The sequence below is a fragment of the Desulfogranum marinum genome (assembly GCF_016918565.1).
Classification (GTDB): Bacteria; Desulfobacterota; Desulfobulbia; order Desulfobulbales; family Desulfobulbaceae; genus Desulfogranum; species Desulfogranum marinum.
The window spans coordinates 57,672-100,071 of the sequence record NZ_JAFFQD010000016.1 but is presented as its reverse complement, the minus strand read 5'-3'; the positions used below and the strand labels follow the sequence as shown (position 1 = coordinate 100,071).

At 47.7% G+C, this 42,400-nt stretch carries 33 protein-coding genes (1 of these 33 running past the window's edge); 16 read left to right on the top strand and 17 right to left on the bottom strand.

The genetic code is table 11. The features are described from left to right. The first annotated feature begins 156 nt into the window (after positions 1-156). From JWH17_RS10760 to JWH17_RS10725, 8 genes are all read left to right on the top strand, one after another. Positions 157-636, top strand: coding sequence for a type II toxin-antitoxin system HicB family antitoxin (locus JWH17_RS10760; protein WP_205222622.1), 480 nt, complete (start codon positions 157-159; stop codon positions 634-636). A 14-nt stretch (positions 637-650) separates the two neighbouring features. Then, positions 651-1,106: a hypothetical protein gene (locus JWH17_RS10755; RefSeq protein WP_205222621.1), complete on the top strand. Its 456-nt coding sequence runs from the start codon at positions 651-653 to the stop codon at positions 1,104-1,106. Between the two features lie 740 nt (positions 1,107-1,846). After that, a complete protein-coding gene (locus JWH17_RS10750) occupies positions 1,847-2,281 on the top strand; it encodes a hypothetical protein (RefSeq protein ID WP_205222620.1) in 435 nt (144 codons plus the stop codon). A gap of 57 nt (positions 2,282-2,338) precedes the next feature. After that, the gene (locus tag JWH17_RS10745) at positions 2,339-3,355 is read left to right on the top strand and encodes a potassium channel family protein (protein ID WP_205222619.1); all 1,017 of its coding nucleotides are present in this window, start codon (positions 2,339-2,341) and stop codon (positions 3,353-3,355) included. Between the two features lie 185 nt (positions 3,356-3,540). After that, complete coding sequence (gene tsaA / locus JWH17_RS10740; RefSeq protein ID WP_205222618.1) at positions 3,541-3,945, top strand: tRNA (N6-threonylcarbamoyladenosine(37)-N6)-methyltransferase TrmO; 405 nt, start codon at positions 3,541-3,543, stop codon at positions 3,943-3,945. A gap of 390 nt (positions 3,946-4,335) precedes the next feature. After that, the gene (locus JWH17_RS10735; RefSeq protein WP_205222617.1) at positions 4,336-5,598 is read left to right on the top strand and encodes a DEAD/DEAH box helicase; all 1,263 of its coding nucleotides are present in this window, start codon (positions 4,336-4,338) and stop codon (positions 5,596-5,598) included. A 102-nt stretch (positions 5,599-5,700) separates the two neighbouring features. Next, entirely contained in the window at positions 5,701-5,901 is a 201-nt protein-coding gene (locus tag JWH17_RS10730; RefSeq protein ID WP_205222616.1) for a cold-shock protein, read from the top strand. Positions 5,902-6,012: 111 nt separating this feature from the next. Continuing rightward, positions 6,013-7,644 (top strand): ABC-F family ATP-binding cassette domain-containing protein, encoded by a 1,632-nt coding sequence (locus tag JWH17_RS10725; protein WP_205222615.1) that lies wholly within the window; start codon positions 6,013-6,015, stop codon positions 7,642-7,644. Positions 7,645-7,746: 102 nt separating this feature from the next. Here the strand turns inward: JWH17_RS10725 and JWH17_RS10720 are convergent, their stop codons facing one another. From JWH17_RS10720 to JWH17_RS10685, 8 genes are all read right to left on the bottom strand, one after another. Further along, the gene (locus JWH17_RS10720) at positions 7,747-7,932 is read right to left on the bottom strand and encodes a hypothetical protein (protein ID WP_205222614.1); all 186 of its coding nucleotides are present in this window, start codon (positions 7,930-7,932) and stop codon (positions 7,747-7,749) included. 47 nt (positions 7,933-7,979) lie between these two features. Continuing rightward, positions 7,980-8,303, bottom strand: a complete 324-nt coding sequence (locus JWH17_RS10715) for a hypothetical protein (RefSeq protein WP_205222613.1) — start codon at positions 8,301-8,303, stop codon at positions 7,980-7,982. Positions 8,304-8,421: 118 nt separating this feature from the next. Next, positions 8,422-9,546, bottom strand: coding sequence for an NrfD/PsrC family molybdoenzyme membrane anchor subunit (nrfD, locus tag JWH17_RS10710; protein WP_205222612.1), 1,125 nt, complete (start codon positions 9,544-9,546; stop codon positions 8,422-8,424). Beyond that, complete coding sequence (locus tag JWH17_RS10705) at positions 9,524-10,018, bottom strand: HyaD/HybD family hydrogenase maturation endopeptidase (protein ID WP_205222611.1); 495 nt, start codon at positions 10,016-10,018, stop codon at positions 9,524-9,526. The genes nrfD and JWH17_RS10705 overlap by 23 nt, the downstream gene beginning before the upstream one ends. A 15-nt stretch (positions 10,019-10,033) precedes the next feature. After that, on the bottom strand, positions 10,034-11,734 hold the full coding sequence (locus tag JWH17_RS10700; protein WP_205222610.1) for a nickel-dependent hydrogenase large subunit: 1,701 nt from the start codon (positions 11,732-11,734) through the stop codon (positions 10,034-10,036). Positions 11,735-11,815: 81 nt separating this feature from the next. Beyond that, entirely contained in the window at positions 11,816-12,826 is a 1,011-nt protein-coding gene (hybA, locus tag JWH17_RS10695) for a hydrogenase 2 operon protein HybA (RefSeq protein ID WP_205222609.1), read from the bottom strand. 26 nt (positions 12,827-12,852) lie between these two features. Then, positions 12,853-13,959, bottom strand: coding sequence for a hydrogenase small subunit (locus JWH17_RS10690; protein WP_438941065.1), 1,107 nt, complete (start codon positions 13,957-13,959; stop codon positions 12,853-12,855). Positions 13,960-14,765: 806 nt separating this feature from the next. Further along, positions 14,766-17,132, bottom strand: coding sequence for an SLC13 family permease (locus tag JWH17_RS10685; protein ID WP_205222607.1), 2,367 nt, complete (start codon positions 17,130-17,132; stop codon positions 14,766-14,768). A gap of 698 nt (positions 17,133-17,830) precedes the next feature. On the opposite strand from JWH17_RS10685, the gene aceE reads away from it, so the two are divergent. Genes aceE through pyrC form a run of 4 tightly spaced genes read left to right on the top strand, consistent with a single transcriptional unit; the run spans position 17,831 to position 24,296 of the window. Continuing rightward, complete coding sequence (aceE, locus tag JWH17_RS10680; protein ID WP_205222606.1) at positions 17,831-20,488, top strand: pyruvate dehydrogenase (acetyl-transferring), homodimeric type; 2,658 nt, start codon at positions 17,831-17,833, stop codon at positions 20,486-20,488. A gap of 14 nt (positions 20,489-20,502) precedes the next feature. Next, positions 20,503-21,816, top strand: a complete 1,314-nt coding sequence (locus JWH17_RS10675) for a 2-oxo acid dehydrogenase subunit E2 (RefSeq protein WP_205222605.1) — start codon at positions 20,503-20,505, stop codon at positions 21,814-21,816. A 24-nt stretch (positions 21,817-21,840) separates the two neighbouring features. Continuing rightward, positions 21,841-23,247: a dihydrolipoyl dehydrogenase gene (gene lpdA, locus JWH17_RS10670; protein WP_205222604.1), complete on the top strand. Its 1,407-nt coding sequence runs from the start codon at positions 21,841-21,843 to the stop codon at positions 23,245-23,247. A gap of 47 nt (positions 23,248-23,294) precedes the next feature. After that, the gene (gene pyrC / locus JWH17_RS10665; RefSeq protein ID WP_205222603.1) at positions 23,295-24,296 is read left to right on the top strand and encodes a dihydroorotase; all 1,002 of its coding nucleotides are present in this window, start codon (positions 23,295-23,297) and stop codon (positions 24,294-24,296) included. A gap of 42 nt (positions 24,297-24,338) precedes the next feature. Here the strand turns inward: pyrC and JWH17_RS10660 are convergent, their stop codons facing one another. Then, positions 24,339-24,707, bottom strand: a complete 369-nt coding sequence (locus JWH17_RS10660; protein WP_205222602.1) for a DUF423 domain-containing protein — start codon at positions 24,705-24,707, stop codon at positions 24,339-24,341. Between the two features lie 611 nt (positions 24,708-25,318). On the opposite strand from JWH17_RS10660, the gene nhaB reads away from it, so the two are divergent. After that, positions 25,319-26,941, top strand: coding sequence for a sodium/proton antiporter NhaB (gene nhaB / locus JWH17_RS10655; RefSeq protein WP_205222601.1), 1,623 nt, complete (start codon positions 25,319-25,321; stop codon positions 26,939-26,941). Positions 26,942-27,042: 101 nt separating this feature from the next. Here nhaB and JWH17_RS10650 read toward each other — a convergent pair whose 3' ends face one another. Genes JWH17_RS10650 through JWH17_RS10640 form a run of 3 tightly spaced genes read right to left on the bottom strand, consistent with a single transcriptional unit; the run spans position 27,043 to position 31,693 of the window. After that, positions 27,043-28,095, bottom strand: coding sequence for a 2-oxoacid:ferredoxin oxidoreductase subunit beta (locus JWH17_RS10650; protein WP_205222600.1), 1,053 nt, complete (start codon positions 28,093-28,095; stop codon positions 27,043-27,045). Continuing rightward, a complete protein-coding gene (locus JWH17_RS10645; RefSeq protein WP_205222599.1) occupies positions 28,092-29,915 on the bottom strand; it encodes a 2-oxoacid:acceptor oxidoreductase subunit alpha in 1,824 nt (607 codons plus the stop codon). Before JWH17_RS10645 ends, JWH17_RS10650 begins: the two co-directional genes overlap by 4 nt. Further along, positions 29,912-31,693 (bottom strand): FAD-dependent oxidoreductase, encoded by a 1,782-nt coding sequence (locus JWH17_RS10640; protein ID WP_205222598.1) that lies wholly within the window; start codon positions 31,691-31,693, stop codon positions 29,912-29,914. Before JWH17_RS10640 ends, JWH17_RS10645 begins: the two co-directional genes overlap by 4 nt. Positions 31,694-32,082: 389 nt before the next feature. Here JWH17_RS10640 and JWH17_RS10635 point away from each other — a divergent pair, with 389 nt between their 5' ends. Next, positions 32,083-32,829 (top strand): creatininase family protein, encoded by a 747-nt coding sequence (locus JWH17_RS10635; protein WP_205222597.1) that lies wholly within the window; start codon positions 32,083-32,085, stop codon positions 32,827-32,829. A gap of 26 nt (positions 32,830-32,855) precedes the next feature. On the opposite strand, the gene JWH17_RS10630 is transcribed toward JWH17_RS10635, so the two are convergent. From JWH17_RS10630 to JWH17_RS10610, 5 genes are read right to left on the bottom strand one after another with little or no spacing between them, the layout of a single operon-like run. Continuing rightward, a complete protein-coding gene (locus JWH17_RS10630) occupies positions 32,856-33,773 on the bottom strand; it encodes a diguanylate cyclase domain-containing protein (RefSeq protein WP_205222596.1) in 918 nt (305 codons plus the stop codon). A 16-nt stretch (positions 33,774-33,789) separates the two neighbouring features. Next, positions 33,790-36,624: a PAS domain-containing hybrid sensor histidine kinase/response regulator gene (locus JWH17_RS10625; RefSeq protein ID WP_205222595.1), complete on the bottom strand. Its 2,835-nt coding sequence runs from the start codon at positions 36,622-36,624 to the stop codon at positions 33,790-33,792. Further along, positions 36,621-37,067, bottom strand: coding sequence for a hydrogenase maturation protease (locus JWH17_RS10620; protein ID WP_205222594.1), 447 nt, complete (start codon positions 37,065-37,067; stop codon positions 36,621-36,623). Before JWH17_RS10620 ends, JWH17_RS10625 begins: the two co-directional genes overlap by 4 nt. Positions 37,068-37,070: 3 nt before the next feature. After that, positions 37,071-38,615 carry a nickel-dependent hydrogenase large subunit gene (locus tag JWH17_RS10615; protein ID WP_205222593.1) on the bottom strand — a complete coding sequence of 515 codons (1,545 nt, stop codon included), beginning with the start codon at positions 38,613-38,615 and terminating at the stop codon, positions 37,071-37,073. Between the two features lie 22 nt (positions 38,616-38,637). Further along, complete coding sequence (locus JWH17_RS10610) at positions 38,638-39,573, bottom strand: NADH-quinone oxidoreductase subunit B family protein (protein ID WP_205222592.1); 936 nt, start codon at positions 39,571-39,573, stop codon at positions 38,638-38,640. A gap of 828 nt (positions 39,574-40,401) precedes the next feature. Between JWH17_RS10610 and JWH17_RS10605 the strand changes: the two genes are divergently transcribed. Both JWH17_RS10605 and JWH17_RS10600 read left to right on the top strand, forming a co-directional pair. Next, the gene (locus JWH17_RS10605; RefSeq protein WP_205222591.1) at positions 40,402-41,655 is read left to right on the top strand and encodes an aromatic amino acid transport family protein; all 1,254 of its coding nucleotides are present in this window, start codon (positions 40,402-40,404) and stop codon (positions 41,653-41,655) included. Between the two features lies 1 nt (position 41,656). Next, positions 41,657-42,400 carry the 5' portion of an L-serine ammonia-lyase gene (locus JWH17_RS10600; protein ID WP_205222590.1) on the top strand. The gene runs 483 nt beyond the window's last position, so the window shows 744 of its 1,227 coding nt (coding positions 1-744); the start codon lies at positions 41,657-41,659; the stop codon falls past the right edge of the window.

Below are 42,400 nucleotides of genomic sequence, written 5' to 3'. Positions count from 1 at the left end.
TCAGGGCGATTGAGTTGTTCGCTGCAACCCCAAAAACACGAAAATTTAAATGTTGAATTGACCCTGATTTCCATATTTATCGCATAATTAAAGACGCTGGGGAATAAACCATTTATTCGAGATTCCCTTGAGCAGACTAGAGGAGGATGGATTCATATGACAACAAAACATTTAAGTTATAAAGGATATCTTGGTTCAATAGATTTCGATGTCAATGAGGCTGTGATCTTTGGAAAAGTATTATTTATTAAAGATACTATCACTTATGAGGCTGTAGATTTACCGAGTTTACAGAAAGAGTTTGAAGCAGCAATTGACGATTATCTTGAAACATGTAACCAACTGAACCGCCAACCCCAAAAGACATTTAAAGGCTCTTTTAATGTGCGTGTAGGGGAGGAGCTGCATCGCAATGCAGCGCTTTACGCAGAGATGCGGGGGCAAAATCTCAATGACTTCTGCAAAGAAGCTATTGAAGAAAAAATTGAAACCCTCAGAAATGGCAATACTGAAAAACAAACAGTTGTGAGAACTACTCTGCTAGTAGAAAATATCATCAAGGACACTGAGAGTAATTCAACCATGCGAGGAGAATATATCACTGTTGCAGAAGATTGTAATCATTCCGGTATTTAATGGAGTAAAATAACATGATTAATCATGTCTGGAGTGTTGTCTGTGAGCGTATTCTTGTCGATCCTGAGACTGCCAGTCCGAGCTATATAGGAGCGCTCAGTTCTGCCCCAATTCAAAGTGTAAACCAGAAAACTGGGCAGATACAGATAAAACCTTTCACTATTTCAACTAAAATACATAAAGATGGGACAAATGTTGAATACTTCTCCATTAGGTTATCTTTAGTAGCTGAAGGAGATTCTAAGAGTAGGCAGGTGATATCGGAAAAATCAGAGAAGCTGAAAAGTGGTACTGTCTTTGTCGAGATGAATGTAACTTTAGATCGTTTTGTAATAGATAAGGAAGGCAACTATAGGCTTTTAGTAGATCTTAAAGTGGGAGATGCAACACGCTGGAAAAATGTTTCGTCAATACCATTTTCTGTAAAAACGAAAAAAACATTAAAGGCTATTCCCATAAAGAGTGAATAAGGCCAAATAATTTCTCTGTCATTCTTTTTAAGAAGTATTTATTTGTGACGGTATAACATATCTATAGGGGAGCTTTTCTTTTGAAAAGCGTCCCCCTTTTTTTAATGTATCTGATGTGTTGCGGTTGTTCCTCTCATATCTTCTTTATTTTAACAAACAGACCGCAACTTAAAAGGTTATCATTCACTATCTTGCAAGTGAGCGAACTCGGAGGAGTGCTCGACTACACTGTTGTATCAAGCAATCTCAGGTTCGGATTGGCAATCCTAAAAGATAGGCAATACCTTGACTTTGAGATATTAGCTGTTAATCCCCTATTTCCATCGATCCAGGCCTCCCCAAATATCAAGAATTGTTTTCCGGAAAAAAAGTTGTTTCTAAAAACCTAGTGGTTGATCTTATCTTTTCTCTGACATATTGGTAACCTGACCTATACAGTAGACAAACACTTGATAAAAAAACCTACGTACAAGACTAAATCCATTCGTGCAGCCAAGCTCTCTCACTTTCTGAGAAGTTGACAAAAGGGCTGTTCACAAAAAGCAAAAAGCGAACACGCTGTGCCCAGAACACATACCACCATTTGCTCCGCCTTTTTTATTGGTAGATACATTTTTTCACAGTATGATCGGTGTTTTTGATTACCGTTCTTTCGAAACCTCCACGGCAACGTGTCACCAAGCAAAGAGAGGTATTGGGGCCGGAAACAATCCAACAAAAACAACACAGCGGATAGAGTAATGGATTACGAAACCTGCGAAGCGGAATGCGAAAAAATTCGTGCTGAAAACCAACTTTTGCTGGATGCCTTCCAAGAAGACTTGAAGGCGAAAAAGTTATCCCAAAAAACGATCGACAAGCATGTTTCCAACATTGATTTTTACATCAATGACTTCCTGTTATACGAAGACGCAGAACCACCGGAAGACGGCGTCATCCTGTTGAATTATTTTTTCAGCAGCTGGTTTATCCGCAAGGCTATGTGGGCTTCTGCCGCCTCTATCAAGGAAAACATTACAAGCCTGAAAAAATTCTACGGCTTTTTGGAAGAGAAGGGTCGTATAGAACCCGACGAGTATCTAGACATGCTGCAAGAAATAAAAGAAAGCAAAGAAGAGTGGCTTGAGAATCTGCGCAAATACGACCAAGAAACTGCATCCAGCGATTTCTGGTAAACAATCACCAGCGTCTATTCTCCAACAACCAACAACCAACAACCAAGGACTTTGACAATGGGCAAAAAGCTGCTCAAGTTTTACAGGTTTCTCTTAAGAGAGAACCTGCTTAAACTGCTGGCCGTTATCCTGGTCATAATTATATGCAGCGGGTTTTTAATCGCCTCTTTTGAACCAGGCGTTTCCTTTGCCAGCGGCCTATGGTGGAGTGTTGTCACCCTGACGACCGTAGGGTATGGCGACATCTCACCCAGTACTTTTGAAGGCAGAGTTCTCGCAATCATCATCATGTTTTTCGGTATCGGGCTGCTGGGTATCCTCAGCGCGAGCCTGGCAACCATGTTAATAAGTATACGACTTAGGGAGCACAAAGGAATGGGCGACTACAGCGTGAGCGATCATATAATTATCTGCGAATGGAACCACCGGGCAAAATCCATCATCAATGAACTGCGCTCAGATCCGCAAACAGCCACCAAACCCATTGTCCTGATTGCAGACATTGAAGAAAAGCCGGTCAGTGATCCTGATATGCTTTTTGTCAGAGGGGTGGTTAACGAAGACACCCTGGAAAAGGCTAACCTGGAAACGGCAGCCACAGTAGTTATCCTCGGCGATGACGCGGTGGAAGTCACAGCAAGAGATGCAAAAGTGGTGCTGACCGCTTTGACGGTTGAAAGCATGAATCCCGATGTGTACAGCGTAGTGGAGCTGGTGGACAAGGCCAACAAACACCATTGCCAACGGGCCCACGCGGATGAAATAATCGTCAGCAGTGAATTAAACAGCCACCTGATCGCCAGCGCAGCCAGTGATCACGGCATCAGCAACATTATTTCCGAGTTACTCAGCAGCAGATACGGCAATGAACTCTATTCCATGCCTGCTCCCGAAGAGATGACAGGGGAACTCTTTATTGACGCATTTGTGAAAATGAAGAAAGAACAAAACACCACTGTATTCGGCATTCAGAAGGGCCGTGGAGGCACCTTTATTTCCAATCCGGATGCTGAGTATGTGATTGAGCAGGGAGACTACCTGCTGGTGATCTCCAAAGACCGAAAACAAAGGTAACGTAAACCGTCACAGGCTCCCCATTTTCACGCGGTTGCTAATGACAGCATAGACGGACTATAGCGGTCATTCACAACTGCGCAAATCAGAAGCACCTGTGGACGGCTTACACTTTGGACACACATGATATAGTATAATAGCCGGCACCCTTGATTGGTTACCCGGTAACAAAAATGGAAAGACAGATGAAGACATTACAGGCCCAGCTCAACTTTATAGGCATCTTACATGGAGATATTCAAAGCCGCAGAGATGCGCCGAAAAATTTTGACGAGTCCGATCACGTCGGTACCCTAGAGATTTACCCCCAGTACAAGGCCGGTCTCGAAGGGGTCAACCCCGGACAGATCATAGTTGTCCTGTTCTGGCTTCATAAGTCCGATCGGGACACGTTGCAGGTTTACCCACGTGGAGACAGGTCGCGGGGGCTGCACGGGGTTTTTGCCACCCGAAGCCCGGTACGTCCCAACCCCATTGCCATATCTGAATTAAAAGTACTGGCTGTCCGTGGCACGCATATAGACGTGGCAGGGCTCGATATTCTTGACGGCACGCCCATTATTGATATTAAAAAAAAGCTCCGTGGCTAAATGTATCGAAAGTATGGAAGTTTCTCACTTCAACACCGGCAGCACTTTTATCGAGATTAATTACCATTTTTCTATTGCATTAAAAAAACAACCGTGTATAATGGCGCCTATCGTTCCTACAAAGTAGAAGAGTTAAGTCCCTTTATGTTTTCCTCGCAGCCTCGTTGTTATCTAGCGTTGTTCGTGCCATCCATAGAAGTTCGTACTGCTTACTTACCAGGAGAAAGAAAATATACAGTGTTGATACCCGTTAGCCCCGTGATGCAATGGTAATCAGCACCCTATCAGGTTTATCTTTATACTTGATTTGAAGAAAGCCAACGCTATCATTTTGTATCATCAAAAAAACCATAAATTCGGTCTCGAGATACAAATTACAACGGAGTTTTAATGAGTTTTAAGGATTTCCAGTTACACCAAAAAATCAACACCAACATCGCATCCTGCGGCTATACACAACCCACCCCTATTCAACTAAAAGCCATTCCGCCCATCCTTGCCGGTCAAGACGTTTTAGGCCTTGCCCAGACAGGCACGGGAAAAACCGCTGCATTTGTCCTGCCCATAGTACAACACCTGATCACAGGAAAACGGAAAACGGTACGGGCACTTATTGTCGCTCCCACAAGAGAACTGGCAGAGCAAATACACCAAAACGTTATTACATTGGCTGCGAACACCGGTATCAAAAGTGCAGTTGTCTATGGTGGTGTGGGAAAACAACCACAACTGAAAGCAATTCGCTCCGGGGCCGAGATAATCGTCGCCTGCCCTGGCCGTCTGCTTGATATTCTGACGGAAAAAGACATTACCCTCAGGCATGTCGAGACTTTTATCCTTGACGAAGCCGACCATATGTTTGATAAAGGTTTTCTACCGGATATTCGTCGAATTGTTAAACAACTGCCGCAAGAAAGGCAATCGCTGGTTTTTTCAGCTACCATGCCTAAACCGATTCGACACCTTGCAGAAGAAATATTAACAGAACCGTGCACACTGCAAATCAATCATACCGCACCTGCCCCGACCATATCGCACACGCTTATTCGGGTTGCCAGGGAACACAAGACGCCCTTGCTCAAGCATATGTTGCAGGAAAAAGAAATGACCAGCACGGTTGTTTTTACCCGTACTAAGCACAAGGCTAGAAGTCTGGCTCAGCAACTGGAAAGATCGGGACACAAAGCCGTTGCACTGCAAGGCAATCTGTCGCAGCAGAAACGCAAGATAGCCATGGAAGGATTCCGTGACGGCACATTCAGCGTTCTTGTCGCAACCGATATTGCAGCTAGGGGCATTGATGTTTCCAACATCTCTCATGTCATTAATTACGACGTGCCGGATACTGCTGAAACATATACACATCGGACCGGTAGAACGGGCCGAGCAAAGCAAAGTGGCCAGGCTGTTACTTTTGCTGATCGTGGCGACCAGGGAATGATCTCACAAATTGAGCGTATCCTTGGAAAAAAAATGAATTTACGCCCTCTTGACCAAATAATTAAGGTGCAAGAAAGGTATAAAGAGAGTAGGAAAACGGCAGCACCGATAAAAAAGACAGGTGCTCCCCGACAAAAAAGTCACCCTTCTCAACATAAAAATAGAAGAAGTAAGAGTGTTTCTTTTGATTTTGGGATAAACACTTCTTCATAAATTTTATCTGGAATTTCCAGATAATCCGTTAAGCCATCAAAAGGTGGTTTGACTTTATTACAAAGCGGCTCCAGATGGAGCCACCACACAGGAGTACACAAGATGGCTGAAGGAACAGTAAAATGGTTTAACGATGCAAAAGGTTTTGGTTTTATTGAGCAAGATGGCGGTAAGGACGTATTCGTTCACCACTCTGCAATCCAGGCTCAAGGATTCAAATCTCTTGAAGAAAATGCACGCGTTAGCTTTGATATTGTTGATGGTCCCAAAGGACCTTCTGCAGCAAATGTTGTTCAGCTGTAAAAGCTAGCTGCATCTAAGCAACAAAGGCTCCGCTTTTAGCGGGGCCTTTTCTTTTTTATACAATGACGGCCATGGGAGTTTTCCCAATGGCTTTTTTTTATGAGAACGTAAATGATCACAGCATCCAACATCGCTCTTTCCTACGGAAAAAGGGTCATATTCAAAGATGTCAACATTAAGTTTACCCCAGGAAACTGCTATGGTCTGATTGGGGCAAACGGTGCAGGCAAATCCACCTTTCTTAAGATTCTTTCCGGAAAAATAGACCCAGACCATGGCGAGATAAGCAAAGGGCCGGGACAGCGTGTTGCCATTCTCAACCAGGACCAGTTTGCCTTTGATGAATATACTGTTTTACATACAGTCATTATGGGCCATCTAGAACTGTACAAGGTCATGACAGAGAGAGATGCACTCTATGCTAAGCCGGACTTCAGCGAGGAGGATGGCATTCGTTCCGGCGAGCTGGAGATTAAATTCGGCGAACTGGGCGGATACGAAGCGGAAACCGAAGCAGCGGTGTTGCTCAATGGACTTGGTATTACCGAAGAATTGCTGCACAAGCACATGAAAGAACTGGATGGCGCAGAAAAGGTCCGGGTCCTTTTAGCCCAAGCGCTTTTCGGCAACCCAGACATCCTGCTGCTTGATGAACCGACCAACCAGCTCGACATACAATCAATCCAGTGGCTGGAACACTTTCTTTCCCGCTTCCACAACACTGTCATTATCGTTTCCCATGACCGTCATTTTCTCAATCAAGTCTGCACCCACATGGCAGACATTGATTATGGGAAAATTCAGGTGTATGTAGGAAATTACGATTTCTGGTACCAGGCAAGTCAGCTGCATTTTCGGCAAAAAGAAACCGAAAGCAAAAAAGCCAAGGCCAAAGCTGATGAACTCAAAGAGTTTATCAGGCGTTTCAGCTCAAACGCATCAAAGGCAAAACAGGCAACTTCGCGCAAGAAATTACTCGACAAACTCACCATTGAAGAAATGCCGATTTCTTCAAGAAAGTACCCCTACATTGTTTTTGCACCGGAACGCCCCAGTGGAGACGTTATCCTTGAAGTTGACGGACTGACCAAAACAATCGAAGGCGAAACCATGTTCAAGGATCTCAGCTTTACCGTGAACAAAGGGGACAAAATCGCCTTTATGGGCACCAACAGCCTTGCGAAAACGACACTTTTCAAGATCCTTGCCGGCGAAATGGAAGCAGATGCCGGTAGCTTCCGCTGGGGAATCACCATCAACAATGCCTATTTTCCCAAGGAAAACAATACATACTTTGAGGACAAAGGCCTTGACCTTATCGGCTGGTTACGTCAATTTGCCCCAAGCGAGGCTGATGAAGGGTTCATTCGCGGATTCCTTGGCAAAATGCTTTTTTCAGGAGAAGAAGCTACCAAGCAGACAGCTGTTCTCTCCGGTGGGGAACGAGTTCGATGTATGCTTTCCAAAATGATGCTTGCCAAGGCCAACGCGCTCATTCTTGATGAGCCCACCAACCATCTTGATCTTGAATCGATTACCTCTCTCAACAACGGACTCATTGCTTATCCGGAGATTGTGCTTTTTGCTTCACATGACCACCAGTTTGTCTCCACAGTGGCAAATCGGCTCATTGAAATCAGCCCGGATGGCTTTACCGATGTAATGATGAGCTTTGACGAATATCTCGAGTTACAGGAAACCAGCTCAAAAGACGCGAGTCACCTGGAACAAAAAGCCGCATAACCGCCCCCAGCAACAAAAAAACCGGGCAGCCTGTTTTATACTGTCCGGTTTCCCTTCCCCGTTTAAAACGAGGCGTATCCTGTTCCTTCTCCTGCTAGAGCATCACCGATAAAGATCCTTGCGCGCATCAATCCTGCGTCGAAGCTGTTCACACTCTTTCTCTGCCACTGCCAGTTCTCGCCGTAATCGATCCGCCTCCAGGCCGGTAGCGACCTCCAGCTTATCACGCAAAGCATGTACTTTCTGCTGGCTCTTATAGAGTTCCACTGCTAACATTTTTATCGGCATACCTTCACAATCCTTTCCTGCTCACCACTCAGGGCAAACCGTTCTTTTTATTTTTGAGCACAGATATCAAGCACTTTCTGATCCGGCTTACTCAAACAGCCAACCAGCTGCTTGGCTTGGGCATCGGTTAATTCCGTCCCATGCTCTATCATTGACTGTATGGTTCGCTTCCAGGTCCAGGTCCCCTTTTTCTTTGCAAGATCAGGACAGACATGGGTAACGAAGTGGCAGCTTGCACATTTCTGCTCAATAAGTGGCCTGCACTCCACTGCCGGACTACTGGTTGATGTTACTAATACCCACCCGATAAGCGCAATACTTTTCCATGAAAGACCGTCGACAAAAAATTTCAAGACTCTTCTTCGTCTCATTTGTTCCTTTCTCTGTTGTCTTCTTGGTTAAAAAAATGCCCCATATCACACTAAAAAATCGGATATGGGGCAACTCAAAAAATGTAGTTTTATTTACAACACATTGATTACTCTTTTTTCAATGGGAAAAAAGAGGCAAATGCTTTGCCGACATCTTATACAAAAACACACCAATGGAAATGACCCCTAAAGAAACCAAAAATTCTTTCCATGAGGGCGAATACCCCAAGCCACGCCAGGCACCATAGCTTTCCTGGCTAAACAGGCACACGTTCATCCTGTTCAGGATAACCCCGATGATAACGATGATATTGACCGCAAATATAACCTTAAGGTCATTACGGTATTTTTTCACCGCTAGAATGGCTACCGGCAGAATAACACCAAGGAACATCTCCAAAAGATACATATTTCCTTCCACCGAGCCGTCAAACGCCATGGCAGGACTGGCAACGGTAAACAGTTGGTACAGTTTTAACAGCAGATAAAAGCCAAGCACTATCAACAGCCCTCTTGCCAGACCTGTGAAAATTTCTTTATCCACCTCATGATGGAGGAACTTCTTGCTCAAGGCTGTCTCAAAGCTGACCATGGCCAATCCCATGGCAACCGCGGAAACCAGGAAATGAAACGGCAGCTTGGTATCCCACCACAGCGGTGACATCTTGGAAGGGGATATCAAAAAGACGGCGCCGAGTGACGACTGATGCAGGGTAGACAACATGACCCCGAAAATTACCGCACCCACCATTATTTTACCGACTGCCCTTCGCGCCTTTTCCCACCCCAGCCGCTCGAAAAGCATGGGACTGAACTCCAGTGCCAAGGTCGTGGTATAAAAAATGACGTGCATCGCTACAACCCACATCACCGACTGATACTGCCACATAATGGAAGGATGCCACAAACGAAACGGGTGGCCGATATCAAGAAACAATGCCAGTACAGCCATCAAGTACCCTAAAAAAGCGGTCAGGATCGCCGGCCTCACAATAGGTCGATATTTTTTCCAATTAAAGAGGTATACAGCGCAGGCAATGATAAAACCACCTGCCGCCATTGCTACACCGCCGAGGACGTCAAGGCCGAGCCAAAAGCCCCAGGGGTATGCGTCATTAAGATTGGTGGTTGCTCCCAAGCCATATATCATGCGATATAGGCCAACCGAAATCCCGACAATAATCAGTACAACCATGACCATTGTTGCCGGTGTCCAGGTTTTAATGTTCGGATTTGATTCCATTACTCTTCACCTCATATCCAAAGTTACGAAGTTGCTCGACAACAGCGCTGATAACTTTTTCCATACCCGCCTCAACTTCCGGGGTAAGCCCTATTCCCACATCCAAATTTTTGGGCTCAATACCGTATAAGAATAATTCTCTGGGCAGGGTGTCAGTAAGCTGCGCCGCGGCCAGTACATCGGAAATACCTAACTGATGGGGCGAGATGGAAGTCAAAAAGACCTGCGGCACATCCTCCCCTGCAACCAGAACGCTGGTGCCGGGCTCCATGTCATTACGCAAGGCATCAATCAGGATCACCAGGTCCTTACCATCCATCAAAGACAGCAACTCGAATCCTGCTGTGCCTCCATCCATGCATTCCAGTCCAGGCGGCAGCTGGTAACGCCGGTTCAACTCCTCGACGGCTTTACAGCCAACACCTTCATCCCCAATCAGCAGGTTGCCGATACCTAACACAAGTGCATTCAATAGTTTTCTCCCGTGCTACAGAACCTTGACTTTGCCGATCGGCGTTCTCTTATTATCAACCAGATGGATAGCGCAGGCCAGGCAGGGATCAAAGGAGTGCACTGTTCGCAGAACTTCCAGCGGTAGCTCTGCATCAGCAATGGGATTACCTACTAAAGAGGCCTCATAGGGACCTAAGGCATCCTGACCGTTTCGTGGCCCTGCATTCCATGTTGAGGGTACAACTGCCTGATAATTTTTAATTTTTCCATTTTCGATAACGATCCAATGGGACAGCATTCCCCGAGGTGCTTCATGAAAACCTACCCCGCGTTGCTCACCGGACGGAAAGACAGGAGCGTTAAAGGTATCCATTTCACCCTTGCCGATATTATCGATCAGGGCCTGCCATGAAACACTCATGGTGTCATACAGTACTGCACAGCGAATGACACGGGCTGCGATACGGCCAATGGTCGAATGTAATGCCTCTATGCCCACCGTGGTGCCGGCCAGGCTACTAACCGTTGCCAGAGTGGAATCAACATACTCCTTGGTACCGGCATGACCGGCTAGATACATGGCCACCACATGGGGCAGCGGTCCTACCTGGGCAGGCTCTCCCCTAAAGGTCGGCGACTTGACCCAGGAATATTTATCTTCATAATCATACCCCGTATAGTTTGGTTCGGTCTCGCCATCATAAGGGGAACGATCCCAATCGCCATCATACCAGGCATGCTTAATGCTTTCCTTGATGTTGTCGTACAGCACAGGATCCGTCTGGGAAGCTATGGGTGCAAACTGACTGATATCGCCGTTGGGGATGTAACCACCGGCAAGCTGATACTCGGTCCCTTTGGAATCCATCGGCATATCAGGCACGGACAGGTAATTGAGGACCCCTGCTCCATACGTGGTCCAGTCGGCATAATTGGCACCGATTGCAGCCACATCGGTGAGCATTGCCTGTTTTATAAAATCTCCGACTTCGTCTATCAGCGTTTTCACATTAAAAAGCTTCTCAATGGTCAGGGTCGAAGGGCTATCCGGATTAATAGCATTGGTTACTCCGCCCACGGCAAGGGTTTGCACATGAGGTGTTTTACTGCCGAGAATGGCAACCACTTGGTTAATTTTGCGTTGATACTCAAGCGCCTGCAGATAATGCGTTGCTGCCAGCAGATTTACCTCCGGCGACAATTTCATTGCCGGATGCCCCCAGTAACCGCTGGCAAAGATACCGAGCTGACCGGAACTGATAAATTTTTTCAGCCGATCCTGTACCGCTTTAATTTCCTGATACCCATTGCGTCTCCAACCGGACAGCTTTTGCCCCAAAGCCGATGCCGAACGTGCATCAGCCTTGGTAGCGGAAACGATATCCACCCAATCCAAGGCACAAAGCTGGTAAAAATGAACGATATGATCATGAATGCCATGGCCGGCAATGATCAGATTACGTATCAGTTGCGCATTGACTGGAATTTCCAGATCAAGTGCATCCTCAACCGCCCTTACCGAGGCTATGGCATGCACAGTGGTACATACGCCGCATATACGCTGGGTATAGGCCCAGGCATCACGTGGATCCCGGCCTTTGAGGATTACTTCGATACCTCGCCACATCTGTCCGGAAGACCAGGCATTGGTCACCTTGCCATTATCCACTTCGCAATCAATACGCAGGTGCCCCTCGATTCTGGTGACCGGATCTATTGTAATTTTTTTCGCCATTCTCTTTCTCCTTTACGTGCTTCCCGCTACAGGATTTCGCAACTCGTGATATAGTGGAATAAACTCAACAAATCCCCTGGACTATTCGCCTGATTCATTGTCCTTATTTTTCTTCTCCATCCGCTGAGTGACAAGTCGAGTCACTGTCCCGGCTACCAGAAGGGTACCTATCAATTGAGGTACATGAGAGACATACTCCCAGGTTAAATCAGGGTATACCTGGTTGGTTATTTTCGGATTAAAACCGAGTTTATCGAAATCCACACCGGCGAGGAACATATACTGGGTACCGCCGGCCTCTTCCAATCCATAGACATGGTCCACATATTCAGGCACGACCTGCTCTGTTGTTTTCCCATGCTCGATATGATTTACCGGATAAGCATATGTATCGCCTGCTTTCAGGTTTAATCGCCGCTTGGCTTCCTCTTGGAGATCAGTGACCTTTCCAAACAGAGAAGCTCCTGTCGGACAGGCCTCGCAGCAGGCAGAGTAACCGCCCTGGGCGATTCTATGGTTGCACAACTGGCATTTGACCACCGATGGAGAGGATTTTTCCCACTCATACATGGGTATGCCGAACGGACAGGCGACCTGGCAGTACCGACAGCCGAAACACCTGTTTTTATCATAGGTAACAATGCCGGTTCCCGGCTGTTTTTTCAGTGCTTGCACAGGACAGGCAGATACGCATGCAGGATCAACACAATGGAGACAGTGTTGCTTTATAAAGGAAAACTCCCCCTCACCTTCTTCTTTTTCCGATTTTCCACGATATGCCTTTATCAGGCACAAGGTCTTGTCTGAGAGTGAAGTGGGGGCATCATATTTTTGTTCCTCGCCTTCGTACTCGTAAGGTATCTGCCCCGCAGTTTCTTTGTGGTATAAGGCCCCGCCCGGTTCGGCATTGGCCTTTTTACAGTTGACCATGCACGACATGCAGCCAATGCACAGGGTGGCATCATAAAGGATACCCACCGCATCCGGAGAAAGCTCCTTCTTCTCCCTGGCTGCGGACACCTTGGCATCCGTTGCCAGCACCAAACCGGTGCCGGCTGAAAATTTGAGAAAATCCCGTCTATTTATAGCCATGGTTTTCACGCTCCCCCTTTACGATTTCAGTCTTCGTCCTTGCCACGTGTATTTGCAAGCGCTACAGCCGTCGCACCGACTGCGGCTCCGGCAACACCATAGGCAAAACTCTTGGCACCACTGCCCTTCTCCGGCACCGCTTCAGGAGCTTGGGCCGGAGGCGTGGGAAAACTTACTCTGGCTTTGGAAAATAACGGACTGTCAAATCCGACCCCGGCTTCTGAGCAGCCAAAGCAGGGTGCGCCTGTACCTACCGGCCAGCAACCGGTGGTGGCCACATCTCCGAAATGGAGGGTCGAGCAGTTGTTATAGGTCTCGGGTCCCTTGCATCCAAGTTTGTATAGACAGTATCCTTTACGATGGCCTTCATCGCCGAACTCTTCTGCAAACCGTCCCGCATCAAAATGTGGACGCCGCTCACAGTTCTCATGAATAAGCCTGGAATATGCAAATTTGGGACGCATCTTGTCATCTAAGGCCGGCAGCTTATTGAAGGTGACAAAATGGATGACAGTGGAAAGAAAATTATACGGATTAGGAGGGCAGCCGGGGATATTGACCACCGGAATCCCTTTATCCTTGAGTATTTCATGTACCGGGGTTGCTCCGGTCGGGTTGGGTTCTGCTGCAGGTACGCCGCCCCAGGCAGCGCAGGAGCCAATGGCAATAACCGCAGCAGCGTGGGGTGCGGTTTCGTTGAGAATATCAAGCACGGGTTTACCGGCTATCTGACAATATACACCGCCATCCTTTACCGGAATGGCGCCATCAACAACCAAAATAAATTTTCCCTTATTGGCCTCAATGGAAAGTTCCCGGTGGTGTTCTGCCTGATGTCCGGCACCGGCATTGAGTGTTTCGGAATACTCGAGGGAGATAAGATCAAAAATAAGGCTGTCAATTGCCGGGTGATGGGTGCGTAAAAGTGATTCCACACAACCGGTGCACTCCTGACCGGAGAGCCATATAACAGGGGGCCTTTGTGGAGAAGTGACTGCCTCTGCCATTTTCGGAGCAACAGTCAAGGGGAGGCCCATGCTTGCCGCCACCCCAGTGCAGAACTTTACAAAATCTCTTCGCGTAACACCGCCCAACTGCTTATCGTGACTGCTCGCTACCTTTGACTTCATCAGCTAACCTCCTTGGTTTGTGTACAGGTGTTGACACCTTGACAAACTGGTAATTGGACAAGCCTTGCTGTCACAGCATACGATCACGCGCGAGAATACCTGCTTGTGATATTACGTCCTACTCTCCAGGTCACCTTCAAAAAGTACTTTTCGAGGCACCTCTATAATTTTAAAAATGAAAAACCTGCGACAGCCCTCTCTTTATTCGGTTCACTTTCCGGATACATGAAAAAAATGACAGGAGCGCTTGGGGGAAAAGATGTCCGGAGTACATCACTGGTATTAAACGCCCACTCCTGACACAAACGTTATTACTGTTCATATATAAGAAAAATCAATCACAGGCAACTGCTTTTTTATATTTTGCACATCACGCACATTCAACACCTTAGGAATCAATACGTAAACCATCCCGCTTATCGCGCTGCCAATAAAATTTATTCAAGAGCTCAAGCAAAACCGTTTAAAATCAGATAAATAAACAGGACCTATCCACCTAACAGCAAAATGACAAGAAAAGTACATTTGGCACATCAACCTATACCACAAAGTACTATTACCTTCTGGGTAAGCAAGGCATAGCCCCGCGTCTCCTCGAGGAGACAACACAAATACTGAAAATAGCCTTTAAACAACACTTTCCTCATTTTTTACCACAGGATTACCCGAACGCCTTTGCATCTGAAACCGCCTTGACAGATGAAAAATCCGGATGAATGCCTGAACAAAACGCGCACCATAATTACAGGCTCTCTTGTCCTGCCCGATACGCACAGAGGCAAACGATGATTCTGTGGAGCTACCCTGATTTAACCAACCAATGGCCAAAAAATGGGAATAATGACCATCAGTAATGCCAGTATTACTAGAGTAAGGGGCAATCCGACCTTAACATAGTCCATGAATTTATAGCCCCCCGGTCCCATGACCAGTACATTAGCTGGATGCGAAATGGGTGAGGTAAAACTTGAAGAAGCAGCCATCGCAATACCCATCATCAAAGGGTAGGGAGATATGCCAAGACCAGCAGAAGTCTGAAGAGCGATAGGAACCATGAGCACCACCAGAGCTGCGGTCGGTATGATACTGGTACCCATAAAAGTAATACTGAGCAGCCCAAACAAAACCCCATACGGCCCCAATGGCCCCAGGATGGTTATCACCTTTTCGGCAACCATTAACGCGGCACCGGTTTTATCCAGCGCTACTCCAAGCGGTAGCATGCCTGCAATCAGAAATACGGCTTTCCACTCGATATAGAGATAAGCCTCCTCCATGGTCAGACAATTGGTCAAGACCATAAACGCGGCGCCAATGACCACAGCAATATAAATTGGTACCCAACCGAAAATGACCGGCAACAGCACAATCGCCATAATAGTCAGCGCAGTTTTGGCTTTCTCTTCCCGGGCAACTTCCTGCATTTTTTCGGTGAGCACTACGAAATCGGGCTCTCGCCCCAAGACAGCCAGTTTTTTCCATTGTCCATACAGCAGGAGGGCATCCCCGAGTTGTATTTGCAGATCACGCAGTCCGGTACGTATCACCTTGCCCTTTCGCAGAATGGCCAACACGTTAAGCCCGAATTTTTCACGAAAACGAATCTCCTGCAGTGTCTGACCAACCAGAACGGAATGCGGGGAAAGGATGACTTCCACAAAGCCCACTGTATCACTTTGGAGAATTGATGTATCTTCCACCACTGCTTGATCTTTATCGAAAACCGCCTCCAGCCCCTGCATGAGCAGAACTCCGACCAGATCCGACATCCCGGCAACCACAAGCCTGTCTCCCGGCTCAAACACCAAATCTGAGGCAGGGACCACTGCGCTACCATCTTTTCTTATAACTTCAAGAATCTGGACATCAAGAGCATCACCAAGACAACTCTCCGTCACCGTCATGCCGAGCAACCTGGAGCTATCGGGAATGCTGAAAAGACGGATTTTCTTTTCCTTTTCATACTTTTCCTTTACCTCCTCGGCATTGAGCACAACCGGTGACATGATGCCGTCTGTTTCCGCCAGTTGTTTGATGCTGGCCATTGGCCCGTGCAGGACCAGCACATCCCCGTCAATCAGTTTCCGGGACTTAACATTCATGTTTATCTGCCGACCGAGTCGCAAAATTTCCAACACATTCAAGCCGTACTGATTACGAAAACCCAATTCGGAAAGGCTTTTGCCGAGCCATGGGCTATCATCAGACAGCCGGACCTCTGCCACCTGCATACCAAATCCGAGCAGTGCGTTTTCTTCAGGAACAACGCTTTCCGACAGCAGCTGCCCCCAGTTATTCATTTCCTGAATCCGATCAAGACGACCTTCTACAATAAGTTCATCATCCGGCAGAATTTTATCCGTTGAATTCGGCGCAAGAGAGATCTTTCGCCCCCGGTTGATGGCAATTACATTGAGACCCAGCCTGGAACCGAGGTGACTTGAGGCAAGCGTATGGCCGGCAAGGGCCGACTGTTTGGGAATGTGGATTCTGAACAACCGTTCCTGAATACGATACTGACTGATAACCTGCTTATCGCCTTTCCGCTCAGGTTCAAACGGGGGATGCTTTGGCAGAAATCGTGTTCCGACAAAGGTTATAAAAAGCATGCCCACGACCATAACGATCAGGCCTACCGGCGAAAAATCAAAGAGACCAAATGGTGTAAGGCCATGGGTGCGCAATGCTTCGCTGACCAGAATATTGGGTGGTGTCCCAATCATGGTGGTGAGACCACCAAGCAGGGAACCATAGGCCAAGGGCATCAATAAAATCGAAGGTGACTTACCGGTTTTTCTTGCAATATCCATAACCACCGGCAACATCAACGCTGCTACTGCCACATTATTCATAAAGGCAGACAATCCACCGGCAATTACCATGATGAGCATAATCATCCTTGCATCACCTGTTCCCGACAGCTTCAGCATATTTCGCCCGATAATGTTGGCAATACCGGTTCGGGTGAGTCCGCCACTGAGGATAAACACTGCCCAAATGGTTACCACCGCCGGGTTACTAAATCCTGCCAGTGCCTCTGTCGGCGTCACCAGTCCGGTAATGGCCAATACCCCTAAAACCAGCATAGAGAGGACTTCAAGCGGCATAACCTCGGTAACAAGTACCACGATTACAACAACAAGAATGCCGAAAACCAGCAGTATTTCCGGTGTCATTACGTTATCCTCCTGAGAAGTTAGATATGCATCACAATGCAATCAGCCTTGTAAATCAGCTTAAAGGCCACCGTAAAGAGTACAGATGCGAAAGGTCGTTGAAGGCAAATCGGTATCCAGTACAACCAAGCAGTTTCTGCCATCTTCTTTTCGTATTTTTTTACTAGGAAAGCAATCGGTTATCCGTTTATTATTCTTGCGGGCCTGTTTTTGTTGTAATTAATGTACAAAGGGATTGGTATATGAGAGCAATGAGCCCGGCAACTATCATTATACCTAAATCCTGCAATTGGAAATTTCGGAGTCTACGCTACCTGCCGAAGATGTGAAGCACCGGAGGCGGAGACGTATAAAAATACTTCAAGCCTTCGGTAACGTAGCAGATTTGGTGAAATTGCCGATCCCGAAGGGCGTTGAAGGTGAGAAAAAAGAGGTTCACTCAAAACAGTGAAGAGAACTTCAAATCAATTGTCTGCTCAATATGTTGTTTTTTAAAGTAGAATTTATTTTTTCTAACATTCGACGTGCAGAATTTAGATTATATTTAATATTTTACCCCGGAAGGCAAGCGTAGACTTTGAGATGAGCCATATGCCTGTGGAAAAAAATTGCATAGACTCGGAGTCGACACTTGCCGGGTGGAGATAGAAAGATACGCTTTTTCAAAGTACCTAAAATAAAAGATCAGGAGGCGTGGCATGAGTTATTATTATAATGACCCGGATCCAACGGAAACCACAGACTGGCTCCAATCACTTGATGGAGTCATCAGGACAGAGGGCAAAGAGAAAGCTGACTACCTCCTCCGGACTCTCACCGACCGTGCCAGGGAAAAAGGCGTATCGACCTCCCCCGGCATACTTACACCCTACTGCAACACTATCTCTCCTGAGCAGGAAACACCGATCCCGGAAGAGTCGTTTATTGCTCGCAACGTTGCCGCCTATGTCCGCTGGAACGCCATGGCCATGGTGGCAAGGGCCAACAAAGACGGCAAGGCCCTGGGCGGTCATATTGCAACCTACACATCGGTTTCTGCTATTTTCGAGGTAGGATTTAACTGGTTTTTTCGCGGCCCCCATGCCGAGTCAGGAGCAGACATGGTCTATTTCCAAGGGCACAGCTCTCCAGGCGTGTACGCACGTGCTTTTGTCGAAGGCAGGCTGGACGAACAACATCTGGTTAATTTTCGCCAGGAAGTAGGCGGTCATGGTCTCTCTTCTTACCCTCACCCATGGCTGATGCCCGATTTCTGGCAGTTCCCTACTGTTTCCATGGGGTTAGGCCCAATGGCTGCCGTTTACCAGGCACGCTTTATGAAATATATGGACAGCCGCGGCTTGAAGCCTGCCGGGGACAGAAAGGTATGGGTTTTCATGGGTGACGGAGAATCTGATGAGCCGGAATCTCTGGGGGCACTTTCGCTGGCATCGCGAGAACAGCTCGACAACCTGATCTTTGTTGTCAACTGCAACCTGCAGCGCCTTGACGGCCCGGTGCGTGGCAATGGAAAAATCATTCAGGAATTGGAAGGAAAATTCCGTGGCGCCGGCTGGCATGTGATCAAAGTGCTGTGGGGCACGGAATGGGATAAAGTCCTAGAACGCGATACTGAAGGCAGGCTCCTGCAGAAATTCGGCTCCATGGTAGACGGCGATTTTCAGACAATACGAGCTCGCGGTCCGGCCTACCTGAGGGAAAAAATATTTGGTGACGACCCGGAGCTGGCAAAACTTGTTGAAGATATATCCGACAATGAACTCTGGCAGATGACCCGTGGTGGGCATGATCCACGAAAGGTCTACGCAGCCTTTACCGCTGCCGGTGCCTATCAGGGAAAGCCCACCGTTATCCTGATTAAAACCATCAAAGGATTCGGCATGGGCCAGGCCGGCGAATCTGTGATGGTCGCCCATAATGTGAAAAAAATGGATGTGGAATCGCTCAAGGCATTTCGCGACCGCTTTCATGTCCCCCTGGAGGATGACCAGCTCACGGCACTGCCGTTTATAAAACCGCCCCAAGGGAGTCTCGAAGAACAATTTCTCCAGACGCAACGAGAAAAACTTGGAGGACCGGTCCCCTATCGGGAAACGAAACACATACCGTTATCAACCCCGCTCCTGGAACAGTTTCAAACCCTGCTCACCTCTTCAAAAGAACGACAACTCTCTACCACCATGGCATTTGTGCGCCTGCTAGGAGCCCTGGTCAAGGACAAAAATATTGGCAAAAATGTGGTACCCATCATACCCGATGAGGCACGCACTTTTGGAATGGAAGGGCTGTTCAGGCAACTAGGCATTTATGCTCCTACCGGTCAACTCTATGAACCGCAGGACTCCGAATCAGTGGCGTGGTACAGGGAAGATCCCCAGGGGCAAATCCTTGAAGAGGGGATTACCGAGGCAGGGGCCATCTCCTCCTGGATGGCAGCAGCAACGGCACACACCAACTACGGCGTGCCCATGATACCGTTTTACACATTTTACTCCATGTTTGGATTTCAACGAATCGGCGACCAGCTCTGGGCTGCTGCCGATGCCAGGGCAAAAGGCTTTCTCATGGGAGCCACAGCTGGCCGAACCACCCTTAATGGAGAAGGTCTGCAGCACCAAGACGGCCAGGGCCTGCTCTACGCCTCTACTATCCCAACATGCCAAGCCTACGACCCGACCTTTGCCTATGAGCTGGTCGTTCTCATTCAAAACGGGATACAGAGGATGTATAAAGACGGCGAGGACATTTACTACTACATAACACTCCTCAATGAAAACTACCCACAGCCTGCGTTGCCGGAAGGAAGCGAACAGGGAATATGTAAGGGGATGTACCTCTTCCAACGTGGCGAAAAGAGCACACTCAAGGTGCAGCTCATGGGCAGCGGTGCCATCTTCCGCGAAGTGATTGCCGCAGCAGAACTCCTGGCAAATGACTTTGATGTTGCCGCTGACGTATGGTCTGTGCTGGGGATAAACCAGTTACATCGCGACGGCATGGAAACAGAATGCTGGAACAGGCAACATCCTGACCAACAGGCAAAAGTTCCCTATGTCACCCAAGTCATGGCTGATCACCCCGGACCTGCTGTAATCAGCACAGATTATGTGCAGGCTTATCCGGAACAAATACGCCGCCTGCTCCCTAATCCACTTACAATTCTCGGGACCGACGGCTTTGGCCGCAGTGATTCTCGTGAAGCATTGCGGGACTTTTTTAAAGTCGACAGGTACCACATCACCATTGCCGCTCTTAAAGCGCTTGCCGATCAAGGAGACCTGCCCATTGAAAAAGTTACAGAAGCCCTGAAGGCATATAATATTGCCACCGAAACTCCCCACTCTCACAACCAATAACAGGAGCAAACAATATGGCTATTGAAACTATGACAGTTCCTGATTTTGGAGATGTTCAGGAAATCACCGTTGTCGAAGTATTTGTCCAACCCGGTGACACAATCCAAGTGGACGATTCGATTATAGCCCTGGAAAGTGATAAGGCAGTGATGGATATACCGTCTCCTTTTGCTGGGACCGTCTCGGAACTGTTGGTGCAAGAAGGACAGACAGTACAAAGCGGTGCTCCTATCGCCTCTATCCAGACCGATGCGGAACAAGAAAGTGTCCAGGAACAGGAACCTGACACGCAAACTACAGAGCCGGAGCAGCCGCAGGATACCACACCGCCACCGGTACAGGAGGGTCGCCCTTCTCCTGCAGACGACCAGCCGGCGCCACCCCCCCCGGTTATGGACCAACAGCCACAGCAGGGTGGAGAGTACCATGCTACACCTTCTGTTCGCAGCTATGCACGTGAACTGGAGGTCGACCTTGCTCTGGTTACGGCAACAGGGCCCAAAGGCCGCATTTTAAAAGAAGACGTGCAAACCCTGGTCAAACACCTTCTCCACCAACAAGGACAAAAGGCAACAGCTCCCGGAAAAACGGACGGGGTGCTTCCACAAATTGCCTTGGAGGATTTTTCCGCCCATGGCCCCATAGAAGAAATGCCCCTCGGAAGAATCCAGAAGGTGTCCGGCCCGCATCTCCATAAAAGCTGGCTCAACATCCCCCATGTGACCCACTTTGACGAAGCCGACATCACGGAACTGGAGCAGTTCCGCAAACAACTCAATAGCGAGCTGCCCCAAGAGCAGGTCCGCGTCAGCCCGTTGCCGCTTATTATCAAAGCAGTGATCGCTGCCTTGAAACAGTACCCGGTTTTTAACAGCTCGCTGGTGCCTGACGAAAAAATAATCATCAAAAAGTATTATAATATCGGTATTGCCGTTGACACCCCTCAAGGACTGGTGGTACCGGTCATTAAAAACTGTGATCAAAAAGGAATCACCGATATTGCGGTTGAACTTTCAACACTCAGCCAGGCTGCCCGCGAAGGCAAACTCAGCATCAACAATCTCCAAGGCGCTTCTTTTACCATTTCCAGCCTGGGCGGGATTGGCGGCACCAATTTCACGCCCATTGTCAACGGACCGCAAACCGCCATACTCGGACTTGCGAGAAGCAAAATGCAGCCGGTGTGGGATGGGGAGCAATTTATGCCACGTCTGATGCTGCCTTTCAGCGTTTCCTATGACCACCGGATTATTGACGGGGCCATGGCCGCCCGCTTTTGCGTTACTTTGGCAGCGTATATAGCTGATTTGAAGAAAACACTTCTCTAAATTTACATTTGTAAGGAGTTGCCCATGAGTACCGAAATCCAAACCGATGTTGTTGTTCTCGGCGGTGGTCCTGGTGGTTACACCGCAGCTTTCAGGGCTGCTGATCTCGGTTTATCCGTCTGCCTGGTGGAAAAAGAAAGCCGTCTTGGCGGTGTTTGCCTTAACGTTGGCTGCATTCCATCCAAGACCTTGCTCCATGGAGCGACAGTTATCGAAGAAGCTGCCGAAGCAGCAACACTGGGCATCACTTATGCAAAGCCCGCTATTGATCTGGAAGTCTTTCGCAACCATAAAACAAAAATTATTGAGCAGTTAACAGGCGGTCTTGACGGATTATGCAAAGCCCGCAATATTCAACGAATACAGGGCGAGGGCGTTTTTGCAGACAAAACCACGATGACAGTCAACGGTGAGGAACCAACGCGTATCACCTTTAAAGATGCTGTCATCGCCACCGGTTCCGCCCCTGCGATGCTGCCCGACCTCCCCGACGATGACCGGATATGGGATTCTTCCGACGCGCTGGCCCTTAGGACCATCCCCAAACGACTCCTCATTATCGGCGGCGGCATTATCGGCCTGGAAATGGCGCAGATATACAGTGCTCTTGGTTCATCCATCACCATCGTGGAAATGCTTGATCACATTATTCCACCGGCAGATAAGGACGTCATCCAGCCCTTGTTTCTCAAGCTGAAAAAACGATACACGATTTTTACAAAAACCAAGGTCAACAGCGTCACAGCTGACGACAGCGGCATTAAGGTTTCCTTTGCAGGAGCCAAGGCTCCGGAAAAAGAAACATTTGACGCAGTCCTGGTAGCGGTGGGCAGACGTCCCAACACCAATGGGATAGGCCTGGAATCCCTTGCTATCACTCCAGAAAAAAACGGAATTATCGCTGTAAACGATCAGCAGCAAACTGTAACCCCCCACATCTACGCTATAGGTGATGTTGTTGGCGACCCCATGCTTGCCCATAAGGCGACTCACCAGGGGAAGGTTGCGGCAGAGGTTATTGCCGGTCATAAGGCTGCTTTCACCCCTTTGACCATTCCATCGGTGGCATACACCAACCCTGAGGTTGCCTGGGCCGGGTTAACCGAGAAAGAGGCCAAAGCACAAAAAATTGCATACAATAAGGGGAAATTCCCGTGGGGAGCCAGCGGACGTGCGCTGAGTGCAGGCGCCTCAGCCGGAGTAAGCAAAGTTCTTTTTGACCAACAAAACGGACGCATTATCGGGGCAGGGATATGCGGTGTGAATGCAGGGGAGATCATCCACGAGGCAGTGCTGGCACTGGAGATGGGTGCTGATGCCGAAGACATCAGTAAAACCGTTCATGCCCATCCCACCCTTGCTGAAACATTGGCCTTTGCCGCAGAGATTGTCGATGGCTCCATTACTGATATCCTGCCGTCCAAAAAATAACCGCAACAGAACTTACAGCTCACATTCTAACCAGACCAAAAAACGCCATGCAATTGACCATTAATGCCCCCCTGGACATGCACCTTCACCTCCGCGAGGCGCAAATGCTGCAGCTTGTGGCCCCATTGAGTGCAGCCCATTTTGCCGGCGCGGTTGTCATGCCTAATCTGCAAAGCCCTGTAGACTCACAGCAGAAACTGCTTGCCTACAGGCGTGCAATCGTCGAGGCCGCCGCTGACGACAGCTTTACCCCGTACATGACGCTTTTTTTCCGCCCCTACACCAAAGCGGAACTGGAAGCTGCTCGAGAGCACATTATCGGCATCAAACTGTACCCGGCAGGGATTACCACCCAAAGCGAGGCAGGGGTCGCTGATTTTGAGTCCATCGGCGAAACAGTGGCCCTCATGGAAGAATTGCAGATCCCTCTGTTGGTTCACGGCGAATCCAACGGTTTTGTCATGGAAAGAGAGCGGGAGTTTTTGGCAATCTACAGGTGGCTTGCCGAAAGCTTCCCCCGACTTGCCATTATCATGGAACATATCACCACCGCAGACACTCTGGACATTCTCGACGAATTTCCCAATGTAGCGGCAACAGTCACCCTCCACCACCTTATGCTCACCTTGGATGATGTGGTGGGCGGCCTGATGCAGCCCCACCTCTTCTGTAAACCCATAGCAAAAACACCGCACGATCTGCAGGCGCTGCGAGCAGCTGTTTTCAGCGGACACCCGCGGATCTTGTTTGGCTCCGACTCTGCCCCCCACCCCACCCATGCCAAAGAATGCTGCGGATGCGCTGCCGGTGTTTTCTCCGCACCGGTTGCCCTGCCTAAACTGGTGGAACTGTTTGCCGCACAAGATAAACTTGACGTGCTACCTGATTTTGTCACCAATAATGCACAACGTTTTTACGGCATTACCCCAAATCCCAAAAAGGTCCACATCCACGATGAAGCATGGACAGTTCCGCTGTCATACGGGTCTGTGCGGCCATTTCTGGCAGGGGAACAAATTCAGTGGCAAGTAACAGCAATCGAAAAGTAAGCAAATCCACAACTCATCAGGTGGCGAGATTTTCTGTTTTAGCTACCCTCGCCATACAGCAACGGCAAGCCACAACCAGCCGGCAATCATCATTGCTCCGCCCACAGGGGTCACATAGCCGGGGTTAAAGAGGTCGAATGCAAGCGCATACAAAGAGCCACTAAAAAGAATCACCCCCACAGCAAGCAATATTCCCGCCACGGTTATGGCTGTTGTTGCCTGGGGCCACTGCCCCATTGCCCAGCAAACTGCAAAAAGGGCTAATGCATGGTGCATCTGATAACGGAGTCCCTTTTGTACCAATGCAATCTGTTCCGGGCTCAATATACGCAATCCTGCATGGCCGCTCCATGCTCCCAGGACTACAGCCATGCAACCTAATAATGCTGCTATTGAAAACAGAATTTTCATCCCTCACTCCCTTGACCTTGGGTTACGTTTACCAGCACAGTACACTTGTGCCCACCTTGCCATCTGTTAATGATGTGTCACCCGTCATTCAGCATAAGAAATACTGATCAAAAGTATCAATATTTTATAAACAAAAGTCATTAAGTGATAATCATTCACAATAGACATAGACACTATCTATCCTGACATTTTTATTCAAGAGCGAAAAAGCCCTTAACCATCTAATTTATATTTATTTTTCAAGCGTCGCACACGCGGGATTATTTTGCAATTCCACCAGCCGTATAGCATACTTTTCCAGTCTGCTGGAGCCCCTTCTTGCTGCCCTAGTTTTCTCTGTATCTGATTCAGGCAGTCTTCCTTGACACCCTTAAAAGAGAAATGGTAGATACTACCATTTTATGTCTGCCAATCTGTACGGGATGCCTTGTCGTGGACCGCTTTTGCCATGTCCTCGCCAACAAATCTATGCAGGCTGACCACACTGGCTACAACTTCCATAAGGTCTGCACCAAAATCTTTGTACTGACGGATTTCTTTTGCAATCCAGTCTGTGAGTGCAACGAAGTGTGCTTTAGAACGTGTATACTTAACGTATAGGAGATTACCCCATGCCCAAATCCATGCCCCAGGCATTTGCCCGAAATTTTTTGGGAAATGCCCCCAAGTGGTACAAATTCTTAATTCTACTTTTCCTGATTATAAACCCTATTATCCTCAAGACCTCAGGTCCGTTTATTGCCGGATGGGTACTGATTGCTGAGTTTATATTCACCCTTGCAATGGCTCTCAAGTGCTATCCGCTACCTGCCGGTGGACTCCTCGCCATTGAGGCCGTTTTTATCGGGATGACCAGCCCCGAAACGGTTTTTCATGAAGCATTAAATAATTTTGAGGTTATCCTGCTGCTGATCTTCATGGTGGCCGGCATCTACTTCATGAAGGACTTCCTCCAGTTCACGTTCACCCGTATCCTGGTTAAAGTGCAGTCCAAGGCCACCATTGCATTGCTTTTTTGTTTTGCCGGTGCCTTTCTCTCCGCCTTCCTTGATGCACTGACCGTTACAGCGGTAATCATTGCTGTTGCCTATGGTTTCTACAATGTATACCACCGCTATGCCTCTGGTAAAGATCCGCAGACAAGTCATGACCTGACAAGCGACCTGGCCGTAAAGGAAACCGAACGTGAGGAACTCAAACAATTCCGCGGTTTCCTCCGTAACCTCATGATGCACGGGGCTGTCGGTACCGCGCTGGGTGGAGTGTGCACCCTGGTGGGCGAACCGCAAAACCTGCTTATTGCCAGTGAAATGGGCTGGCACTTCCTTCCCTTTTTCATCAAAGTTGCACCCGTCTCCATGCCGGTTCTGGTAATAGGACTTTTGACATGCTATATGCTGGAAAAAAAGAAGTGGTTCAGCTACGGGGTTGAGATGCCTGGTAACATTCGCTCCCATCTCTTGGAAACAGAAATCCAGATGGAGGCCAAACGAGGTCATCTTGGTCGTGCAAAACTGGTCATCCAGGCCCTGACCGGTGTTTGGCTGATCGTTGCCCTGGCCATGCACCTTGCGGCAGTGGGGATCATCGGTCTGTCGGTTATCGTTATCCTCACCTCTCTTAATGGAGTGGTTGAAGAACATCAACTGGGCAAAGCTTTTGAAGAAGCCCTGCCTTTTACCGCTTTGTTGGTCGTCTTTTTTGCCATTGTGGCGGTTATCCATGACCAGCACCTCTTTACACCGGTCATTGAATACGTGCTCAGCCTTCAAGGACACGCACAGCTGGCAGCTTACTATGTTGCCAACGGTGTGCTCTCCATGATCTCTGACAACGTCTTTGTGGCAACGGTCTACATCGGGGAAACCAAAACCCACTTTGTCCATGCCCTGGATGCCCTGCCAAATATCGGCATGACCGGTGCTGAGCTTATGGATAAGCTTACAGATCCGCATCATCCCCGCAGCGAAGTGTTGGCAACCCTTCCCCAGGCTGTAGCTGATCAGGCAGGAGCCCTGATGCACCAATTCGACAAACTTGCGGTTGCCATTAATACCGGTACGAACATCCCAAGTGTGGCAACCCCTAACGGACAGGCAGCATTCTTGTTCCTGCTTACCTCTGCCCTGGCTCCTGTGATCAGGTTGTCTTATGGCCGCATGGTATACCTGGCCCTTCCTTACACCATCACCATGTCCATTACCGGTCTCGCAGCTACCTACCTCTTTCTCTAAGCAGGTAAAAGGCTCTACTCTAAGCAGTCTTGCACAGCCCATCACCGATTATGATTTTTTCATGACCGGTGATGGGCTTTCTTTTTCCTGCTATAGACACCTCAGCGCATACTTTCGTTGATCGACTGCAGCGCCTCGTTTCCCGGGCAAAGATCCTTTTTGCCAAGCGTGTTCAATGGCTGCCGGCTTGTGTTTATTATACGATGGGTATCCTCACTGTCGGGATCAATATACAGAACCCCGGTCAGTATAAGCCCTTTTTCCTTGTGTTCCTCCAGGGCATCCACTGCCTGACGTCTGTCTGTTACATGGATGGAGCTATCTTTTTTATGGAGCTGGATGACACTGTTGTCATGAAGTACCACGCTCTCAGTTGTCCCGTCCTCATAATCGGTAGTTATCTCCTGCTTAAACGGTACATAGTCAAACGTATTGGTGGCCTCACTATGCTCACGCACCCAGTGATAGCTTTTAGTCGAACCAGGCGTATTATTGAAAGTGACACAGGGAGAAATAACATCAATAAAAGCCATACCTGTATGCGACATGGCAGCTTTCAACATGGGAACAAGCTGCCTCTTATCTCCGGAAAAACTACGCCCGACAAACCCTGCACCCAGTTGAATGGCAATCTCGCAAAGATCAATGGATTCCAGCATGTTGGGTTCGCCCTTTTTCCCTACCGAGCCTTTATCTGCAGTTGCCGAATACTGGCCTTTGGTTAACCCATAACAGCCATTATTCATCATAACATAGACCATGTTCAGATTTCGCCGAACAGCGTGAGCAAACTGCCCCATTCCAATGGAGGCAGTATCACCATCACCGGATATGCCCAGGTAGAGTAAATCCCGGTTCGCCATGTTGGCTCCGGTGACGATGGACGGCATGCGCCCATGCACCGAGTTAAAGCCGTGCGCCTTGCCAAGCAGATAGGCAGGACTTTTAGAGGAACAGCCGATACCGGAAATTTTCGCTATTTTATGTGGTGGGATCGACAGTTCAAAACACGCCTGAATAATGGCAGCGTTGGTGGAATCATGGCCGCAACCGGCACACAGGGTTGAGATTCCACCCTCGTAATCCTTGAGGTAATAACCAGCGTCATTGGGAGGCAGGTCCGGGTGTCGGAAACTGGGTCGAAAGAATGTCATGCTTTCCCTCCTTTGTGTGCAATAGATGCAGTAATAGCACTGGAAATTATTCGAGCCGTAATAGGCATCCCATCATAGTGCAAAACGGACACAAGTTGATCGGGCTGTACATCCAACTCGTTGATGAGTAACGTCTTCATCTGACCATCTCTATTTTGTTCGACCACATATACCAGGTCGTGTTGCCGAATAAAATTTTCGACATCCTGCTGAAAAGGAAACGCCTTTATGCGAAGTGTGTTGATCGTTATTCCCTGCTCTCTGAGCTGGTCCACAGCTTCCAGAGCCGCATCCGTACTGGTCCCATAATATATCATGCCGGCGGTAGCAGGTGCATTGCCAACCATTACTTCAGGAACCGGCACCAGTTCCTTGGCCGTTTCCCACTTCTGCAGTAAACGTTGCATGTTGTGCTCGTAGGCATCGCTCTCTTCAGTATATTTGGAATACTCATCATGGGATGTGCCGCGAGTAAAATAAGATCCTTTGGTAGGATGGGTGCCGGGATAGGTCCGGTATCCGATGCCGTCGCCGTCTACGTCAAGATACCTGCCCCAGCTATCGCCTAGTTCTTCCAGCTGATCTTTATCGAGCACTTTTCCCCGGTCGTAGGCACGACTGTCATCCCAATCAAGGGGCGGACTCATGTGGTCATTCATCCCTAAATCCAAATCACTCATCACAATGACCGGCGTCTGCAAACGCTCTGCAAGATCAAAGGCATCTGCGGTCATATCAAAACACTCTTTTGGGTTACAGGGAAAAAGCAAAACTTGCTTGGTGTCACCATGAGAAGCATATCCACACGCCAAAATATCTCCCTGCTGGGTTCGGGTAGGCATTCCCGTTGAAGGTCCTGTACGCTGTACATTAACCAGCACAGCAGGAATTTCCGCAAAATAGGCAAGACCTAGGAACTCACTCATGAGTGATACCCCGGGGCCGCTGGTGGCGGTAAATGCCCTGGCGCCGTTCCACGAGGCACCAATAACAATACCAAGAGCTGCCAGTTCATCTTCTGCCTGAACAATGGCGGCTTTGAGCTCTCCTGTTTCGGTGTCCTTTCGAAAACGTTCCGCATAACGACCAAAAGATTCAATAACAGAGGTGGATGGAGTAATCGGATACCAACCAACCACGGTTGCCCCGCCATAGAGCGCACCAAGACCGGTTGCAGCATTGCCATCCATGATAACGGCGTCCCCTACCTTATCCCGCCTGGAAATGGCAAGTTTACAGACACCTCTATAGTTTTCCCCGGCATACGCATAGCCCAGTTCCAATGCCTTCAGGTTGGGAGGAATAAGTTTTGATTTTTTACGGTACTGCTTTTCAACAGAAGAGGTAAGCACCTCAAATTCCATATCCAGCAAAAAGGCAAGAGCACCGACGTAAATTATATTTTTCAGCAGTCCCCGCATCTTGGGATTTTCAAAGGCATCATTACAGAGTTTGGTCAAAGGGATGCCGATCAATGCGACATCATCCCGCCCATACTCCTCGGACAACTTGCGCGACGAATCGTAGAAGAAATACCCCCCCGAAAGCAAACCTTCATAATCCTTCTTCATGGTCTGCCCATTCATCGCAACGACCATATCCACATCACCATGCCGGCCGAGATAGCCCTGCTCATTGATTCTCACTTCATACCAGGTTGGCAGCCCTTGAATATTAGAAGGAAAAATATTCTTGGGACTGACAGGAACCCCCATTCGAAAAACAGCCTTGGCAAAGAGATTATTAGCACTGGCAGAACCGGAACCGTTAACATTGGCAAATCGAATGACAAAATCGTTGGTAGATTCAATATTTTTCATTTATGACCCGCAAGTGGTATTTTGTAGGTGTATTTCTGCATTTCCCAGGCCGAGGTTGGGCATCTTTCAGCGCAGATGCCGCAATGAAGACAGACATTTTCATCTTTGACCATTACCCTGCCCGTAGGCAGTACATCTGAAACGTAGAGATCCTGGTCAAGCTGCTTTGCAGGTGCGAGGAGCCGGATGCGCAACTCTTCCTCTGTTCCATTATCAACAAAGTTAATGCACCGTTCCGGACACGAATCAACGCAGGCATCGCACTCGATACACTCTTCAAAACGAAAGACGGTCTGCACGTCGCAATTGAGACAGCGCAGGGTTTCCGTATGACCAACAACCTGATCAAAACCCAATTCTACTTCAAGCAATCTGTCTTTTAAGCTCTTGGCCTTGTCCATCATTGGGACTGCCTGCCTGTGCTCATCATCTATCTGATTATGATACAGCCAGTCGTGAACACCCATCTTCTGCCCCTCCAGATGCACTTTGGGCAGTGGCCGTACAGCAAGGGACTCTCCGCGGCAAAAAAGATCTATGGAAATTGCGGCCTCATGCCCATGGGCAACAGCCGTAATTATATTTTTCGGTCCAAAGGCGGCATCACCGCCAAAAAACACATGCTCAAGACTGGATTGGAAGGTACCTTCTTTTAAAACAGGCAAGCCCCATTCATCAAATTCGATGCCAACATCCTCCTCAATCCATGGAAATGCATTGAGCTGCCCCACGGCGATCAATACTTCGTCGCACTCCATGAACACAAGAGGTTCGCCAGTGGGCACCAGGGTTCGTTTGCCCTGGTCGTCGTAGCGGGCCTCAACCCTCTCAAAATGCATGCCGACAAGCTTGCCTTGCTCAACAACAAAATCAACAGGAACATGATTCTCATAAATGGGAATGTCTTCCCGCTCTGCATCCTCTATTTCCCAGGGAGAGGCCTTCATTTCCGCTTTAGGACTGCGAACAACAATCCGAACATCCTCGCCGCCAAGCCTTCTGGCCGTACGGCAGCAATCCATGGCCGTGTTGCCGCCGCCCAAAACCAGCACCTTCTTCCCGATGGATTCTACATGCCGAAAAACAACGGAGGCAAGCCAGTCAATACCTACATGGATAGAAGCATCCCCGTCTTTCCTGCCGGGTAGATCAGGAAGATCTCTCCCCTTGGGTGCTCCGGTCCCGACAAAAACGGCATCATAGTCTTTAGCCAGCATATCTCGCATGCTGCTCACATAATGATTAAAATGAGTGGTTACCCCCATGTCGAGGATGTAGCCGACCTCTTCGTTCAAAACACGTTCCGGTAAGCGAAAGGAAGGGACCTGACTACGCATGAAGCCCCCCCCAGTGGACTGATCATCGTATAGATCCACTTCGTACCCAAGGGGCAACAGATCGCGGGCAACAGTCAACGAGGCCGGACCGCCACCGATGAGTGCAATTCTTTTCCCATTTTTCCGATCAGGAATCGGAGGGAAAAATGTTTCAATATTTTCTTTTCTATTATCAGCAGCAACCCGTTTCAACCTACAGATAGCAACAGCGTCATCCTCGACACGCCCTCTCCTGCAAGCCGGCTCGCAGGGACGATCGCAAACACGCCCCAAAATACCTGGAAACACGTTGGAAACCCAATTGATCATGTAGGCTTCGTCATAACGTTTTTCATTGATCAACCGTATATATTCCGGTACCGGCGTATGCGCGGGACAGGCCCACTGGCAATCTATGACCTTGTGAAAATATTCAATATCTTTGATATTTGTAGGTTTCAAATCAGTAACTCCTGCGGAAGCAGTAATTTTATTCTCCCTAAAAAAAACGAGAATTCTTATCACAATCTTCGTAATTATAAAATTTTAATACAAAAAATAAAGTCATTTTCTGCAACCAGATGAAAGAAAGCAACCATCAATAAACACTATACGGTTTACAATTGCCGCCAACCTGTGGGAATATTAAAAAATCCGGTAACTGCTCAGCAATGCTCTATGGTATCAGCGCTTACTCTGCGGATGCTCAAGCAGGAAAAGGGAGCACTGCATAACAGTTACAGCTTGAGATGAAGGTGAGGTTACCTGTTATAGGTTGATCAGGGGGAATTCAGGGGACAGCTCATCAACGTTCCCACCCCACAATACAATCCCCATAATGGAGGCGACAAGTGCTGCTTGAAGAATGCTCTTTTCCTGAAGTTGAGGCGTACCTGCAAAAAAACGACACCCTGCTCATTCCCATCGGTGCGGTTGAGCAACACAGCCCCTACGGCTTGATAGGGACTGATTTTATTGCCGCTGAGGCAGTGGCCAGATCTGCAGGCGAAAAGTTAGGCATTATGGTGGCGCCAACCGTGAACTACGGTATTTCGCCCCACCATATGCAATTTGCAGGAAGCGCCACCTTCAGTCCAAATACCATGATTGCCGTCTGTTGCGACCTTATTCGCTCGTTTGCCGGCCACGGATTCAGGCGCATTTTTTTTATCAATGGCCACGGTGGGAATCGGCATGCCCTGCGAACAGCTTTTCAGCAAAGTAAAATGGAGAATATTCCGGGCATATTGGAAATCTTTTCCTGGTACGAGTGCACAGGAGTGAAACGGTTTAACAGCAAATGCTTTGATCACAAGGAAGGGAGGCACGCAACCCCTTCTGAGATTTCGTTAACCATGCATATGCGGCCTGAAGCATTTACCCATAAAGAAACCAGCCCTGGAAAAGTAGATGTACAGGACACATACTGGCCCATGACTGCAGCAGAGATGAAAACGACCTACCCGGATGGACGGATGGACTCTGCCCCCTGGCTGGCTGACCGGGAAACAGGAGCAGCTATTCTAAGCGCCGCAGTGGATGATCTTTGCAAAAAGTTGTCCCATTACATGGAAATGGGACTTGTTGAACAGCGCTGATACTTATCGAGCATAATTCTTTTCTTTCAGTTGGAACTGGCGTAGACACGATTCCTGCCATTCTGTTTTGCTGTATAGAGATACTTATCTGCTATCGACAGGAGGTCATTCCGAAAGAGATCATCATGTTTATTTATCGTGACCACCCCTATACTAATGGATAAATAATCGGCCACAGGGGAGTACTCATGGGGAATTTTAAGAGCTGTGACCTGGTAGAGGCATCGCTCAGCAACGACCTTTGCGCTGTCAAGATCTGTCTCTGGGAGTATCATTACAAACTCTTCGCCACCGTATCTAGCAATAAAATCAGCAGGACGCAAAAGGGATGTTTGCAAAGATTTTGCTATATCTTGCAAAGCAATGTCTCCCATTGCATGTCCATAGTTATCATTATACTGTTTAAAATAATCCACATCCAACATGGCCAGGGAAAGAGGCGTTTTATTACGAATTGCACGTGACCATTCATTATCGAAAACTATTCCAAATCGACGGCGATTGGGGATTTCCGTTAGGCCGTCGAGATAAGCCAGTTGATCCAACAAATTATATTGATGAACAATACGTAAATGATTTCGAACACGCATTTTCACGATCGGTGGAGAAAAGGGTTTTGCGATATAGTCTACAGCCCCAAGCCTGAGCCCTTGTTCTTCATCTTCTATTGAATTAAGAGAAGTGACGAAGATAACAGGGATTTTTTTCGTACGGTCGTTGTTTTTCAGATTTTTGATGACCTCGTAGCCTCCCATTTCAGGCATAACGACATCGAGTAAAATTAAGTCAGGTGGACTGTCACTTAGTGCATGTTTCAATGCCTGAGAACCACTTCTGGCGAGTACAAGGGAATAATCTTCCTTAAGCAGATCAGCCAGCACTTTCAGGTTCATTTTTTCATCATCGACAATCAGAATACGTTCTTTTTTATCACCTTGCGCCATAATCGTTACGACTCTTTTACTGAATTAGCGTTAAGAGCTCTCTTGCCGATTCAGCGGCTTGCTCATATTCAATGTCCTCAATCAGTTGAGCGAGAGCTTGTAGCTGTTTATCCATCCCACGACCGGACAATCCTTTTTTAATTTCCCCAAATTGTTCTTCAGCCGCCACCTCACCTTGTTGCAGGTGAATGATGAGTTGTTGTAAGAGTTTTCCCTTTTGCTGAATATCGGCCTGCTCAACGGGGACAACCTTATCAGGTTGCGTAACAACGCCTTCTTCCTTTGCTGGAAGAAGGCAGAGAGAGGAAAGAACTCTATCTGCCTCGTCGATAAAAGGTATAAGCAGAACCGTTGCCTCTTCACTTTGCCCTTTTTTCAAGGCATGTTCCACGGCCTCAGCTTTTTTCAATAATGAGGCAGCTCCAATATATCCAGACACCCCTTTAACAGTGTGTGCATACTCTTGTATACGATCCCATCGGTTGGTTCTGGAAAACTCTCGCAGGAGAGTAGGCAGGGTACTGTAGCTTTTCTGGAAGTCATAAAGCATAGTAAGAAACAGCTGGTACTTACCGTTTAACACCTTCAATGCTTGTTCCTGATTAATACCAGGCATGATAGGTAGCGCATCAAGGTGATTCTCTTCGGCAGGAGCAAGAGGAACAATAATCCGGCTATCCTGCTGATCGAGTTGTTTTGCAGGTATCCATTGCCGCAGTGCCCGATACAGTATATCCGGATCAATAGGCTTGGTTATATGTTCATTCATCCCGGCGGCGATACTTTTTTCGCGATCACCGGACATGGCGTGAGCAGTCATGGCAATAATCGGCAAGTCCATGTATCGACTCTCCTGACGAATCCTTCTGGTTGCTTCAAGACCATCCATATCCGGCATCTGAATATCCATTAACACAAGGTCAAATTGTTCGCGACTAAGAGCAGCAAGGCATTCTTTCCCATTTGCTGCGGTTTTAACCGTTATCCCCACATCTTCGAGTAATTCCGTCGCAACCTGACGATTAATACTATTATCGTCAACAAGCAGAATGCGTGCTCCCTGAATTTTCTCTAAATCTATATCCTGTTTTGTATCCTTGATCCTCCTCGTCCCTGAAATAGTTCCAATACCGAGATTTTCGAGTAATGTGTCATAGATGACGGAGGCATATACGGGCTTTAACAAGAACGCATCCATGCCAACGTTAGCGGCCTCTGCATACGCCTCTTCCCTGCCATTGGCCGTCACCATCAACATTGCAGGAATTTTCGCATGGGATGTATGGGATTTAATTCTTCTTGCCGTTTCGATGCCGTCTATCCCCGGCATTATCCAGTCAAGTAGAACCACATCGTACGCCACTCCTTGTTCCATGGCCTCATTAAGAAGTTTTATTGCCGATTGGCCATCAACAGCGGTGTCAACGGTTATGCTTAGTGAGGTGAGTATAGAGACGAGAACATCTCGTGCCGTCTTATTGTCATCGACTACAAGAGCCCGCAGCCCTTCAGGCAGTTTCCCTCTTCTCGAACGTTGGTTTTTCTTCTTGGCAGAGATACGAAGCTTGGTTGTAAAAAAGAAATCCGAGCCTTGTCCAGGTTCGCTTACCGCCCATATCCGTCCTCCCATCATCTCTGCCAGTTGTTTACAGATGGCAAGGCCAAGCCCAGTGCCGCCGTATTTCCTGGTAATCGAATCATCAGCCTGGCTGAACGCAGAAAAAAGCCCGGAAACTTGGTCCTTTTGCAAACCGATACCTGTATCACGAACAGAAAATTGAAGTGTCAATTCATCCTTTTGAAGGTCCTCCAACAGAACGGAGATTACGATTTCTCCTTGTTCTGTAAATTTTACGGCATTGCCTGCCAGGTTCATCAATACCTGGCCCAATCGTAAAGGGTCGCCTATAAGGCAGTAATTTATTTGGGGATCCACGTGAAAGAGGAATTCAAGCCCTTTTTCCTCAGCCTGCATGCCGACCACATTTGCGATGTTACCAAGAACATCTTCCAAGCTAAAGGGAACCTCTTCAAGATGGAGCTTGCCGGCATCGATCTTAGAAAAATCAAGGATGTCATTTATAAGATTGAGCAGCGTGTTTGCGGAAAGCAGTACTTTATCGACATAGTCAGATTGTTTCGGAATCAATGGTGTCTTCTGCAATAAAGAGGTCATACCGATGATACCATTCATTGGAGTCCGAATTTCATGGCTCATTCGCGCCAAAAAATCACCTTTCGATGTATTGGCTGATTCAGCCAGCTCCTTTGAGTGTATTAACTCTCTTTCCATCTGTTTTTGCAGAGTCATATCCATGGCTGTAAACAGATAACCGACTTTGCTTCCTCCCCCCGGATCGGAAAGACTGGTGATTGAAAGACTTACAGGTAGATGGTTGCCGTCTTTGCACACGTAAATCCATTCACGTGCCCTACTATGCTTTTGCTTAACGAACTGATCAAAGACCTTCATGTTATGAAGGTCCGATTCGGGGAGAGCACTCATCTCTTTGCCGTAATGATCAAGTTCTTCGGAAAGATGAAGGGAAAGAATATTATGCTTACCGACCATTTCATCAGGATGGTATCCCAAAAGCGTTGCGGCGCCTTTACTAAACAGCTGAATGGTTCCATCAAGGTTAGTGGCGATGATGGAGAGTTGGGTCGCAGCATCAAGTACGGCCTGCCGTTCGGCATCCGCCATTTGCGCACGATGCAACATACGTTCGGTTTGCTCAAATTGTTTAACAACAAATTCAGAGGTTATTTCAGCGGCTTCCCTCGCTACTTTAAGTTCACTCCGCAGCATGTCGATTTCCATCTGCAGTTCTTTTTTACTTTTTCCCGTCATGCCAAGTCCTTCATGCCTTTGAGCGCTAGAGTAAGGCTCAAATCAGCTGCAGTCTCGATCGTTTGTAAGGTATACCCACCTTCAATGCCGACAAGCAGTATTTCTTCTGGTAATTCTCCCTCGCAGACCTTGGGAAGTACTGATAATAAATAAGGTACCCCCGCCTCATGCCCGAAATGGTCTTGCGAAAGCGTGGAAACGATATCCTTTGCTGACAGTACTACCACCTCACCAGGGTCGGCCATTCGCCGGACCGCATCGACAAAAACAACCCGTCCCCCATTTTCTAAAAAAGATAAAAGATTAAGACCGGATACCCCCCCTTCAACGAGATCAATTTCGGCTCCAAACGGTTGCATCTCACATAGTTTATCATAAACAGCGAGACCTGCAGAATCATCAGCTATGAACCGGTTGCCGATACAAATTATACAGCGCTTCACAACCTACACACCAACCGTAAGAAATCCTTTTTTTCTACCTTTTTGAATACAGTGGACGGCACAAACAAGGCATGGGTCAAAAGATCGGACCACATGACCAGCTTCAACAGGATTGTGTATGTCTTTAATCGTCGTCCCGACCAGAGCCTCTTCCCACGCCCCACGTACCCCAAAACTATCGCGCGGAGAGCCGTTCCAGGCAGTTGGGGTAATAATTTGATAATGGGCAATTTTATTGTTCTTTACCTTTACCCAGTGGCCGAGAGCACCTCGGGCTGCCTGTATCAACCCGGCACCTTCACCGTCCGGAATGGTTCCAACCGGAAAATAAAAGGTCTCATTTCTCTTTTCCAAAAGCTCTTCCAGCCATATACGCATAGCTCCAAGAAGTGAAACAGGACGAACAAGACGTGCAAGTTCTCGGGCAAAGACAGAGGGGCCTTTATCTTTGACCATCTCCTGAAAAAGGGGGTGCCCGTTGATAATCATCTCTGCCAAGGGCCCTGTTTCTACGGTCTGGCCTCCATACCGGGGAGCCTTGATCCATGAATACTGCCGGCCGCTATGGCCAGAGGCGTATGGCTTTGTCTCACCTGCAAAAGGGTGCAATGCCTTGTCTGTTTTTTCAAACCATGCATGAGAGGTATCTTCCGTAATTATTGAGGAATCAAACGGTTCCACTTCAACACCGGTGGAAAAACCTGCTCGAAACAGTCTGCCTCCAACTCCTTTTACTGTTGTTTCATCAGGAAGGGTATAGTTGCCGTAGGAAAGAAATCGACAGGGACCTTTCCCAAGTGCATCAAGACCTACCTGTCGAGAAAAACACATAAAAAAGCCAACTTCACTTTCTCGATGCGACGAACTTTCATCAAGCCAGGCCTCAAGGTCGTTGATGCTTTTGATTCGATTCCAGCGTTCAACACTGCAACCGAGAATACTCCGTTCGTACCATTGACAAAATCGCTCGAAAATTAATTTACATTGCTGAATCTTGGCAATTTCAGGGATCGAGGTAACTCCACCGGGTACCATGAACGAGGTATGCGGCCACTGTCCACCGATAATGGCGACTATTTGCAGTAATCGTTTGGTTTCCCGGATGACTTGAATGGCACTTTCACCCTCCAATGGATTATATCTGCGACGTGCATCATCACCTAATGGATGGTGTTGGTAGGCATCATGATTAGCAAAATCTGCCATGAACATCAGCACAGCCTGTCGAATATCGCTTTGGATGGATTCAACCATCAAAGCAAGATTACGAAGACGTCGAGCATTGTCAGGAGGTGCAATCCCGGTAATTTCATCCAGAGCCTCAACCGCTGCGGTAAGATGAGTGAGGCTGCAGATGCCGCAGACGCGGGGAGTGACCACTAAGCCATCACGTGCTCCCCTTCCAATCATCATTGCTTCGAATCCACGATACATGGTTCCTGCACTCCAGGCGTCAACGATCGTGTCATCTTTGATCTCTACCTGAATTTCGAGATCACCTTCCGCTCTGTTGATGGGCAGATTGATTCTCTTTGATATCTTTGTCATACCTTCCTCTGCCTTGATCAAGTTATACTTTCGAGGTTCTTTTCTGAAGGTGCTCAGGTGCTGCAGCAGCGGCCATACCTTTATACACCATGTAATGAGCGCGGTTTACTCCCATGGGAAGCGAGAGTGGAATGCCTTCAATATTGGGAGTTTCGAAGAAAGGTGAAGCTTTAGGGAATTCAGGATCCGTACAGCCGAAACAAGGAACCCCTGCCCTGGGTTTTGAGGATTGTTGGTTCCAGAGTAATTTATTACAAGGGCCGGGCACCAGCGGCCCAGCGCAACCCATATGAAAGAACAGACAGCCCATCTCTCCAAAATCAGATTCTTCGACCCTGTATTCATGATACTCATTACGGGTACAGCCCTGGTGCACAGTTGTACCGTACCATTCAAGCGGACGCTGATATTTATCAAGTTCCAGCTGAATACCATTAGCAACCGATGCAATGGCTCCGGTAATTACGTCATGATGGCAGGGACAGCCTGCAAGGTTAATAACCTGTTGACCCGATTGAGCGGTAAAGTCAACACCAAGAAATCCCCCCTTTTCCCGTTTAGTAAACTGTAACCCCTTGGCCTCGATGACGGTATCTGATCCGAATCCTCCAAATGAGGCACATGTACCAACAGCCAGAACATTTTGAGCCATTGATGCGAGGCTGAAGACAATTTCTTTTTTGGGTTGACCGTTTTTGGTATGGAACATTCCCGTTCCTGCCGGTCCACAGATAATTGAACCTTCCACCAACAGAATATCCAAAGGCTGCTCACCTGTCAAAATCCGTGTAAATAATTGATCATGCTCAGTTGGTGATACATGAGAAAATGAAGGGTGCCAGAGTAATTTAATGTTCAATGAATGCAATAATTCTACAACGTTTGGGAATTCACTACTTAAAAAGGAAAAGGTGTCTCCTCCACACCCCCCTCCTTGTAACCAATATGCGGTCTTCACAAAACTTTCCCCCTCCAAGCTTGAAATCTTCTCTCGATCAATCAACGAAGAGCATGACTATTACGCATAATCAGTGAGGCGTTGGTTGAAGTAACCAAGAGACGAGACCCAATCAAAAAAAACATTTACCTGCAAACCATATAACCCTTAAGAGCCTGCCGACGAGCTACTTTCACGGACGACAAATAGCAGAAATCGGCTCATATTGAAGTCTATGACCTGAGGAGACATGAGTCAACAGAATAACCACAGGGCTGGAGCTCTTCCACCCATTAGATTTTATTATATTTCCATTTATTTTTCACTTGACACTAGCCTTGTAAGAGCTCAAAATATTTCATTATAATTATAATTTTCTCCAACAAATTAAGAAAACTAAAGTTTCCTGCTAATTATCACGGTTCAAACTCATGTTTTCTCACACGACCATGCGTAACAGAGTTTGAACAAACTTGAAATCACTCGTTTTTTCATAAAACCCTCATGGAAAATTCGGGTTAAATACACATAATTGAAGAGTGTTGCCTGCCCGTGTGTAACAGCCAACTCACTTTTCTTAAAAAAAGTATCTTTTCCTCTCGCTTCGGCCTTTCGCTGTTAGTCCACAGTCTTTTCTGTCGTTATTGATTTTCCCTAAAAAAAATAAAATAATCCCCAAACAAATTTGACCAATTAACTCGAGCACATATACAATACTCGAGTAAGTGCTTTTGCTCGCCGACAAAATACGTCCTATTGCCGGCAACAGGTTGCGCCTGCAGCAAATCGACCGCCTTTTCTTATAGAGGTGAGACCACAACTTTTGTTTTTTCATTTTCAAGAGGGAGCATGAGCAAAAGCAAAACAAACTGGCAAATTGTATTGATAACAGCATGCATGATCACAGGTAACCTTATTGGCGCCGGTATTCTAGGGCTACCTATTAATACCGGTCTAGCCGGATTTTTCCCTTCTTTGATTGCCATGGTTGCAGGCGGCGCAATGATGTTCTTCACCGCTCTAATCCTTGGCAATCAAGTGCAGCTTAACCGGGAACAGGCATCTTTTGATTACCCCTCTCTTTACCAAAAATATTTCGGCAACATTGGCAAATGGGTTGCTGTTGCCGCAAATATTGTCATCCTGTACGGACTGTTAACAGCGTACTTTACAGGAGGCGCTAAGGTTCTTAGCTCAATGGCAGGAATCAATGACGAGAACCTGCCGCTCTTTTTATGCTTTGCGGGATTTTTGATTGTCATAACCTGTATCAATTTAAAATTTATTCAAAAACTCAACACAGTATTCATTATTTTTCTTGCTGCTGCTTTTGCGATCCTAACGTTTATCGGCAGCAGTCATGTCAAACCTGTTAAATTGAGCTACCAGGACTGGGACTTCCTGCCCGCTACTTTACCCATCATTGTTACCGCTTTTCATTTTCACAATATTATCCCGGTGGTGGTAGCTGAGCTCCAGTATGATGTGGCCGCTTTTAAGCGCTCTGTTATGCTTGGCATGCTGCTGGCATTTGTCATGAACATGACATGGGTAGCTGTGGGGATTGGGGTGTTACCTCTCACCGGTGAAAATTCAATTTTACAATCATATCATTCCAATATACCTGCAACCGTCCCCATGGGTATTCAGTTGAACTCGGTGGTCTTTACACTTGTTGCCTCCCTGTTTGCCATAGTGGCCATTTGCACATCCTTTCTTGCCAATGGTGTGGGATTGATGAATTTTATCAAAGACCTGCTTCTTGGTTCCAAATTACCGACGCCGCGCCCGCTTGTTGTTTTTCTTACCTTTGCCCCACCATTATTCACCGCCATTTTTTATCCTGACATTTTCCTTAAAGCATTGAATGTGGTTGGAGGCATTGGGATTATAACTCTTTTCGGCATCCTTCCAGCGGGCATTACGCTTATGAACAAATCACTTGGCAAGGGGATAAAAATTGCAGCTGCAGTGACCCTGCTTTTTGCAGGATCAGTACTGGTGGTTGAAGTGATGCAGGAAGTAGGCATGCTGCAGCTGCAGCCACATGTGGAATACCACCAGGTAGATTTCGACACCACCCCACCTCAACCAAGGAACTAATATGCAATCGCTCCGATATTTATATCGTTACGGCATGGGACCTTCTTCAAGCCATACCATCGGCCCACGAAATGCTGCTGATATCTTTAAATTGAGAACACCTGATGCTGCCGCTTACCGAGTCACCCTCTACGGCAGCTTAAGCCTGACAGGGAAAGGGCACTTAACGGATCAGGCCGTTATGCAGGGGCTCTCCCCGGCACCGTGTGAGATCATCTGGCACAACGAGCCATTAAGCTTTCATCCAAATGGAATGAAATTCGAGGCACTGGATAGTGCCGGCCAATGCTCCCAGGAATGGACGACTTTTTCCATCGGCGGCGGTGAACTGCGTGAACAAGAAGGCAGTGAAAGTGAGCACCCTCAAATGTATACTCAATCCTCCATGCAGGATGTACTGCAATGGGCAATCGATTCCGGCAGGCCTCTTTGGCAGCTGGTGGAAGACTCAGAAGAACCTGACTTTATCAACACCTACCTGGCTGACATATGGGAAAAAATGAAAATTTCCATAGATAGAGGGTTAAATAAAGATGGTGTTCTCCATGGTGGACTTCACCTGCCCAGAAAGGCTCGGGATGTCATGGTAAAGGCAAGAAGGCTCAAAGAAAGTGAAGCTCGCACAGGCTTACTCTCCGGATATGCCTTGGCTGTTGCTGAAGAAAATGCCGACGGAGGGTATGTGGTGACCGCACCTACCTGCGGATCATCGGGTATCGTACCAAGTGTACTGTATTACTCTTCC

Bases quoted from the DNA above. Each gene is read 5' to 3' on its own strand.
- JWH17_RS10760 (WP_205222622.1), top strand. From the start codon at position 157: ATGACAACAAAACATTTAAGTTATAAAGGATATCTTGGTTCAATAGAT.
- JWH17_RS10755 (WP_205222621.1), top strand. From the start codon at position 651: ATGATTAATCATGTCTGGAGTGTTGTCTGTGAGCGTATTCTTGTCGAT.
- JWH17_RS10750 (WP_205222620.1), top strand. From the start codon at position 1,847: ATGGATTACGAAACCTGCGAAGCGGAATGCGAAAAAATTCGTGCTGAA.
- JWH17_RS10745 (WP_205222619.1), top strand. From the start codon at position 2,339: ATGGGCAAAAAGCTGCTCAAGTTTTACAGGTTTCTCTTAAGAGAGAAC.
- tsaA (WP_205222618.1), top strand. From the start codon at position 3,541: ATGAAGACATTACAGGCCCAGCTCAACTTTATAGGCATCTTACATGGA.
- JWH17_RS10735 (WP_205222617.1), top strand. From the start codon at position 4,336: ATGAGTTTTAAGGATTTCCAGTTACACCAAAAAATCAACACCAACATC.
- JWH17_RS10730 (WP_205222616.1), top strand. From the start codon at position 5,701: ATGGCTGAAGGAACAGTAAAATGGTTTAACGATGCAAAAGGTTTTGGT.
- JWH17_RS10725 (WP_205222615.1), top strand. From the start codon at position 6,013: ATGATCACAGCATCCAACATCGCTCTTTCCTACGGAAAAAGGGTCATA.
- JWH17_RS10720 (WP_205222614.1), bottom strand. From the start codon at position 7,932: ATGCCGATAAAAATGTTAGCAGTGGAACTCTATAAGAGCCAGCAGAAA.
- JWH17_RS10715 (WP_205222613.1), bottom strand. From the start codon at position 8,303: ATGAGACGAAGAAGAGTCTTGAAATTTTTTGTCGACGGTCTTTCATGG.
- nrfD (WP_205222612.1), bottom strand. From the start codon at position 9,546: ATGGAATCAAATCCGAACATTAAAACCTGGACACCGGCAACAATGGTC.
- JWH17_RS10700 (WP_205222610.1), bottom strand. From the start codon at position 11,734: ATGGCGAAAAAAATTACAATAGATCCGGTCACCAGAATCGAGGGGCAC.
- hybA (WP_205222609.1), bottom strand. From the start codon at position 12,826: ATGGCTATAAATAGACGGGATTTTCTCAAATTTTCAGCCGGCACCGGT.
- JWH17_RS10685 (WP_205222607.1), bottom strand. From the start codon at position 17,132: ATGACACCGGAAATACTGCTGGTTTTCGGCATTCTTGTTGTTGTAATC.
- aceE (WP_205222606.1), top strand. From the start codon at position 17,831: ATGAGTTATTATTATAATGACCCGGATCCAACGGAAACCACAGACTGG.
- JWH17_RS10675 (WP_205222605.1), top strand. From the start codon at position 20,503: ATGGCTATTGAAACTATGACAGTTCCTGATTTTGGAGATGTTCAGGAA.
- lpdA (WP_205222604.1), top strand. From the start codon at position 21,841: ATGAGTACCGAAATCCAAACCGATGTTGTTGTTCTCGGCGGTGGTCCT.
- pyrC (WP_205222603.1), top strand. From the start codon at position 23,295: ATGCAATTGACCATTAATGCCCCCCTGGACATGCACCTTCACCTCCGC.
- JWH17_RS10660 (WP_205222602.1), bottom strand. From the start codon at position 24,707: ATGAAAATTCTGTTTTCAATAGCAGCATTATTAGGTTGCATGGCTGTA.
- nhaB (WP_205222601.1), top strand. From the start codon at position 25,319: ATGCCCAAATCCATGCCCCAGGCATTTGCCCGAAATTTTTTGGGAAAT.
- JWH17_RS10650 (WP_205222600.1), bottom strand. From the start codon at position 28,095: ATGACATTCTTTCGACCCAGTTTCCGACACCCGGACCTGCCTCCCAAT.
- JWH17_RS10645 (WP_205222599.1), bottom strand. From the start codon at position 29,915: ATGAAAAATATTGAATCTACCAACGATTTTGTCATTCGATTTGCCAAT.
- JWH17_RS10630 (WP_205222596.1), bottom strand. From the start codon at position 33,773: ATGGCGCAAGGTGATAAAAAAGAACGTATTCTGATTGTCGATGATGAA.
- JWH17_RS10625 (WP_205222595.1), bottom strand. From the start codon at position 36,624: ATGACGGGAAAAAGTAAAAAAGAACTGCAGATGGAAATCGACATGCTG.
- JWH17_RS10615 (WP_205222593.1), bottom strand. From the start codon at position 38,615: ATGACAAAGATATCAAAGAGAATCAATCTGCCCATCAACAGAGCGGAA.
- JWH17_RS10605 (WP_205222591.1), top strand. From the start codon at position 40,402: ATGAGCAAAAGCAAAACAAACTGGCAAATTGTATTGATAACAGCATGC.